Origin of the sequence: Flavobacterium sp., from assembly GCF_036782315.1 — a bacterium.
GTDB lineage: Bacteria > Bacteroidota > Bacteroidia > Flavobacteriales > Flavobacteriaceae > Flavobacterium.
The window spans coordinates 1-57,671 of sequence record NZ_DAIPZK010000001.1 but is presented as its reverse complement, the minus strand read 5'-3'; the positions used below and the strand labels follow the sequence as shown (position 1 = coordinate 57,671).

Here is a 57,671-nt window from a genome sequence, read left to right as displayed (position 1 = left end):
TAATGGCTCCGGGAAGTATTTTTATAGAGTACTTTTCATTTTCTTCTTTTTTAAAATCAAATGCAATTTCTTGTTCAAAATCTAGATACTTGGAAGTAAATTTAACAGCTATCGAATCTTTGTTTTGGAATATAATTTTAGATTCGTCAATTGATACAATTGGTGTAGTAGACTTTAAAACAAAAGCATCTCTAAATGACAAGGTGTTTCCTGATTTTGCACTTATTGTAAGCGTATCGGACTCTTTTAATTTTTTTAAACGCGTGCTAAACTTTTTCGAATAATTTCCATTTGTAACAGAAATTTGAATAGAATCCATTTTTACATTGGGATAAAAAATCTGAACAGAATCTTTATTTTTTGTTGGGAATTTCCCTATTTTAATTGGAACTTCTTTGTTATTATATGAAGCAGTAACTTTTGTGTTTTTGAAATCGCCTTCGTATCCTAAGAAAAGTTTATTGTTGCTTTCTTGTGTTGGTTTGATGGCTTTAAAAGGTTTTTTTTCTTGAAATAATTCTAATTCAAACATATCTGAAGTAGGAATCGTAATAGGATAATCAATAAATCCAATTTTATCAGTGTCAGGATTGTATTTGTTATTATTTCCTTTGTCTTTCATTGCCACAATTCGGTAAGTGCCTTCTTTTAAATTTTCTAAAGAAAATACTTTTAAACTGTCTAAAGTGTTGGTAATGTATAAAGGAGTTTCTTTGTAAACGGTTGAATCGGTAAATGTTTTGGCGTCATAAAGCATTACACTTACAAAATTGTCTGGCTTTTGTTCGAAAGCATCTTTTATTTTTCCTACAATAGTTAAAGAATCAATATAACTTCCCGTTGAGAAAACATATTTGAATTGCGAATACGGATTTCCTTCGTTGTTATCCGTAATACTTTGTCCAAAGTTAAAACTGTAGGTAGTATTCGGAACTAAAGTATCTAAAATTTTAATAGATATATATTTGCTAGCACTACCTTGAGGGATAATAATAGGCTGCTTTTTCAAAGGTGGCGAAATAATCAATTGTTTGTTGATGTCTTTTACTTTTATTAACTCATCAAAATTGATTTTGATTTCATTCCCTTTAAAGTTAGTGGTAAAATTTTTAGGAGAACTGCTAATGATTTTTGGTGCAATAGTGTCTTTTTTGCCACCAGTAATGGTGCCTCTTTTGGCGCAATTAGTTAATAATAAAAGACTTGCAAACAGAAAAGCTATGTATTTAAATTTTATCATTTTCTCAAATAATGGTGTTACAAAATAACAACTATAATTAGTACAAACATACAACTTTTAGTAATTTTTATGATACAGTATAAGCGATGGTTATAATACTTACTTTACTGTTAGGCACTTTTAATAATGCTTTAGCACAAGCTTCAAGTGTAGCTCCCGATGTTATTACATCATCAACAAGTAAAAAATGTTTGTTATGATCCTCATTTGTAAAACGCACATCAAATAACGATTCGGTTATTTCTTTTCTATGTTCTTTGTCTTTTTTAGTTTGTGTTTTGGAATATTGATTTCGATAAAGCAGGTCAGTTTTATAAGGAATTTTCAATTCCGAAGATAGTGCTTCGCAAAACGAAGTTACTTGATTGTAACCTCTTTCTTCTAGTCTTTTTTTGTGTAAGGGTACTGGAATTATTTCAGAAACCGTTTCTAAGGCGTCAACTGATTTTAAATCAACGGCATACCATTTTCCTAATATAGTTCCAATTTCTTGATGTCCTTTGTATTTGAGATTATGAATTAAATTTTGAACAATACCTTTATGGTGAAAATACAACATAGCTGCACTAAATTCAATAGGAATTATGCCATAAAATTTTTTTGTTGTATCATTGTTCTCTAAAATGTGATGATTAGTATAAGGTAAGTTATGATTACACTCGCTGCAGATAATATTTTCATTATGCAACAAAAGCGAGTTACAACCCAAGCATAGTTTTGGAAAAAGTAAGTTTATCAGATATTTTAGCATTTTATCGATTTATTGTATCAACATTAACATTTTTAAATAAATTTATAAAAAAGTTTATAATATGGCATTGAGAAAAAACAAAATAACCAAAATCAGCATCTTAGTTTTGTTGCTGTTGTCTTTGTTTTTAGGTGTCAAATATTATAAAGTTTCGGATGATTTTAATAACTATGTGCAAAATTCTGAATTAGAAAGTAAAGTTCTTGAAAGTCAATTGACAGAAATACTTCATAAGTATGATTCCGTTAGTGCTAAGAATAAAATAGATAGCATAAGATTTAGTGAAGAACTCAAATTAATAGGATCAGAACCTGTTGTAAATAATATTTCGAAATTTAAATCATCAGAAGATTCTATAGTTTACTATGCGAAACAACAACAAAATATTAGAAGAAGTGTTGTAGGAATTTCAGCAAATAATGTAGTCTCAAAAGAAAGAAATACTCCAAAAACAGCCAATCTTACCGCTTTGAATGTGAATGCGAAAGGAGTTAAAATTTACTCAGATAATTATAACTTAAGTGAAGCTAAAATTCAGCAATTAAGAGTTTGTTTTACTCTTGAAGAAAATCAAATGGTAGTTTCGGGCAATAAAACAATTTATGTTCAAGTTGTAAATCCAAAAAATCAAATTATCTCATCTGAAAACACTTTTGTGGAATCAGATACAAATATTAAACTACAATACAGTGCTTCAGTTACAACAAATTATCAGAAGCATGATACAGATGTTTGTACCTATGTTAACTTAGAACAAAAGAAAACGATAAAAGGTAAATATAAAATCAATATTTACCATGATTTTGTTAAAATTGGTACTGCAATTTTCGAATATTAATAATTCTTATTTTTATTCCTCAATTTCTTTTCTTTATTTCATTCCTATTTTTACTTTTGCAGTATGGCAAAACAAGATGATATTTTTAAGAATGTGGTTTCGCATGCAAAAGAGTACGGATTTATATTTCCGTCGAGCGAAATTTACGATGGTTTAAGTGCAGTTTATGATTATGCACAAAATGGTGTGGAGTTAAAAAAGAACATCCGCGAATACTGGTGGCAATCAATGGTGCAGATGCACGAAAATATTGTAGGATTAGATGCTGCAATTTTGATGCATCCAACCACTTGGAAAGCTTCGGGCCACGTTGATGCTTTTAACGATCCGTTGATAGATAATAAAGATTCTAAAAAAAGATATCGTGCCGATGTTTTAATTGAGGATTATGCCGAAAAATTAAATCAAAAAGCACAAAAAGAAATTGACAAAGCGCGTGAGCGTTTTGGTGCTGCTTTTGATGAAGAGCAATACAAAACAACTAATCCACGTGTGATGGAATATTTGTCTAAAAAGAAGGAAATTCTAGAAAGAATGGCACGTTCTTTAGAGACAGAAAACCTTGCTGATGTAAAAGCCTTAATCGAAGAACTTGAAATTGCTTGTCCAGAAAGTGGTTCAAAAAACTGGACCGATGTAAAGCAATTCAACTTAATGTTCGGTACAAAATTAGGAGCATCTGCTGAAAACGCAATGGATTTATATCTTCGCCCTGAAACAGCTCAAGGGATTTTCGTAAACTTCTTAAACGTTCAAAAAACGGGTCGTATGAAAATTCCTTTCGGAATTGCTCAAACGGGGAAAGCGTTTAGAAATGAAATTGTAGCAAGACAATTCATTTTCCGTATGCGCGAATTTGAACAAATGGAAATGCAGTTTTTTGTGAAACCAGGTGAAGAAATGAAATGGTATGAATACTGGAAAGAAACGCGTTTAAAATGGCACCAATCTTTAGGTTTAGGAAAAGAAAACTATCGTTTCCATGACCATGAAAAATTAGCACATTATGCCAACGCTGCTGCAGATATCGAATTCAACTTCCCATTTGGATTCAAAGAATTAGAAGGAATTCACTCAAGAACCGATTTCGATTTGAAAGCACACGAACAATATTCAGGTAAAAAATTACAATATTTCGATACCGAAGAAAACAAAAATTATGTGCCTTATGTAGTAGAAACTTCGGTAGGATTAGATAGAATGTTCTTAGCAGTATTTTCAAAATCATTACAAGAAGAAGTGTTAGAAGATGGTTCCACAAGAACAGTTTTACGTTTACCTTCAGTATTAGCACCTACAAAAGCTGCTGTTTTACCATTAGTTAAAAAAGACGGTTTGCCAGAAGTAGCGCGTAAAATTATAGATGATTTGAAATGGGATTTCAATGTAGCGTATGACGAAAAAGACGCTGTTGGAAGACGTTATAGAAGACAGGATGCTTTAGGAACACCATTCTGTATCACGGTTGATCATCAAACATTAGAAGATGAAACGGTAACCATCCGTCACAGAGATTCTATGCAACAAGATAGAGTGAAGATTTCAGAATTACGCGATATTATCAATAGCGAAGTTTCGATGAGAAATTGGTTGATGAAAATGTAATAAACCCTCCAAAATATGTAGTAAGACCTTCTATTTGAAGGTCTTATTTTTTTAACTTTGTTCAAAATAGCTTATGGACTGGATAATTATATATAGCATTGTTTTAATTCTATTAGTAATAGGATTGTTAATGCTTTGGAATCACAACAAAAGACTAATGCAAACACTGCACGATTTTCAAAGGCAAAATGCTGAAGTCCATGAGAAAGCGAAGTTTTTAGAACTCGAAAGTATCAGTTCTAAACTCAATCCTCATTTGTTTAAAAATATTTTAAATTCGATTCAATCACATGCGTATCAAACGTATTATGCTATTGATAAAATGTCGGGCGTTTTGGATTATATTTTGTACGAAAGTCAGAAAGAAAGAGTTACTCCAAAAGATGAACTGTATTTTACGCAACAACTTATTGAAGTTAATAAAATCAAATTGAGTCCGTTGTTTGAATTATCGGTAAAAACAAAAATTGATACCGAAGATTCATTTTACAATAAGCCGGTAATTCCGCCTTTGATTACGGTGGATTTAATTGAAAACGCTTTTAAACATGCCGATATTCAAAGTCAGGATTCATTTATTAATATTGTTTTAGAATGTCGAAACGCTTATTTTAAGATTATGGTTTCCAATAAAATTTCTTCACAGCCTAAATTATTGAAAGAGAAAAGTGGTATCGGACTACAGAATCTAGAAAAACGATTGAATTTAATTTATGGAAATAATTATAAATTGAGCTTTGGAATTGATGGTGATTCGTATGTAGCCCAATTAAAAATAGATTTTAAAGATGCAACAACTTAAGTGTGTTTTATTAGATGACGAACTTCCAGGGTTGACTTATTTGAAGTTGCTTTGTGAACAGATTCCTGAAATTGAAATCGTAAAATCATTCAATGATCCATTACTTTTTATCAAAGAACAAGAAAAATTAGATTACGATTTGTGTATTTGCGATATTGAAATGCCAGGTTTAAAAGGTACCGAAGTTGCGCAATTAATTCAATCGAAAATGATTTTGTTTACAACTGCTTACAAAGAATTTGCGGTTGAAGCTTTTGAATTAAATGCTGTTGATTATTTGACAAAACCACTAAAAAAAGATCGTCTGCAAGTTGCCATAGAAAAAGCGCTTTTGCGAAAAGAACAAATAGCTCCAATTGCTCAAACCATTCAATGGCAAACCGAAAAAGGAAAAGCAGTTTTACAAATAGAAAGCATTTTGCATATTCAAACATCGCCAATAGATAGTCGCGATAAGCAAATTATTTACGACAATCAGTTAGTTACTTTAAAGAATATTACATTTGAAAAATTAAAACAATTATTGCCTTCTAATTCGTACTGCCAAATCAATAAAAATGAAATGATTCGACTGCATTGTGTTACTTTTTTTACGGCAGATCAAATTGATACTTCAATTGAATTTCAAAACAAAAAAATGGTGCTTTCAATAGGGAATAGTTACAAGGCGGAGTTTTCAGAGAAAATGAAAAATTTCTAACCAGTTCATTACATTTTTTTCTTTTTTCATTACATAAATAAAGCACTTTTTTACAATGTAGATTTTCCAAAGAGGGATATTTAGAAATTTGTTTCAAACAATGAAAAAGTATTCTAACCGAAACAAAAAGAAATATGAAAAATTACAAAAACAGCATTTTCTATATCGTTATCATTGGATTTTTCTCGTTTCTAATGTATTGGATTTTCAAGCAAGGAAAAATTCTTGAAGATGGTAATGTACATGAGAAAATTTCAGAAAATTCAAATTGGCAAGACTTTATAGTTTCGCTTACACATAATTTACAACATCCATTGGCGATTTTGTTAGCCCAAATTGTGACCATAATTTTAGTAGCCAAACTTTTTGGTTGGATTTGCCGTAAAATTGGTCAACCTTCTGTAATTGGAGAAATTGTTGCTGGAATTATGCTTGGTCCATCATTTTTTGGACACTATTTTCCAGAATTTTCAGCATTATTATTTCCGTCAGCGTCTTTGCCAAATTTGCAGTTTTTGAGTCAGATTGGTTTAATTCTTTTCATGTTTGTTATAGGAATGGAATTGGACTTAAAAGTGCTTAAAAACAAAGCCCACGATGCAGTAGTTATAAGTCATGCGAGTATTATTATTCCGTTTGCTTTAGGAGTTTGTTTGGCGTATTACATTTATACTTCTTTTGCGCCAGATGGTATTCCGTTTTTGTCTTTTGCTTTGTTTATTGGAATTGCCATGAGTATCACCGCTTTTCCCGTTTTAGCTCGAATTGTCCAAGAACGAGGATTACATAAAACGAAGTTAGGTGCTATGGTTATAACCTGTGCTGCAGCTGATGATATTACCGCTTGGTGTTTGTTGGCAGTTGTAATTGCCATTGTTAAAGCAGGTTCATTTGTGAGTTCGATTTATGTGGTTTTGCTTGCTGTGGCTTACGTTTTCTTAATGCTAAAATTTGTTAGACCGTTTTTAAAACGTGTGGGCGATTTGTATGCTACGCAAGAAAAAATGAGTAAACCCGTAGTGGCTATATTTTTTGTAACACTTTTAACTTCGTCTTATGCAACAGAAGTTATCGGAATTCACGCTCTTTTTGGGGCATTCATGGCAGGAATTATCATGCCTGATAATATGAAGTTTAGAAATATTTTCATCGAAAAAATCGAAGATGTTTCCATTGTTTTATTATTGCCTTTGTTTTTTGTTTTTACAGGTTTACGTACAAAAATTGGATTAATTGATGACCCTTATTTATGGGAAATTACAGGTTTCATCGTCTTGGTTGCTGTTGCTGGTAAATTTTTAGGAAGTGCATTAGCAGCGAGATTCGTTGGTCAAAATTGGAAAGATAGTCTTACTATTGGTGCTTTGATGAATACTCGTGGATTAATGGAACTAGTGGTTTTAAATATTGGGTTCGATTTAGGGGTTTTAACTCCACAAGTTTTTGCAATGATGGTAATTATGGCATTAGTAACAACTTTTATGACGGGTCCTGCTTTGAGTCTGATTGATAAACTATTTAGTTCTTCTTTTGTTTCTGAAATTACGGATAAAATTATAGAACAAACTAAGTTTAAAGTTTTAATTTCTTTTGGGGATTACAATAACGGAAAAGTCTTAACTCGATTAGCTCATTTTTTTACGAAAAAGCAAGAACAAAATTCACTATTAACAGCCATGCATTTATCATTGGCTAATGAAGTAAATCAATTTAGTATAGAGGAATACGAAAAAGAAAGTTTTAATCCTATTTTAGCCACTTCCCAAGAATTAAATATTAATGTTAATACCTTATTTAAAGTTTCAAATGATATCGATTCAGATATTTGTAAAGTGGCCAATCAAGGAGAATTTGATTTGTTATTGATTGGATTAGGTCAATCAATTTACGAAGGAAGTTTGTTAGGCAAAATTTTAGGATTCACAACTCGAATCATTACACCAGACCGATTACTAAACACGTTTACAGGTAAAGAAAATTTATTTGAAGAAGATATTTTTGATGAAAGAACACGCTATATCATCAATAAAACGGAAGTTCCTCTAGGGATTTTAATTGATAAAGACTTCGAAAGGGCAGGAACCGTTTTTATTCCGATTTTTGATGAAAAAGATATTTTTTTAATTCAATATGCAAAAAAGTTAATCTACAATAATAACTCTCAAGTTTCAATGTTAGATGTAAGAGATATTGTAAAGAATAACACCGAGTTAAAAGAAGAAATTAGAGCAATAGAACAAGTAACACCAAATCATATTGCAATTTTGAATGATAAGAAAATAGATAAAGATTTTTTGAAATCTCAAGACTTGATGGTGGTAAGTTTAGAAAGTTGGAAAAAGTTAGTAGAATCTAGAAGTATATGGTTAGCAAGTACGCCTTCAACACTGATAATTCAAGATGCAAAAATTTAGTTTAGGTTAATTGTTATATTCAAAAACCCCAAATTTCAATTGAAATTTGGGGTTTTATATTTTCTAAATTCAGAATTCTAAATTCTAACTTTCAAGAGCATTCCAGCCTCTTGCTTTTAATTCAATTTTCGTATTGGCTCTTGTGATTAAATGATTTCCTTCGGTAGCGGCAACCATGTGTCCGATTACGGTAAAATTTGGATTGCCTTTGATTTTGTCAAAATCTTCCATTTTAATAGTGAAAAGCAATTCGTAATCTTCACCACCACTTAATGCTACGGTTGTGATGTCTAAATTAAATTCCTCACACACATTTATCAATTGTGGATCAACTGGAATTTTCTCTTCGTATAAATTACAACCTACATTACTTTGCTTACACAAATGTAAAATTTCCGACGATAAACCATCCGAAATATCAATCATAGCGGTTGGTTTTACTTCTAATTTTGCTAAAAGTTCTTTGATATCGGTTCTGGCTTCTGGTTTTAATTGACGTTCGATTAAATACGTGTAATCATCTAAAACCGGCTGGTTGTTTGGATTCACTTGAAATACTTGTTTTTCGCGTTCTAATATTTGCAATCCCATATAAGCTGCACCAATATCGCCAGAAACGACCAATAAATCATTTTCTTTTGCGCCATTTCTGTATACAATATCTTCTAAGTTTGCTTCTCCAATAGCGGTAATGCTAATAATTAATCCTTTTTGCGAAGAAGTTGTATCGCCACCAATTACATCTATATTATAAATTCTAGATGCTAACGTAATTCCTTCAAACAATTCTTCCAAAGCTTCCAAAGGGAAACGATTCGAAACTGCTATTGAAACTGTGATTTGAGTCGGAGTTGCGTTCATCGCACAAATATCCGATAGATTAGCAATCACGGCTTTATAACCCAAATGTTTTAACGGCATATAAGCCAAATCAAAATGAACACCTTCTACTAATAAGTCAGTGGAAATTACCGCTTTTTTATCGCCAAAATTCAATACCGCAGCATCGTCACCAATGCCTTTTAATGTCGATTCTTGACTAATAGTAAAGTTTTTAGTTAAGTGTTCAATTAAGCCAAATTCGCCTAATTGCGATAAACTCGTTCTTGATTGGTCTTTATTTTCTAACATGGATTATTTTTTTTGCAAAGATAGGGTTAATGTGGCAATTTGACGATTTGCCTTTAAGTTAATTGTTTTAATTGGTACATCGACACATTGGCTAATTGTCTAATTCTTTAAGCTTCTCATAAATTAAATTCGTTTCATAGCCTTTACGAAGTAAGAAATCGACAAATTTTTTGTTCTTTTTTTGCCCTTTTCGTTCTGTGATATTGTTCCAATGTTTTTCGGCTAACTGATGAAAATTTTCTAAATAGGTTTCTTCTGAAATTTCTTTTAAAGCGCTAGTAATAATTCGAGACGAAATATTTCGGAATTTTAATTCATTTACAATGCGATTTTTACCCCAAAATTTATAGTTGTGTTTGCCACGAACAAAACTCTGTGCAAAGCGTTCTTCGTTGATAAAATTATTTTCGATGAGATAGGTAAGAATTTCTTCTTTTTCTGAAATTGGTAGAGAAAACGAATACAATTTTTCTTCCACTTCCTTATAACAGCGCTCTTGATAAGCACAGAAATATTCCATTTTTGAATAGATTTCTTTCAAGGAAAAGGAGGTTTTGTTAGTTTTCAATTCGTTAACAATTTAATAATGTAGTAAATATTTCATATTCAAAAAATTATGAATTACATTTGTTGGCTTTTTTTAAAGCAAAAATTTAACCCCTATTTTTGTTTTCAAATTTATGAAATTAAAATTACTTATTATTACCCTTTTCTGCTCGGTGGTGAGCTGGGGGCAGGTTAATTTGGCTGCTGGTGGAACTTATAATCAAAATTTTGATGGATTAGGTACCACAAACATTACGACTTACACAAATAACACTACTTTGACAGGATGGTATATAACCACCACTGGCTTACCAATTAATACTGGAACAAATAATGCAAATTCATGTTATAATTTTGGGGTTTCAGGGACAAACCCATTGTCAGATAGGGCTTTAGGAGCGATATCTACAGCGACAACTCATAGATTTGGGTTAAGATTATTGAATAATGGAGCCTTAGATATTACCTCTTTTGATATTTCTTTTACTGGTGAACAGTGGAGATCATTTAATGCTGGAAATTTAGTTTTTGAATATCAAACTGGAGCGACTGTTACATCTTTAACAGCTGGAACATGGACTGCTCTTACATCTTTAAATTTTTCAAGTATAGCAACTAGTGGAGGTGCAGCAATGGACGGGAATGCTCCAGCAAATAGAACAGTTCTATCTGCGAATTTAACTGTAAATGTACCCGCAGGTACTGAAATTTTCTTTAGATGGTCAAGAATAGGGTCGAGTAGCCCAGGTTTAGCTATTGATGATTTAAGTATTGTTGCTAATGGCGGTTGTTCATCAGCAGCTATTACCACACAGCCTGCTACTACTGCTCAAAATCTTTGTCAAGGTTCGGCAGCTACTGTTTTGTCAGTTACCGCCACTGGGACAAGTTTGACATATCAATGGTATAGCAATACCACGGCTACAAATTCGGGAGGAACAGCAGTTGGAACCAATAGTGCATCTTATACTCCAAGTACAGCTTCTGCTGGAACTTTGTATTATTATTGTGTGGTTACAGCAGCTTGTGGAGCCTCAGTAACTAGTAATGTTTCTGGAGCAATTACAGTAAATGCTATTCCATCTGATCCAACAGGAAGTATTACGGTTTCTGCAAATCCCTCTTGTGGATCTGCCACATTATCTTATCCGGCAGGTTTTTATTGGCAAACTAGTGCAACTGGGACAAGTATAGCTAATCCAACGTCGTCAAATTATATATTGAGTACAACAGGAACTATTTATGTTCGTTCTTTTAACGGAACATGTTGGAGTACAAATTCTATAAATACAGGAACAATTACAATTAATACTCCGGTTTCAATCACATCGCAACCAGCAAATAGCACTATTTCAGATGGAGCTAACACCACATTTGCTGTTACAGCATCAGGAACAGGTTTAGCGTATCAATGGCAAGTAGATACTGGTGGAGGTTTTGTTAATTTGATTAATGGAGCATCCTATTCCAATGTTACCACAGCTACTCTATCAATAACTAGTGCTACTTTCGCTATGAATGGGTATCAATATCGATGCGTAGTAAGTGGTGCAACACCATGTACAAGTGTTACTTCAAATGCTGTAAGTTTAACAGTTAATCCTGTTCCAGAAATTAATGTTACTGGAAATGGTGTTACTATTGTAGATGGTGATACAACGCCATCTTTAACAGACGATACTAACTTTGGCAGTATCACAGCAGGTTCAAATATTACTAAAACATTTACCATCCAAAATACAGGATCTGGAAATTTGAATGTCACCGCTATTGCTATGTCAACAGGAACTGTTTTTACGGTAGGAGGAATAACATTACCAGCTACTATTTTGCCGTCGAGTTCTGCTACTTTTACAGTTACATTTAATAGTGCTGCAGCAGGAAGTTTTACAGATACGGTAATTATAACTAATAATGATTCAAACGAAGCGAGTTATGATTTCAGAGTAACTGCAACTTCACTTTCAGCAGCTTGTACCGAGTTATTCTTTTCGGAATATATGGAAGGTAGTAGTAACAATAAATATGTTGAAATTTACAATCCAACTGCTTCATCAATAAATTTATCAGGTTATGATATTGTTATTTATGCAAATGGTAGTTCAACGGTAAGTTCAACAATAACGCTATCCGGAACAATTGCTTCTTATGGAACTTTTGTAGTGGCTAATCCAAGTTCAAATGCAACAATTTTAGCAGGTGCAAATTTAACTTCCACAAGTGTAAGTTTTAATGGAGATGATGCGGTTGCTTTGAGAAAAGTAGGGGTTAATATTGACGTTATTGGTCAAATAGGTTTTGACCCAGGAACAGAATGGGTTTCCGGAGGAGTTTCTACTTTAGACAATACCTTAATTAGAAATTTTGCTATTCAAATTGGTGATTCCAATGGATCAGATGCTTTTAATCCAGCAGCAGAATGGACAGGTTATGCAACAGATTATATTGCAGATTTAGGAACTCATGCAAATTCATGTGCACCTCCAATGCCAGAAATTAATATACAAGGAAATGGAACCAATATAGTTTCTGGTGATACTACTCCATCAACTACAGATCATACCGACTTTGGAACCGTTTCAACTGTTTCAGGAACAATAACAAGAACGTTTACTATTCAAAATTTAGGAACAGCAAATTTAAATTTGACAGGTTTAAGCCCGTATGTAGTAATTTCTGGAGCTAACGCAGGTGATTTTTCTGTAACTACAATTCCTTCCAATAGCATTGTTGCTTCTGCAAGTACTACATTTCAAATTACGTTTGATCCATCTGCAGATGGGTTAAGAACAGCAACAATTAGTATTGCTAATAATGATAGCAATGAAAATCCATACACATTTGCAATTCAAGGAAATGGGATTAGTGCACCCGTTATTACAAGCGTTTTAACTGCTAGTGCTGATAATGTAAATTCATTTACGTATCAAATTATTGCAACTAATAGTCCTACATCATATAATGCAACTGGATTACCTTCAGGTTTAAGTATTAATACAACTACAGGACAAATTTCTGGTATTCCAACTGTAATAGGGGTGTATAATGTAACTATTTCCGCTACAAATGCTGCTGGAACAGGTAATGCGACTTTACAAATTACTATTGTTGCCGCATGTTCCTTAACAACTTTTGAATCTGCTACAAAGGCATCTTATATAGCTGATAATATTGTTAGCGAAGGAAAAGACTGGATTTTAAGTGAAGCTTTGATTGGGAATACTGCTTCTGATTATAGAATTGGAAATAACTCAGTAAGAATGAGAGCAAGTGCAAGTGCGTTTGTGGAATTAAATCAGCTACTTGCTACAGGTTTAAGCACCGTTTCATTTTCACATAGAAGATTTGGTACAGATGCTATTGCTGCAGTTTTTGCTGTTGAATATACTAAAGATGATGGAAATTCATGGATAGAAATAGGAACAATTACTCCAAGCGCTACGGTTACAACTTTTACTTCTACCGTAAATCAAGCTGGACCAGTACGCTTTAGAGTTCGATTTAAATCGGGTACAACAGATACTAATCATAGATTTAATATTGATAATATAGAGTTGTGTCCATTTGATTCTCCAAGAGAAATCGAGGTGTTCAGTAATAATACTTCAATTTTAAATGGTAGTATTCAAACAAAAGTTTCAAACAATACATTATTTTCAACTAATTATTTTGTTGGAAATCCAGCTATTATTAAAACATATACAGTTACAAATAGAGGAGAAAACACCTTATCGCTTTCAGGCTTGAGTTTGACTGGAGATACTGATTTTGTTCTTTCTGGACTTTCTGCGACTTCTTTAGCTAAAAATCAATCGGCTACTTTTACAATAACTTTTAGTTCAACAACTGTTGGAGAAAAACAAGCCGTTATTTCCATTGCAAATGACGATAGTGATGAAGCGCCATTTACATTTAGAGTAAATGCTTTTGTGTTCAATTATAATCAATGTTCACTTCAAGCAAAAAGCGTTATTGCTATTCAGAATTTCGAAGATGTTCCTGCTACTCCTACATTAACATATACGCAAACTGGTGGAACGGTTAATGTTGTAGGCGGTCAAGAGTTTGGTGATAATAGAACTACTAAATCCAATATGTTTGTTGGGGCGAAGAGTTATCAAGTAACAGGCAGTACCACTTCTAATACAATTACGTTCTCTTCAATTAATACTTCTGGTTATTTTAATAATGAATTGAACTTTAGAATTGGTGCCTATGCAACTACTGCTTTAGAAGGTATGGAAACAGCAGATAAGGTAATTGTTTCGATAAGTATTGATAATGGAACTACTTGGAGTGACCAAATTGCTATTACTGGTTTTAATAATGCAATTTCAGATATTGTAACTTCTACTGGAAGCGAGCAAGTAGTTGTTTATGATGGTTCTTTGTTAGAAGGGAAGCGATTTGGAATGAGTGAAAACTCTACTAATACATTTAGTAATTCGTTTAGATTGACAAATTTACCATCATCTTCACAGTTAAGAGTAAGATTTACTATTAATGCTGATAAAGCATCAGAAAAATGGGCTTTAGATGATGTTGTTTTGTATGGGCAATTACCACAGTTAGCAATTTGGGATGGTACATCATGGTCGGCAACACCAACAAGTTCAACGAAAGCAATTATAAATGGCAGTTATAATACTGGTGTAGGTGGAGTTCAAACAAGTTTTGAAGCTTGTAAATGTGAGGTCAATGCGGCACTGAATATAGCAGGAAATACGTATGTTGAAATTCAAGATGATTTAGATGTAAGAGTTTCTGGTTCTGTATTTGTTCAAAATAACGGTTCGCTTATTCAAATAAACGATTATGCATTAAATTTTGGAAATATAACATACCAAAGAACTGCTTTAGCAAGAAATTTAGATTATGTTTATTGGTCTTCTCCTGTGGCTAATTTTAATGTTGGAGGTATACCAAATAACTATCGTTATTTATGGAATACTACAATTGCAAATTCAAACGGTGGTCAAGGGGCTTGGGTTAATGCTTCTGGAAATATGGTTATTGGTAAAGGATATATTGCCAGAGCAAGTAATGGTTCTACCACTGCAATTCCATTAACTGCTACATTTTTAGGCTTGCCCAATAACGGAATTATAACTCTTCCAATAAGCAGAGGAACATACACAGGAGCTGATTATTTAGGAACTAACAATACGGTGATAACAAAATATAGTGATAACTGGAACTTAGTAGGTAATCCATACCCATCGGCAATAGATGCATTAAGTTTTTTAAATGCTAATACAAACATTGAAGGTGCAATACGAATATGGACTCATGGAACATTGCCTTCATCAAGTACCTCAAATCCATTTTATGGTAGTTATGCTGCAAACTACACGCCATCCGATTATATTACTTATAATGGTTTAGGAACAGTAAGTGGACCTACTGGTTTTAATGGTAAAATTGCCGCGGGTCAAGGTTTTATGATTAATATGTTAGATGGTTCTGCTGCAACAGAAAATATTATTTTTAGCAATTCATTAAGAAGTAAAAGTTATAATAATGGTCAGTTTTACCGAAATTCTTCACAAAATTCGGATTTAGAAAAACATAGATTGTGGATTGACATTGTAAATACTTCCAACAATGAATCCGATAGAACACTTTTAGGTTATATTGAAGGAGCAACTAATAATAAAGATAGAATTTTTGATGCTTTCACAGGAGTAACTAATTACATGAGAATATATTCGCTTTTGGAAAATGAAAAAATGACGATTCAAGGAAGAACACTTCCCTTTACTTCAAGTGATATTGTTCCTCTAGGAGTTTATATTTCAAATAGTGGTAATTACTCTATTGCAATTGCTGAAGCTGATGGTATTTTTATTCAAGACCAAGCGGTTTATTTAGAAGATAAACTCTTAAATATAATTCACAACTTAAAAGTAAACCCATATTCATTTTCTTCTGTTGCTGGTGAGTTTAATAATAGATTTGTTTTACGATATACAAATGAAACTTTAGGGAATGATGATTTTGTTACTTACGATTCTGTATTAATTTCGTCTTCACAAGCAATTACAATTCAATCTACAAAAGATAGAATTCAATCTGTTAAGGTGTTTAACATTTTAGGTCAATTATTGATTGACGAGAAAAATATTGATGCAACATCTTTTGAAGTAAATTCGATTCAAAAAAATAAGGTGCCATTAATTATTCAAGTTGTACTTGAAAATGGCAAAAAAGTTGCTAAGAAATTGATTTACTAAAGATTACAGAAAAGCACTTAAAAAGCGGTCAAATTTGACCGCTTTTTTTTGTTAAATTCTTATAGAATTAACAGAATCGTTTTATATTTGCTTTACCCAACAAATCTATATAAAATGAAAAAAAGAATACTAGCTTTATGCGTAGTGTTTTTTTTTAATAGTAATTTATGGTCCCAAACGAATTCATCTTCACCAAAGAAGGCTGAGGCTTCGCGTGCTGTAACTACTTTAGAAAAAAACAAAAACCCCCATTTTTCCCAAAGCGTAAATCAAGCAAGACAATTTGCTCCTAATGGAATTGTAAAGTGTACCACTGCAGAGCATAATCAAGAATTACAGCAAAGAGGTTTAGCTCCTACAGATGAACAATTTGAAGCGTGGTTAGCTCCTAAAATTCAAGAATTAAAATTAAGAAGACAAACAAATCCTAATGAAGTTCAAGGTGTTATTACAATACCTGTTGTAATACATGTTATTCATAATGGAGATGCTTATGGAACAGGAGAAAATATTAGAGACGAACAAGTTTTGTCTCAAATTCAAGTTATGAATCAAGATTTCAGAAGAATGTCAGGAACTCCCGGATTTGGTCCAGGGGTTGATGTTGAAATTGAATTTTGTTTAGCACAAACCGATCCAAATGGAAATCCTACAACAGGTATTAACCGTGTTAATCTTGGTATAGCTTCATTTGATAGAGCAGGTGTGGAAGGTAATTTAAAACCTAATACTATTTGGGATCCTACGCAATATCTAAACATGTGGACATGTCGCTTTAGCGGTGATTTAAATGGTGTTTTAGGATATGCACAATTTCCAAGTGCTTCTGGATTAGCTGGATTAGCAGCCAACGGAGGTGCCGCAACAACAGATGGTGTAATCATGGCATATAATGCCTTTGGTTCTTCAGCTATTTATCCAGCAGGATTATATTTAGCACCTTATGACAGAGGAAGAACAACTACTCATGAAGTAGGACATTGGTTAGGATTGAGACACATTTGGGGAGACGGAGGATGTACAGTAGATGATTTTTGTGCCGATACTCCAGTTGCTGGAGCAGCTAATTTTGGTTGTCCTACAGGTACAGATTCTTGTCCAACAAGTCCAGGTTTAGATCAAATACAAAACTACATGGATTATACGGATGATACATGTATGGATCGTTTTACACAGAATCAGAAAGAAAGAATGTTAACCGTGATGTCGGTTTCACCTAGAAGAGCCTCTTTAGCAAGTTCAACTAAATGTCAAGCTCCAGCTCCTTTTATACAATTTGGTAACACGACAGGGAGTATCATAGAAAGTACAAATTGTAATTACGTAGATGTAAGTTATCCGGTTACAATTGCTAGAGCCGCAACAGCAAATGCTGAAGTTACATTTTCAGTAACAGGTGGTACTGCAACACAAAATATCGATTATCAAATTGTAACACCTTCAGTAACTTTTCCTGCTGGAACAACTGCTCCTCAAAACTTAGTTGTGCGATTTTTTAATGACGGAATTATAGAGTCAAACGAAATCATCATTATTGATTTAGTTTTGAATGCAAATGGAGGAAATGCCGTTTTAAATAATGCCGCTAAAACAATTACTATAACCATTCAAAATGATGATTTAACTCCAGTTTCATCACAAGTTGTAACTTTATTAACGGAAGACTTTGAAGATTTAACAGGATGGTTAGTTTTAGATCAAGATGGCGATGGTAATAATTGGGGAATAGTTAACGGATTAAATGGTCTGGGAACGGCACCTAATACAATCGCTGGAAGAGCAGGTTATTCGGCAAAAAGGCTTAATTATTTTGGAACAAACAGTACTGTAAATCCAAACAATTATTTAATTAGTCCACAAGTTACCATTCCAGCTAATGCAACTAGCGTAGACTTATCATTTATTGCAGCAGCTTATGATGATGGTGGACCTGTTAGAAATGCAGGCGATCTGTTAGTCTATTTTACGACAAATATTACCAATCAAGCTACCATTCAAGGAGGAACTTTAATTCAAACTGCTTTAGTAGTCAATGAAAACACTTCACTGCTTAGGTCATATAATTTAAATGCTTTAGCTGGACAAACAGGTTATTTAGTTTTCAGACATGCTAATGCAACCGCTAATAATGTTGGTTTATTACTTATTGATAATTTGCAATTAAGTGCAACTGTAAGTGTTGATGTTCAAACAGAGATTAATTTGGCAACAGCCTACAACGCATCTTTAAAATCAAGCGGAACCCTGTATGCTACAGATTCGTCAACCGGAAAAGTTATGTCAGGAATTACGGTAAATACTGGATTTGACTATGGTTGTACAACTATTTATGTAGATAGAAGTAATACATCTGTTGGTGGAGCATCATCTCTCTTTACAGATCCACTTGTTGCAAATGCCGTAATGTCTAAAACGTATAGAGTAACATCACAAAATGATAATCCAACAGGGAATTATACGATTTCCTTCTATTACACTCAGGCTGAAGTTGCAGCGTGGGAAGCAGCAACAGGAAAATCAAGAAATGATTTATACATTATCAAAGTAATTAATAATCCAATTAGCGCTGTTAATCCTTCAAATTTTGGAACTTTTACAATAGAATCGCAACCCGTAACTATGAGTTCTTTTGGAACAAATGTTGTTTTTCAAGCTACTTTTAGTTCACCTTTATCTGGCGGATATGCATTGGGTCCTCAAACAACCATTATCAATTGTGGCGATGTAACTTCAACATGGAATGGAACTTCATGGAGTAACGGAACACCATATAATAAAATTGTTGCAATTATTAATGGAAACTATAATACTACAATTAATGGAAGTTTAACATGTTGTAGTCTAACCGTCAATTCAGGTAATGTTTTAAATATTGGAGCAAATACAAATGTTACGGTTACTGGCGATATAACTGTCAATGGAACTTTAAATGTTTTAAATAATGGTTCGTTAGTTCAAATAGAGGATACTGCAGTAAATACTGGAAATATTACTTATGAAAGAACAGTTTCGATTCGTAAAAATGATTATGTGTATTGGTCATCACCAATAAGTAATTTTAATGTGAATGGAATTTCTCCTTTGACTAATACCTCTTTTATTTTTAAATGGAATCCAACAATTTCAAATACAAACGGAAGTTTAGGAAATTGGATGGCGGCTACTGGTGAAACAATGGTTTTAGGAAAAGGTTATATTGTTAAAGGACCAGAAAATTTTACCAATACCGCTCAAAACTTTACTGCAACTTTTATGAATGGAGTTCCAAATAATGGTGTAATAACTATTCCTATTTCTAGAGGAAATTATACAGGTGTTAATTACAATGGAGCTAATGGAACGCAAATTACAAGATTTGATGATAATTGGAATTTAATAGGTAATCCATATCCGTCCGCTATTCGTGCTTTAGATTTCTTGAATTTGAATACAAATATTGAAGGGGCAATACGTTTGTGGACTCACACCACTTTACCTTCATCTGCCATTTCTTCTCCTTTTTACGGAACATCTTCTTCTAATTATACCCCAGCCGATTATATAACTTACAATGGTTTGGGAACAGTTAGTGGCCCATCAGGATTTAATGGATATATTGCGGGTGGACAAGGATTTTTTATTCAAATGAATGATGGTGCTGCCACAACACAAAATGTTACATTTAATAATTCATTACGAAGTGCTTCTTATGCTAATAATCAGTTTTATAGAAGTGCAACTAATGAAAATGCAGATTTAGTTGCTTCAAGAATTTGGTTAGACATAGTTGATAGTAACAATAATTCCGATAGAACTTTAATAGGGTATACAGAAGGAGCAACAGCAGCTAAAGATCGTCTTTTTGATGCTGTTACAGCAGTTGGACTTTCAATGAAAATTTACTCTTTAATCGAAAGTGATTTGATGACCATTCAAGGGAAATCATATCCTATTGATGTAAATGATGAAGTAGCATTAGGGGTTAACATTCCAACTAGTGGTAATTACTCAATTGCTATTGCTGCATTAGACGGAATTGCTTCAGATTTGCCCATTTATTTAGAAGATAAAGCTTTAAATATTATTCATGATTTAAGACAAAATCCATATTCGTTTACATCCAATGTTGGTCAGTTCAATGATAGATTTGTCTTACGTTACACTAATGAAACACTTGGAAATAATGATTTTACTACAAACAATCAAGTAATCGTAATTTCAAATAATACTATTCAAGTAGTTTCGAATACGACTTCAATTAGTAATGTGAAAATTTTCAATGTGGTAGGGCAATTACTTTTAGATTCAAATACGTTAAATTCAAATACATTTGAAACGTCTAAAATTCAAAAAAATAATACGGCTTTATTTGTTCAAGTAACGCTTGATAATGGAGCTAAAGTAATTAAGAAAATTATTTTTTAAACTTAAAAGAAAATTATTCAAAAGCCTAATCAATTAAAGATTGGGCTTTTTTTATTTCATTTAAAATCAATTTTGTATTTTTGAACTTTATCAAACAATCACAATGGACAATATAAAACAATACGTTCAAGAAAATAAAGAACGTTTTTTAAACGAATTAATAGAACTTTTAAAAATACCTTCTGTAAGTGCTGATAGTGCATATGCTCACGATGTAGTTTTAACAGCCGAAGCAGTGAAAGCAAGTTTAGAAAAAGCAGGTTGCGATTTTGTAGAACTTTGCGAAACACCGGGTTATCCAATTGTTTACGGAGAAAAAATCATCGATAAAAATTTACCAACGGTTTTGGTTTACGGACATTATGATGTACAACCACCAGATCCAATGGATTTATGGACATCACCACCTTTTGAACCCGTAATTAAAACGACAGAAATTCATCCAGAAGGAGCCATCTTTGCTCGTGGAGCTTGTGATGATAAAGGTCAAATGTACATGCATGTGAAAGCTTTTGAATATATGATTCAAAACAATTGCTTGCCATGTAATGTAAAATTCATGATTGAAGGGGAAGAAGAAGTAGGTTCTAAAAGTTTAGGTTGGTTCGTAGAAAGAAATCAAGAAAAATTAGCTAACGATGTGATTTTGATTTCAGATACTGGAATGATTTCTAATCAACAACCATCTATAACAACTGGTTTAAGAGGTTTGAGTTATGTGGAGGTTGAAGTTACGGGTCCAAACAGAGATTTACACTCGGGTTTATATGGTGGAGCAGTGGCAAATCCAATCAATATTCTAGCTAAAATGATTGCTTCTCTTCATGATGAAAATAATCATATCACTATTCCTGGTTTTTACGATAAAGTAGAAGAGTTATCTGCTGCCGAAAGAGCCGAAATGGCAAAAGCACCATTTTCATTAGAGAAATACAAAAAAGCCTTAGATATTGAAGATATTCACGGAGAATCAGGTTATGTTACTAACGAAAGAAATTCAATTCGTCCAACATTAGATGTAAATGGAATTTGGGGAGGCTATACAGGCGAAGGAGCTAAAACGGTTATTGCCAGTAAAGCTTATGCAAAAATTTCAATGCGTTTAGTGCCAAATCAAGATTGGGAAGAAATTACGGAATTATTCAAAAAACATTTCGAAAGTATCGCCCCTAAATCAGTAAAAGTGGTTGTAAAACCGCATCATGGTGGACAAGGTTATGTAACTCCAATTGACAGTATTGGATATCAAGCCGCTAATAAAGCATATACCGAAACCTTTGGTGTTCCTGCAATTCCTGTTCGTTCGGGTGGAAGTATTCCAATCGTAGCTTTATTTGAGAAGGAATTAAAAAGCAAAACTATTTTAATGGGATTCGGATTGGATTCGGATGCTATTCATTCGCCAAATGAGCATTTTGGAGTTTTCAATTACCTAAAAGGAATCGAAACTATTCCATTATTTTATAAGTATTTTACAGAAATGAGTAAATAAAATGAATCCCGATGAAAATCGGGATTTTTTTATAGGTTTTTGTGTGTATCAATAATTGCTTTTTCATTTTTATAATCAATCCAAGCTTGTCCTTTTCTTTTTCTCATGAAATTATCATAATGCCGCATAAAAAAAACATTGTATATCGCTTTGGCTAGATTGCTTGGTTTTCTTGGGAAAGCTCTTAAACTCATTGAAAATCCTGGAGTAATATATTTCATGTAGTGCCAATATCCTTCAGGCATGTAAAGCATTTCACCATGTTTTAGATTGCAAACTAATCCTTTAGCATTTTTTAAAGCTGGAAATTTTTCAAAATCAGGATTGTCAAAGTCAATATCTTCTCTAGAGATTAAAGAATATGGTACTTTGTACATAAAGGGTGTTTGATTAGGAGCAAATAAAATGCATTGTTTTTCTCCATGAAAGTGAAAATGCAAAATATTCGAATAATCAATATCAAAATGCATAAAAACTTTTGAATTTTCGCCACCAAAAAACAACATGGGTAATTGTTTTACTAGTCTTATACCCAGTTTAGGCCATTTGAAATCGTTTTGAAGTTGTGGCACTTCATTCATTAAATTGTATAAAAAGATACGATAATTAGTAGGTTTAGATTGTAATAAGTCGATGTAATCGCTCATTTTCATTTTAGCATGCGCCTCATTAAATCCGTCTTTATGAGAAACTGGTCTGTCATCATACAAGGGTACAATTTTATTTCCAGCTATTTCTTTGATATAATTTAAATTCCACTTGGAAAATGCAGGCCAATCTTCTGTAAAATTTTCAATTACAACAGGTTGTTGTTTTTTTACATAGTTGTTGTAAAAATCTTCTTTAGAAATTTCTTTTACACGTTTAATTTCGGTTAATTGAATTCTACCCATAAATTCAAAGTTTAGGGAAACAAAATTATTAAACAGTATATAAAGATAATTCTTTTTAAGAAAACTTTAGTGTTAATAAAGTAGAATCCATTCGTTATGACCAAAATAGTCCCATTCGGCTTTAGCCATATCAAAATTTGGGTCAATTAAAGTTTTATATTCTTTTCGATTGATACTGTTTTTACAATCGATGTGAATTGCAATGGGTTTGCCTTTGTATTCCTTTTTAATTCTTTGGCAATATTGCCAAATAAAATCGGGTTTGGTTGCCAAATTATGAGCTTGTTTATCAGTTAAATTTTTCCCATAATTGTAAATTGATTCTTGTCCAGTTTTTAAATCTTTTATTTTAATAATAATGTAACCATTTCGTTCGCGAAGCATCATACGCCAACTCAGTCGATGACCTTCTTCTGTCCATAACACATCTCCTTCAATAAAATGATGACGAATAGGAAGCAAAAGTTGAACAATTAGATAAGGAATCATTAAAAAGTAAACGATTTTTTTTCCGTAGAAACTAGGTTGTAGTGTTTCGCCAATAACACTTGGTTTTTTCTTGAGAAATATTCTTCTAATAGTTTCGGGTTCATAAAAGAATAATGCAAATGTTAAAGCAAAGAATGGGAAAATACCAATTTCTAAAAAAACAGCATTAAAAAGATGAAAAGACAAAGAAGCTATTAATGCAATAATACGAGTTCTTTTAAAAAGGAGAAGAGGCACAATTAGCAAATCAAAAATAATCCCCATGTAAGCAATAAACATATAAAACCATTTTTGAAGGAATAGTTCTTTTAAAATCATTTTATTGGTGGAATCTGCTAATAAATTTCGAGTAAAAGTGCCATCTAACCAATCAGGATATAATTTAGCAATTGAAGCAAAAACATACACAATAGCAACCTGAATTATAAACAATAAACTTATCCAATAAGGCATTGTTTTTTTTTCTTTAACTCTTTTTTGTTTTACATCCATGGAAGCATAACGATTAGCAGGAAAGAAAATCATTAAAAAGCTAATTAAAAGCAACAAATAATAATGATTGTTATAAGCTGTTTTCTGCATAAAATAAGCTCCAGCCCATAAAACAGTGTAACAAATAATTGCTATCCTATATCGGTAGCCTAGCATGATGGCCAATCCAAAAAATCCCATTGTAATGAAATACCAATACATTCCATAACCAGGCAACGGTTGAAGCCATTCAAAACCAATAAAAGAAAATGTAAATTGAGGATCGATTAAAACCCTTTTAACCCATCCGGTAAGAATGGCGCCAAAACTTTCACAAGCAACTAAAAATCCAAAGAAAATTCGGAAAACAATTAACGGACTGTTGTCTATTTCTTTGAATAAAGTTTTCATTTTAAATTTTGAATATAGTCAAGTGAAAAGGATTTATCTTTTTCGAGTTGGGCTTGTAATTCAGATAAAGAATTAAATTTCTGTTCTTCTCTTATATGTTCTAAGATTGAAATTTTAAGATTTTCGTTGTAAATATCTCGATTTAGTTCAAAAAAATGAACTTCAATTGATTGTTCATTTTCTCCTATTGTTGGATTTTTGCCAATATTCATCATTCCAAAATAGATTATGCCATCTATTTTACTCGATACAATATAAACCCCATTTTTAGGGAGTAATTTATAATTTTCTTTTATTTCAATATTAGCAGTGGGAAAACTTATAGTTCTTCCTATTTTTTTTCCTTCAATAACTTTTCCTGAAATAAAATAAGTATATCCCAAATATTGATTGGCTAATCGAACATCACTTTCTAGTAATGCTATCCTAATTTTAGTAGAACTAATTGCAATTTCATTAATTTCTTGAGCGCTAATTTGTTCTACTTCAAAGTTATATTTTTTACCAAATGAGATTAAATCATTAATATCGGCTGTTCTGTTTTTTCCAAATCTATGGTCGTGACCAATAATAATTTTATGGATGTTTAATTTATCAACTAAAATTTCTTTCACAAATTCTTCCGCAGATAAATTTGAAAATGCCGTATCAAAAGGGTGAATAATTAAGTTGTCTATACCAAATTTATCTAGTAATTCTGCTTTTTCTTCAATTGTATTCAATAACTTAATAGAAGCATCTTGTTGTAAAACCATTCTAGGATGAGGAAAAAAGGTGAGTAATACACTTTCATAATTTTCCAAATTTTTTGCGTCAACTAATTTTTTTAAAATAGATTGATGCCCCAAATGAACACCATCAAAAGTGCCAATGGTGATTGTGGTTTGGATTGTACTTTTAAAATCTAATATCGAGTTATATGTTTTCAATTTTGAGGAATTATTAAAAAGAACAAAGATAATGGCTATTATTTATTAATTAAATTTATTGATTTAAAAATGTTTTTTATCAAAAATTTAAAAAAAAAAATATAAATTTGGCAAATTAACCCCTAAATTTAAATCATAAAATGAAGAAACATCTACTATTTGTTATTTGTTTACTATTTTCTGTTTTTAATTTATTTGCACAAAACAATACGTTTTGGTCAGTAAATAAAACGAATAAAAATGAAATAGTAACAAACAAAGGTGTAAAAAGATTATCTTTTCCTAAAGAATTTGATCTGTACACTCTAAACTTAACAGCTTTAAAACAAGAATTATTTACAGTTGTAAATAATACAAGTAAAAAAAATGTTGTTATTTCTCTTCCTAATACGAAAGGAGAAATGGAGCTTTTTGAAATGTATGAAGCTTCTAATTTTGTGCCTGAGTTACAAGCTCAATTTCCTGAAATCAGAGCTTTTTCTGGGAAAAGTCTTACAGACAAGTCTGCACTTTTAAAATTAAGTATTTCTCCGCAAGGAATTTCAACAACTATTTTTAGAGCTAACAGAGAAAATGAATTTATTGAACCGTATTCTTTGGATAATGTTGTTTACGCTGTTTACAGTTCTAAAAGAGATAAAACAAAACTACCTTGGACTTGTTCGACAGAAGATCAAGACTTTATGCAAAAAACAACATCTCAGTTTGACGCAAGTGTTACTTCAAGATTAAGTGACGCAAAATTAAGAACTATGAGATTAGCACAATCATGTACAGCTGAATATTCAAATTATTTTGGTGCTACTAGTGCGGCACAAGTAGGGCTAGTTATGGCAGCATTTAATGCAACAATGACAAGATGTAATGGGGTTTATGAAAAAGATTTAGCATTACACTTAAATTTAATTGCTAACACCCCTAGTGTTATTTATTACAATCCTGCAACAGATCCCTATTCTCCTGCTGCTCAAATGGGAAATTGGAATGGTGAACTTCAATCAACTTTAACAAGTGTTATCGGTGAAGCTAATTATGATATTGGACATCTTTTTGGAGCAACTGGTGGTGGTGGAAACGCTGGTTGTATCGGTTGTATATGTGTAGATGGACAAAAAGGAAGTGGTATTACTTCTCCTGCAGATGGAATTCCACAAGGAGATAATTTCGACATCGATTATGTAACTCATGAAATAGGACATCAATTAGGAATGAATCACTCATTTACTCATAGTGCACAGGTATTAGCGGCTCAAAGAGAAGTGGGTTCTGGAGTTACAATTATGGGATATGCAGGAATTACAAGTTATGATGTGGCTCGTCACTCAATAGATACTTATCATGCTTATAATATTTATCAGTTTGAAGCTAATGTGAGTACTAAAGCGTGTCCAGTTATTATACCAGTTGCAGCAGCAAATGTAGCGCCAGTAGTAAACGCTGGACCTGATTATGTTATTCCAATAAGCACACCATTTATCCTTGAAGGTTCTGCAACAGATGCTGATGGTGATGCTTTAACATATCAATGGGAACAAAACGATGCGATTACTGGAACAGGACAAACAGGGGCAAGTAGTCCAGCAAGTGCTACAAAGACTATAGGGCCAAATTGGGTTTCAATGTTGCCAACGTCATCACCTAATCGTTACATGCCTCGATTGTCATCGATTTTAGCAAATTCAGCTACTACAAATGGTACTGGAAACGAAATAATTTTAGTAGAGGCTCTTAGCTCTGTTGCTAGAGAATTAAATTTTAGATTAACAGTAAGAGACAATGCTCCATATAGTTCAAGCACACCAGAAGTGGGACAAACGGGTTATGATGATATGAAAGTTACAGTCGCTTCAACAGCTGGTCCTTTTGTAGTTTCTGCTCCTAATACAGCAGTTTCTTGGGTCGCAGGAACAAATCAAAGTGTAACATGGTCAGTTGCAAATACTGATATAGGAACCGTAAACACAAAATTTGTAGATATTTATTTGTCAACAGATGGTGGTAATACTTATCCAATACTTTTAGCAAGTAGAGTTCCAAACGATGGTAGCGAAACTATAACTGTGCCAAATTTACCTGGAACTACAAACAGAATTATGGTAAGAGGTAATGGTAATATTTTCTTTGATATTTCCAATACAAACTTTACAATAACTGCTCCTGCTTCAACTTTTGCTGTAGCATATAATGGAGTAGCAGGAGAACAAAATAAGTCATATTGTCAAGGAGCTACGGCAACATATAGTATTGATTACAAGGCTTTAGGTGGTTTTAGTGGTACAACAACTTTTACGGCTGCTGGTAATCCGGCAGGAACAACTGTTTCGTTTTCTCCTACATCAATAAATACGAATGGAACAGTTACAATGTCTATTACTAATACAGCTGGAGCAACTCCCGGTATTTATAATGTTATAGTTACTGCTACTTCTGGCGCCGTTTCAAAAACAGTTCCTTTTTATTTGAATTTATTGAATTCGAATTTCGGAACACAAGCTTTAACTTCTCCAGCTAATAATGCAATTAATCAGTTAACAAATGTTACCTTGAGTTGGCCTTCAAATGGAGCCGCTACATCTTATGATATTCAAGTAGCAACTGATGCTGGATTTACAGCAATCGTATTTAGTGGTAATGTAACAACCACAACTTATGCTTTAAATGGATTAGCTGATGCTACAACATATTATTGGAGAGTTAAACCAAAAAACGCTGGTTGTGAAGGGGTTTATAGTGCTGCATTTAACTTTAAAACCGGACAAACTGCATGTAATTTAACTTCAAGTGTTGATGTTCCTAAAACCATTAGAAGTAATAATGCAAATACTGTAACTTCAACGTTGTCAGTTGCTACTGGCGTTGTTATTACAGGAGTGAAAGTGAATTTAAATATTACACATACTTATATTGAAGATTTAACAGTGAGACTTACAAGTCCGGCAGGTACTGTTTTGAATTTATTAGTTGAACCATGTGGAGATTTTGATAATTTAAATGTTGTTTTAGATGATGCTGGTTCAGCTGTTTCTTGTAGTTCTGGAAATCCTGCTTTGTCAGGAGTTGTAGTTCCTTCTCAGCCATTATCAACTTTAAACGGACAAAACTCAGCAGGAACATGGACGCTAACTGTTGTTGATGGGTATGCTGGTGATGGAGGAACATTGAATAGTTGGGGGTTAAACTTCTGTACTACTCAACCTTTAACAACAAATACCAATCAAATTAATGATTTAGTTGTATATCCAAACCCTAACAATGGAAACTTTAATATTCAATTTACATCAAATTCAGGTAATGAAATTAAGGTAAATCTGCATGATATTAGAGGGAGAGAGATTTTTACTAAATCATATAGTAATAATGGTTTATTTAATGAGTCATTCCAGTTAAGCAATGTTCAGTCAGGTGTTTACCTTGTGACGGTTGAAGATGGAGACAGAAAAGAAGTGAGAAAAATACTTGTAAAATAACTTTATCACATATTATCTCAAAAGAGCAACATTTGTTGCTCTTTTTTATTGTAACAAATTTTTGTCAAAATTAGTTTTTATAAGTGCAAACGATGAACTCACACTATAATTTATTTTTGTTTTTACAAGAAAAATGAATTAAATTTGCAATAAATCAAAAAAATAACCCATAAAATGAAAAAAAAATTACTAGTTATTTTGTTTTTTTCAACAGTGTCTGTATTCGTTCAGGCACAAACTGAAAAATTCTGGGCAGAACACAAAGGTTCGGATTTAGTTCTTTCTAAATCTATCCAAAGAGAAACTTTTCCAACAGATTTTAAGTTGTTTAACTTGAATGTTAATTCTTTGAAACAAGTTTTGTTAACTGCGCCACAAAGAACAAATGCTAATCGTTCTTCTGTTGTGATTTCAATCCCTAACAATGACGGAAAATTAGAAAGATTTACAATGTATGAAGCTTCTAATTTTGAGACAGAATTACAAGCTCAATTTCCTGAAATTAGATCTTACGTGGGTGTTGGAATTGATGATAAAACTGCTATTTTGAGATTAAGTTTAGATCCAAGAGGAATTCAAACTATGGTTTTTAGAGCTGATAAAAAAACAGAATTTATCGAGCCATATTCTCAAGACGGTTCAGTTGTTGCGGTGTATGCTTCTGGAAGAAACAAAGGTAAATTACCTTTTACATGTTCTACTCCTGAGCAGGTTATAATGAATGATTTGTCTAGAAATACAAACTCAACTCAAGCAAGTACAGGAGTATTATTAAACTTTAGATTGGCCCTTTCATGTACTGCGGAGTATGCAAATTATTTTGGAGCAACAAGTAGTGCTCAATCATCATTAGTATTAGCAGCATTTAATGCTACAATGACAAGAGTTAATGGTGTTTTTGAAAAGGATTTTGCAATTAGAATGAATATTATTGCAAACACAACAAGTGTAATTTATTATAATGCAACAACAGATCCTTATTCAGATGCAGCTCAAATGAACAACTGGAACAGTCAATTGCAATCTACATTAACAAGTGTTATTGGTGAAGCTAATTACGATGTTGGTCATTTATTTGGAGCTACTGGTGGTGGAGGTAATGCTGGATGTATAGGTTGTGTTTGTGTTAATGGTTCTAAAGGAAGTGGAATTACATCACCTGCTGATGGGGTTCCTGCTGGAGATAGCTTTGATATTGATTATGTTGCTCATGAGTTAGGACATCAGTTTGGAGCTAATCATACTTTTTCTATGAGTAATGAAGGAACGGGTGTGAATATGGAACCAGGTTCAGGTGTAACAATTATGGGGTATGCAGGTATTACATCACAAGATATTGCTGCCCATTCAATTGACATTTTTCATGCAGCATCAATTGCTCAAGTTCAAGCAAACATGGCGGGTAAAACTTGTCCAACATCTGTTGCAATTACCCATGGTACACCAGTTGTTACTTCGGCAGGAAATTACACTATCCCCAAGAGTACTCCTTTTATGTTAACAGGTTCGGCTACTGATACAGGAGGAACATCTTCTTTAACTTATTGCTGGGAACAGTATGATAATGCTTCAGCTGGTCAAACAGGTGCTAGTAGCGCTGCTTCAGAAACTAAAGCTTCGGGTCCTAACTGGAGAAGTTATTTGCCTTCTTCGAGTCCAACAAGATATTTTCCTAATATGACATCTGTTTTAGCAGGTCAAAAAACAACTTCAGGTGATGAAATTCTTGTTGAGGCATTAAGTTCGGTTGCAAGAACATTGAATTTTAGATTAACTGTAAGAGATAATGTTGCAGGACAAGGTCAAACAAATTTTGCAACTTCTACAATTACTGTTGATGCAACGAGAGGTCCTTTAGAAGTTACTTCTCAAAATGGAGCAAGTGTAACTTGGATTCCAGGTACAACAGAAACAATTACATGGAATGTAAATGGTACCAACACTAGTTTTGGTGGTGCTAACGTTGATATTTTGTTGTCGACAGATAATGGAGCCACTTTTACTACTGTTTTAGCATCAAATACTCCAAATGATGGTTCTGAAACTATTACAGTTCCTAATATTTTACAACCATTTTGTAGAATTATGGTGAAAGCTTCAGGAAGTATTTTCTTTAATGTTAATGTGAAAAATATTGCTATTGGATATGTTGTAACAACAACAACAACTTGTACTGATTATACAAGAACTTTTAGCCCAGCTCAAGCAATGGCGACTAACTGGACAGGGTATCTTTTACCTTCAACACCAATAACAGATAGTTATACTATTTCAGATGTTGATTTTAAAGTTGTATGTACTGCTGCTAGAACAAATCAAGTTTCTTTTGGACTTGTTAAACCAGGTTCTTCTGTAGTGGATGTTGTGGCTTTCGATGGTCCAAATTCAGGTTGTGCTAATAATAGAGCTAACTTAAATGCTATTTTTGATGACGAAGGAGTGGCTTTTGATTGTGCTGCAACTGCAACAGGTGCAAGATATATTCCTGTTGGTGCTTTGTCTTCTTTAGATGGAATGAATTCAGCTGGTCAGTGGAGATTTGCTGCAAAAAGTACAAATACATCAAATACAATTTCAAGTGTAACTTTAACTTTGTGTAAAACAGAAACTACAGTTGTTTTGGCGTCTGAAGGTTTTGGTTTAGATAATTTTGTTATTTATCCAAATCCAAATAATGGTAACTTTAACATTCAGTTCTCTTCAACTTCTGGAAATGAAGTTAAAGTTAGCGTTCATGATTTAAGAGGAAGAACTGTATTTAATAAATCGTTTAATAATAATGGCTTATTTAATGAATCATTACAATTAAACAATGTACAAGCAGGAATTTATCTTGTAACTGTTCAAGATGGTGATAGAAAAGAAGTTAAAAAAATAGTTGTAGAATAAATACTCTACAGTAATAAACAAAAAAAGAGAAGGTGAAAGCCTTCTCTTTTTTTGTTTTGTTAAGATATAAGATCTGATAGTGTACCTACGCAAATTTGTTTAAATTTTTTGAAAATATTACCCATTAAATTTTTTTTATAAATTTTAATTTCGGTTTAATTAAAGTAATGTGTGTTAAAAAAGAATTTTTCATTTTCATTTTTTATGTTTTTATCTTTTTTTTTAATAAGTTTGTTAATTAATCATTAAATTCCCAATAAGATGAAAAAAACTTTACTATTAATTTTTTCTTTATTTTTTGTGAGTGTGACATTCTCACAAACAGATAAAGTTTGGTCTGCCTACAAAGGTCAGAATATAATAATTTCAAAAACAGCTGAAAGAGAATCTTTTCCAGTTGATTTTACTTTGATGCAGTTAGATTTGAATAGTCTTAGACAAGTTGTTTCAACAGCGCCAGTTAGATTTGCAGAAAACAGATCAAATGTAATTATTTCAATACCGAATTCTGATGGTAAATTAGAACGTTATAGAATATATGAGGCTTCTAATTTTGATGCTGAATTACAGTCACAATTTCCTGAAATCCGTTCTTATGTAGGTCAAGGTATAGATGATAAATATGCGGTATTAAGGATGAGTCTTGATCCTAGAGGGATTCAAACAATGGTTTTTAGAGCAGATAAACAGACTGAGTTTATGGAGCCATATTCTCAAGATGGTAGTGTTTATGCTGTTTATAAATCTTCTAGAAGAAAAGGTAAATTACCATTTACTTGTTCTACACCAGAACAAACATTGGTAAATGACATTTCTACTCCAGAAATCACTTCTCGTTCAAGTACTACTACATTATTAACTTTCAGATTAGCCTTGTCTTGTAATGGAGAATATGCTAATTATTTTGGAGCAACTAGTTCTGCCCAAGTGTCTAATGTTTTAGCAGCTTTTAATGCTACAATGACAAGAGTAAATGGAGTTTTTGAAAAAGATTTTGCTATTCGAATGAACATTGTTGCCTCAACAACAAATGTAATTTATTATAATCCTGCAACTGATCCATATTCTACATTAGCTAATTGGAATACAGAATTGCAACAAGCATTAAATACTACTTTAACTGGACCTTCAACTTCTTTAGCTGCAAATAATGCGGCATATGATGTTGGGCATATGTTTGGTTCAACAGGTGGTGGTGGTAATGCAGGCTGTATTGGTTGTGTATGTGTGAATGGAACAGCTTCAGGTACTGGAGCGACAAAAGGTAGAGGAATTACGTCTCCTGCAGATGGTGTTCCAGCAGGGGATACATTTGATATTGACTATGTAGCACACGAGCTTGGACATCAATTTGGTGCTAATCACACTTTTTCACATTCATCTGAAGGAACAGGTGTAAACAAAGAAGTTGGTGGTGGAGTAACAATTATGGGTTATGCAGGTATTACTTCTTATAATACTCATATGAATTCTATTGATGTTTTTCACTCAGCTAGTATAGCGCAAGTTCAGGCAAATATGGCAGGTAAAACTTGTCCTACTTCAACAGCGATAACGCATTCTGCACCAGTTGTAAATTCGGGAGGTAACTGGACTATTCCATTGAGCACCCCTTTTGTTTTAACAGGTTCAGCTACTGATGCTGGTGGTGCTAGTGGATTAACATATACTTGGGAACAAAATGATGATGCTGGTTCTAATACTGGGGCTAATAGTCCGGCTAGCCCAACTAAAACAACTGGGCCAAATTTTGTGTGTTACCCAGCTTCAACTAGCCCAGCACGATACTTTCCTATTATGTCTTCTATTTTGGCAGGAAGTACTACAACTCAAGGCGTTGGTGTTACTTCTGAAGCATTGAGTTCGGTTGCAAGAACATTGAACTTTAGATTAACTGCCCGTGATAATGTATTGGGCCAGGGACAAACTAATTTTGCTGATGCTGTGGTAACAGTTGCTAATAAAACTGCATTGACAATAACAATGGCGCCAAATACTAGTTATCCAGTTGGTTCAACTCAAACTGTTGTTTGGACAGGTGCAACTGGTGCTAATGGCCACAATACAATTGCTGGTGCAACAAATGTAGATATTTCGTTTTCGTCTGATAATGGTGTTACTTGGACTACTTTATTAGCTGGGACGCCAAATGATGGAACTCAGGCGGTAACTTTACCAGCAGGTGTTGCAGCGCCATATTGTAGATTTATGGTGAAGGCTAGTGCAAACGTTTTCTTCAATATTTCTGCTCCTTTTTCAGTGGGTTATACAATTACAACAACTTGTAATAGTTATACAATGAATACAGGTTTTGCAATTCCAGATAATAATACGACTTTTACGGTTAGATCTATTAATGTGCCTACAACAGCTAATATCTCTGATGTTAATTTAGCTGTTAACTTGACTCATACTTACGTTTCAGATTTACAAATCGTTCTACAAGGGCCTATGACGCCAACAACTCAGTCAACGATTTTTAATCAAGCATGTACGAGTAATGATAATATAAATGCTACTTTCGATGATCAAGGTTCAGGGATAGTTTGTGCTACAACAATTACAGGAAATGTTATTCCATCTTCTCCATTAAGTGTATTTAATACTTTAAATCCAAATGGGAATTGGTTAGTTGGTATTAGAGATGTGGCAGCTGCAGATACAGGAAATGTAGTTTCTTATACATTAACAGTTTGTTCGGAACAAGTAACTCTATCAACAGAGGATGTTGGTTTAGATAATTTTACATTATATCCAAACCCTAACAATGGAAACTTTAATATTCAATTTACATCAAATTCAGGTAATGAAATTAAAGTAAATGTTCATGATGTGAGAGGAAGAGAGATTTTTGCTAAATCATATAACAACAATGGGTTGTTTAATGAATCCTTACAATTGAATAATATTCAATCTGGAGTTTATCTTGTAACTGTTCAAGATGGTGCTAGAAAAGAAGTTAAGAAAATTGTAGTTCAATAATTGAATAATATTTATAAACATAAAAAGGGAAGTTTTAAGCTTCCCTTTTTTTATTTCCCATTATATGTATTCATCGTATTGTTTAAACCTGCTAAAGCAAAAGATTTTATTATCTCTGAACTTATTTCCAAACGCTCTTTTAATTTTTCTTTTTCTTCATCGCTCCATTCGCCTAGTACGTAATCTACTTGTTGTCCTTTTTTAAAGGCATCACTAATTCCAAATCTGTACCGAGGATATTCTGTAGAGTTTAATAATAATTGGATATTTTTAAGTCCATTATGACCACCGTCACTTCCTTTTGTTTTAATTCGGATGGTTCCAAAAGCCAAATTCAAATCATCGGTAATAACCAACATGTTTTCTTTTTCGATGTTTTCCTTTTCTAACCAATACTTAATTGCTTTTCCACTCAAATTCATATAGGTGTTCGGCTTAAGTAATAATAAGGTTCTTCCTTTAATTTTTAGTTCAGCTAGTTCACCCAATTTTACGGTTTGAAATGAAATTCCTTCCTTATGTGCTAGATAGTCCAAAACTTTAAATCCGATATTGTGTCTTGTATTTGCATATTCTGAGCCAATATTTCCAAGCCCAACGATTAAGAATTTCTTCATGGGTAAACTCTCTTTTATTTGTTTATTAAACAGATTTGATAACCAATTCATATTGCAAAAGTAATGCAAAGTTTAGATACTGAAAAGCATAAAAAAAGCACCAGTAAAAACTGATGCTTCTTTTGTATACATTGAAAAGAAATTATTTTTTCTTTTTTGCTCCTTTTTCTGCTTTTGCTGCCTCTTGAGCTGCTTTCATTGCCGCACGAGAAATTCTCACTTGACAAACTACAGTGTTATCTGGGTGCATTAATTTGAAATTGTTAGTTTCAATTTTAGTAACGTACAATTTGTTACCCATTTGTAATTCTGAAATATTAGCTTCAACAAAGTCAGGTAAGAATTTAGGTAAAGCTTTTACTTTTAAACGACGTTGGTTTAAACGTAAAACACCTCCTAATAATACCCCTGGAGAAGTTCCTGTAATTTTAACTGGTACTTCCATAATGATTTCTTTATCATCGCTTAATTGGAAGAAGTCAATGTGTAAAATTTTGTCAGAAACTGGATGAAATTGAATGTCTTGCATGATAACATTGTAAGACGTTCCGTTTAACTCAACTACAACAGTGTGTGCGTTTGGAGTGTAAACCAAATCTTTAAATGCTCTTTCGTCTGCAACAAAATGAACTGGTTGATTTCCTCCGTAGATAACGCAAGGAACCATTCCAGCATCACGTACGGCTTTAGTTGCCTTTTTACCTACGCTTTCTCTTTCTGATCCTTTAATCGTAATTGATTTCATTGTAATATATATATAATTAATAAATACTTATTAAAGTGGCTCTTGATTTTACATCAAAAATTTTCCACTGATTGAGTTGTTGTTTTGAACCATATGCATTACTTCTGCAAATAATGGTGCGCAACTTACAACTTTAATTTTCTTCGATTCTTTTCTTAACGGAATAGAATCAGTAACAATTAATTCTAATAATTTAGAATTCTCTATTTTTTCATATGCTTCTCCTGATAAAATAGGATGTGTACATATTGCTCTCACACTTAAAGCTCCTTTTTCCATCATAACATCAGCTGCTTTTGCTAATGTTCCTCCGGTGTCTATCATATCGTCAACTAAAATAACATTTCTTCCTTTTACTTCTCCAATAAGTTCCATTGTGTCGATTACATTTGCTTTTTTTCTTTGCTTGTAACAAACTACAACATCAGATTCTAAAAACTTAGAATACGCATAAGCTCTTTTTGAACCTCCCATATCTGGAGATGCAATAGTTAAATTTTCTAAATTTAAACTTCTTACATAAGGTAAAAAGATAGTAGAAGCAAATAAATGATCTACTGGTTTTTCAAAGAAACCTTGAATTTGATCTGCATGTAAATCCATGGTCATAATTCGAGTAGCTCCTGCAGCTTCTAATAGTTTTGCAACTAATTTAGCTCCTATGGGTACTCTTGGTTTGTCTTTTCTATCTTGTCTAGCCCAACCGAAGTAAGGGATAACTGCTGTAATATGACGTGCTGATGCTCTTTTCGCTGCATCAATCATCAATAATAATTCCATTAAATTGTCCGAACTTGGAAAAGTAGAACAAACAAGGAATACGCGTAATCCTCTTATTGATTCTTCAAAAGAAGGCTGAAACTCGCCATCACTATATTTAGAGAACGTTACTTTACCTAGCGGAACGCCATACTTTTCAGCAATTTGTTCGGCTAAATACACACTCTGAGAACATGCAAAAATTTTTGCTTCTGGTTCTTGATACAGCATGTTAATTTATTGTTTAGTAGTTAGTTAGTGTTGTGTTGTGTAAATGAGGTGCAAATTTAGAAATAAAATCGAACTCTGAAAGCATATTTTTAACTATTTTTTTATGAATTGCAGAAATATTTTTTACATTTGCACCCACTTAATGATATAACCATCATTTCCAAATGCCCGGATGGCGGAATTGGTAGACGCGCACGACTCAAACTCGTGTACTTAGGTGTGTGGGTTCGATTCCCACTCCGGGTACGAAACCTCTCAGAAATGAGAGGTTTTTTTATTTTTTAAAAAAATTAAAATTTGAACTGAATTTCTAAAAATCAAAATATAAAGTTTTATATTTGAGAACTATAAAAATCGCAAAGGATGAGAAAGAATTTACTTTTAATAGCTGTAATAAGTTCAATATTATTTGTTTCTTGTAAAAAAGAAGAGGATGTAAAAGCAACAGAAACACAACAGCCTACCCAGCCTTTTTCTGGTGAGGCATGGTTAAAACAGCGTGTTGGTAATCAAGGACAACAAGTGCAACCTGCTCAACAACAGATGCAACAAACAGCTCAAACACAAACAGCGCCTGGAATGAATCCACCTCACGGACAACCTGGACATAGATGTGATATTGCGGTTGGAGCGCCTTTGAATTCTAAACCTGCTCAAAGCAATTCGCAACAAACTCCTCAGGTAATCAATTCTTCAACTAAAGCTCAGCCAGTTATGAATGTTACCTCAAATGGTGGCTCAACAACTATTGTGGGTACAAATACACCACCTACACCAACCACAGCTCCGGGAATGAATCCTCCACATGGTCAAGAAGGACATCGATGTGATATTGCAGTAGGAGCACCATTACCGAAGGAATAACAAATATTAAGAAATATATAAACAGTAAATTCAAATTTAGAGTTTACTGTTTTTTATTTCAAAGGGCGTAAAGTATTGCTATAAGTTATTACATATTGAAACTTTCCTTTATTTGTCTTTTTCATCACATAAATATATTTGTGTTTTTTAGCTTTTTTTGTAGGGATTTCAATTTCTTTTTTCGAATTGTGGTCTTTAATAAGTAAGTTTTCTTGGTTATTAAAACTAAAATAGGAAGCAATTCTATTGTTTAAATTGGTAATTGGATATTCGGAATAAAGAATTTTACCATTTTGATAAATGACAATTTTTTCTCCTTTATAGGTTTGTGTTAATACCAAAATACTTTTGTTAGAATTAGTGGCATTAACTTCTTTTTGAACATTTTTAATTTCTGAATCTGATGCGCTTCTAAAATCATCACGATAAACACTTTTTATAGTTGGATTACAACTTTGTAATCCAAAAAAGAGAATAAGAATTGATATAATAACTACATGTTTCATAAATAGAAAACCTGATTTTTGAAGTTTTATTGCATAAAAAAAGAGCCCGAAGGCTCTTTTATCAGTTATTTAACTTTTTATTTTAATTCTTTAACACCCATATTGTAAAGCGTAAAGACTTGCATGTCAACATTTTCTTGAATAGTAGCTGCTACTGATTTTCCTGCTCCGTGACCCGCATTTACATCTATGCGAATTAAAACAGGATTATCTCCAGCTTGTTTGGCTTGCAATTCTGCAGCAAATTTGAAACTGTGAGCAGGGACTACACGATCATCGTGATCTCCAGTGGTTACCATGGTTGCTGGATATTTTACACCAGCTTTTACATTATGAACAGGTGAGTAACCCTTTAAATACTCAAACATTTCTTTACTTTGTTCCGCTGTTCCGTAATCATATGCCCAACCTGCTCCTGCTGTAAATGTGTGATAACGTAACATATCTAAAACACCTACTGCTGGTAAAGCTACTTTTACTAAATCTGGACGTTGTGTCATTACAGCACCTACTAATAATCCTCCATTTGAACCTCCTTTTATGGCTAAATAATCAGATGAAGTATAGTTTTCTTTGATTAAAAATTCAGCTGCAGCTATGAAGTCATCAAAAACGTTTTGTTTTTTCAATTGTGTTCCAGCATCGTGCCATTTTTTACCATATTCTCCACCACCACGTAGATTCGCAACAGCGTAAATTCCTCCATTTTCTAACCAAACCGCGTTTGCAATACTAAATGCAGGAGTTAAACTCACATTAAATCCACCATAACCGTAAAGAATTGTTGGGTTTTGTCCGTTTAATTTTGTTCCTTTTTTATAAGTGATAATCATTGGAACTTTAGTACCATCTTTTGAAGTGTAAAAAACTTGTTTTGATTCATAATCTGTCGAATTAAAATCAACTTTTGGTTTTTGATAGATTGCTGATTTTCCAGATTTAGGATCAAATGAATAGATAGTTCCCGGTGTTACATAATTAGTAAATGAAAAATACAAAGTTGTTTCTTTTTCTTTTCCACCAAAACCACCAGCTGTTCCTACCCCTGGTAATTCAATATCACGTACTAATTTCCCATCATAATCATATTGTTTGATGAATGAAACGGCATCTTTCATATAACTTGCAAAAATGTAACCACTACCTGTGTTTGGCGACAATACATTTTCGGTTTCTGCAATGCAATCTTTCCAATTTCCTTTAGTTGGGTTAGATAAATCAAACGTTACTACTCGCTTATTTGGAGCTTGAAAATTCGTTACCAAATAGATTTTAGAACCTTTGTTGTCTAACACATAATTGTCATTTTCGTAATTATCAATTAAAGTTATAATTTTACTGTTTGATTTTGATAAGTCTAAATAATACAATTCGTTTCCAGAAGTTGAATTTGCAGCAGTAATGAATAAATATTTTTCATCTTCTGAAACGTTTCCACCAACGTATCTTCTTTTTATATCGCCACCAAAGATTAATTTATCTGATTTTTGAGATGTATTTAATTTGTGATAATACAATTTATGTTGATCTGTTTTTGCGGATAGTTCGCTCCCAACGGGTTTGTCGTAGCTTGAATAGTAGAAGCCTTCATTTTTATACCATGAAATACCACTGAATTTCACATCTACAATTGTGTCGCCAATGATTTTTTTGGTTTTGGTTTCCATTACAATCACTTTTCTCCAATCGCTTCCGCCTTCTGAAATAGCATAAGCTACTAAACTACCATCTTTACTGAAGTCTAATCCACCAAGCGAAGTTGTACCGTCTTTTGAGAATGTATTAGGATCTAAAAAGATTTCTTCTTTGCCTGATTTATCTTTTCGATACAAAACGGATTGATTTTGAAGTCCGTTGTTCTTGTAATAATACGTGTAATCACCTTCTTTGAATGGAGCTGAAATTTTCTCGTAATTCCATAATTGTTCCATTCTAGTTTTTAATTGATTTCGGTAAGGAATCTTATTTAAAAAGATATTGGTAACAATGTTTTGTTTTTTTACCCAAGCTTCTGTTTCAGCACTACGATCATCTTCTAACCAACGATAAGGATCATTTACACTTTGGCCAAAATAAGTGTCAGTATGGTCAATTTTTTTTGTGTTTGGATAAATAATTTTTGTTTGCGCATTCATAACTAGTGTACAAACAATAGCGGTTAAGGTTATTGTTTTTTTCATAATGTATTTGTTGATTAAAACAAAGATATTCAAATGAATTTAAATGTTTTGTTAAAAAACAAAAACGACTGAAATTTCAGCCGTTTTGTAATAAGATCGATTTGTTTTTTAGTTTACTGCAATTGAAAAGTTAACCGCAGCATCAGTGTTTCCTCCAGCATTAGTAATATCACCAGCTGCTACTCCAGTTGCTGATTTATTTGGTAAATGTCTTAAAGTTACGGTTAACGTTCCAGTAGTACCTGAAGTCCCAGCTACTAAAGTGAAGTTTAAGCCAATTGGTTTTCCATTTGCATCAATATCGGTATAAGTTACGGTTCCAACACTTGATGGAAGCTGATAAAACACTTGATGATCCACACCTTCTTCTTCAACTTCTTCTGTAATATCTTCTGCCGGATTAACTAATTCATTTAAAAACGTTGTTGAGCCTGTGTAAGTTATTCCTGCAGTTAAATTTCCAGAAACGGTTACAACTGGTGCATTTGGTCCGTCACCATCCAAATCTCTTGAAGTTAATGTGATAATTTGCCCACCACCAACAAGAGTTGTAGTTACAGTTGTGATTACTTCTTCTTCATTCACTGGTGCATCATCATTAGAACAAGAAGTTGAAAACAATACTGGGATTACTAATAGAGCAATAAGTTTTAAATTTTTCATGATTGTAAATTGTTTTAATAATTAAATTTTAATTGAACTTGGACATTTCTACCCATTTCATCAACATAAAAGCGCTGACGATTTAGGTAATCTCGATACGTTGTATTCATTATATTTTGAACACTAAAAGATGTAGTTAAGCTATTTTTTTTATTGATTTTAAACGTCATTTCACTATAAAAATGCAACAAATGATAGCCTTTTGGTGGAGAACTAATATCAACCACAACAGGAGTTAACGTGTTGTTTGTAACAATGTTGGTTTCAAAATTGTAATTTGGGAATTGATTTTGTCTGAAAACCACTTCACTCTTTAATTCGGAAACAAAATCGAACCAAGATTCTTTTTTATATTGAATTTTATTGTTGATTACAAACGGCGGCATATCAATTAAATACTCGTTAGTACTTAGATTTTGTCCGTTTACATAAGCCATTCCTAATTCGTGTGAAAAGTGGTTGGAAATATTCCATTTGGTATTGACATCAAAACCCGTTAACAATGCTTCCGTTTGTTTGAATTCCCATACAGGGAAAGCACCACGAATAGTAGTTTCAAATCCAGTTGGTTGCAAATAAATGAAATTTGAAATTCGGTTAATAAAAGGATTAATTTGGACGCGAAACGATTTCCAATCCTTATTAAATGTGGTGTTGAATTTATATGCTTGTTCTTTTTTCAAACGTAAATCACCTAATTCTACTTGACCAGTCGAATGATGCAATCCATCACTAAATAATTCGGACGGATTTGGATTTCGTGAAGCTAAACTTACATTTACTAACCATTCCATTTCATGATGAAATTGCTTTCTAAATCCAATGTTGGCAGTAATATTATGATAATCAAAAGTAGGTTTGGTTAGCCATTGATTGCCTTCTTCTCCTACAATAAAATGTGAAAATTCAGCATCATAACCACGCTCGGTCCATCTTGATTTCAAATAATATTTTGTGGCTTCAATAGTCGAAAAATCATAACGAATTCCCGATTCTAACGAAGTTGCATTGTCGAATTTATAAACGGCAATTCCGTATAAACCAGCATCCAATTTTTCATAACTTGGAATCAGTGGACGTACACCCGTTTTAGGATTCGCAAAGTTGTTTTGGTAACCCAAATTCAATCCCGATTTCAATCGCCAATTTCCAATATTCGTTTTATAATCCGCTAAAAAAGTATGGGTTGCCAATTGTAAATCCAATGCTGCTTTATCATTGTTGGCACTACTTCTTCTAACATCAAATTCTAGACGATTATTGAATTGAAACGCATATTGAAAATCAATCGAAGCGTTTTCGTTAAGCCATCTTTGGTAATTTACTTTCGCTAAATGATGTTGTACTTCTTGTTTTGGAGCATCAATCGAGTAGGTGAAAGGTTCAATTACGCTTGGTTGTTGGTTGTTGATGGAATTGTACAAATCGTTTACATTTCCTATATGAGATGCTTTAATGATTCCAATTTGCGCATTGTAAAAACTGTACATCGCATTGAAATTATACTTTTCTTGAGCATAACGAATGCCACCCGAAAAATTTTGTTCCCGATTTCCTGAATTGGACAATACATAATCAGGTGTTTCTCTATCACCTAAATATTTGAAAGTTCCCAAAGCATTCCAACTCCAACCATAGCGATTTCCTTTTTGAAGACTTGAACTCAAACTTCCACCCATTCCGTTTGAGGCTAAGTTGAGAATTGTTTTTACAACCAAAGTATCTTTTTTAATCACTTCAGGTTCGATGACAACAATTCCTCCAATTGCATCACCACCATATTGTAAGGCAGAAGCGCCTTTAATTACCGTGATTTTTCCGGCTGAATTGATATCGAAATTCGGTGCGTGTTCCGTTCCCCACTGTTGGTCTTCTAATCGAACATTATTATTGATAATAGGCACTCGATTGCTATGCAAACCATTAATTACTGGTTTAACAATAGTACTTCCGGTTTTTAAAATTGAAACTCCAGAAACTTCTTTCAAGGCTTCACCCAAGGTTTGATTACTAAACTTTTCAATGGTAGCGCTTTTCAAAACTTGTTCGTTACTACTTTCGCTTTTTGAATTGGAAAGTTGTCGAATAGTAATATCATCTAACTTTGTAATATCTAATTTCAATTGACGATTGATAGTTAAATCGGTTGAAATTTCGATAGTTTCCTCAATAGCATGATAGCCTATAAACGAAATATAGAGTTTCTGTTTCCCTTTTGGAATGCCTGATAAAACATAACTTCCGTTTACATCGGTTGAAGTAGTTTTATTAGCAATGTGTACGTGAGCATCTCTCAGTGGTAAGCCATTTTCATCTGAAATAACGCCAGTAATTGTAACTTGAGCGTATCCGAAAAAGCCAACCAAAAAGAAAAATAATATCGATAAAAATCGCATTTCTTTTAGTTTAAATGAAACAACAACGTATCATTATTTTTGATAATGATATCGAAATATATTTTTTAAACTAAAGCAGGCGGACCGCGAAGATAAAACGAATTTCCATCAAACGTAATGCAAGATTCATTACTATTGAATTGATATGGAATTTCGTAAAACGAAGGAATAAAATCAAAATGGAAAACTTCTGGTGAAAGGAAAGCTGCAAATTTGAAATCACAAACAGGACAGTCATCACTTTCCGTAAACGTTTTTTCAGAAGTTTTAAAAGTCAAATGATGCGAATCATCACAACATTCTGTTTTTAAATGATGATCATGCGAAAAAGTGTGAATAGATTGATAACTCACAGCAAATAATACTGCAAGCATCAAAAACAAATTCATATGTAATAATTTCTTTTTCACTATCACAAATATACTGCTTTTAGGGCAAAGCCAAAAAACAAACCACGAATTAACGATTTTTTAAGTTTTGATGACTTATTCGTTAGTTCGTGGTTATGTTTGAAACACATAGAAACAAAGAATTTAAGTTTGATGTGGACTCAAAAAAAGAGTAACATACTTATCTATAAAAATAAACTATGTGGCTATGTGTTTAAAATTACACTAAGTTATTCGCAACCAAATATTCCGCAATTTGAATTGTGTTTGTAGCTGCTCCTTTTCTTAAGTTATCTGCCACAATCCACATGTTGATGGTGTTGGGTTGGCTTTCATCTCTACGGATTCTTCCTACGAAAACATCATCTTTTCCTTGTGCGTAAATTGGCATTGGATACGTAAATGTTTCTAAATTATCTTGAACCGTTACACCTGGCGTGTTTTGTAAAATTTGACGTACTTCGTTTACATCAAAATCGTTTTCAAACTGAATGTTAACCGCTTCACTGTGTCCACCAACTACTGGAATACGAATTGCCGTTGCTGTAACCGCAATCGTGTTATCGTTTAAGATTTTTTGCGTTTCACGAACCAATTTCATTTCTTCTTTGGTGTAACCGTTTGCTTCAAAACTATCACATTGTGGAATCGCATTTCGGTGAATTGGATATTTGTATGCCATTTCACCTTCAATTCCTGCATATTCATTTTCTAACTGACGCACGGCTTTTACTCCGGTTCCGGTAATCGATTGGTAAGTAGAAACTACAATACGTTTGATGTCATATTTGGCATGTAAAGGTGCTAGAGCCATTACCATTTGAATCGTTGAACAGTTTGGATTTGCAATAATTTTATCTTCCTTAGTTAAAACCGATGCATTGATTTCTGGAACTACTAATTTCTTAGTGGCATCCATTCGCCAAGCAGAAGAATTATCGATTACGGTTGTTCCTACAGCTGCAAATTTTGGAGCCCACTCTAAAGAAGTTTCTCCACCTGCCGAAAACAAAGCAATTTCAGGTTTCATATCTACAGCGGTTTGCAAACCTACCACTTTATAGGTGTTGCCTTTCCATTCTATTTCTTTTCCAACTGACTTTTCAGAAGCAACTGGAATTAACTCTGTTACAGGAAAATTACGTTCTGCTAATACTTGAAGCATTATTTCGCCTACCATTCCGGTAGCGCCTACTACGGCTACTCTCATTGTGTGTGTTATTTAAAGATGCAAAAATATAGAATATTCAAACGACTTAGCAAATATTGATGAAATTATAACAAAAGTTTTGATTTGTAACAGGATTTTAAAAAAATACCCCGACGAATCGGGGTTTAGTTAGAATATATAATGTAGCGGTATCGACTATTTTTTCAATAAATCTCTAATTTCAGCTAATAATTGCTCTTGTGTTGGTCCTGTTGGTGCTGCTGGCGCTGGTTCTTCTTTTTTCTTTGCAGCATTAATTCCTTTAATCAATAAGAAAAGGACAAAAGCTACAATTACAAAGTTAATTACAGCCGACATGAACATACCATATTTAACTCCTCCAAAAGCGGTTAATTCTTCAATTTTTGACAAGTTAGCAGCTTCTAAGGCTGGTTTTAAAAGCAATGGTGTAATTACATCTTCGATAAACGAACTCACAATTTTACCAAATGCACCACCAATGATAACCCCGATGGCTAAATCTACTACATTGCCTCGCATGGCAAACTCTTTGAACTCTTTCAACATAATTAGGGAATTTAAGTTAGTTTTTGTTTTAATTTTCTATAACGAATATACAAAATTTAAAACAAAATGTTAATTTTTGAAGAAAATTCGTTTTACTCGTTGCGAAATTCCAGTCAGTATTTCATAAGGAATCGTACCGATAACACTCGCCATTTCGGTTACTTTTGGGTTTTTTCCAAACACAATTACTTCATCTCCAGTTTTACAGGAAATATTCGTAACATCCACCATCATCATATCCATACAAATCGAACCTAAGATGGTGGCTTTTTGATTATTGATGGTAACAAAACCTTTTTCATTGCCCCAAGCTCTTCGAATGCCATCGGCATAACCAATCGGAATCGTAGCGACTTTCATTTTTTGGGTTACTCGAAATCTTCGGCTATAGCCAATGCTTTCTTCTGGTGAAACTTCTCTTATCTGGGAAATGATGGTTTTTAAAGTACTGACATTCTCAAGTTTTTTTAATTCTAAATCCGAATTTCCAATACCATACAAACCAATACCTAATCGCACCATTTCCATTTGTTTTTCAGCATAATTAAAAATTCCAGACGTGTTTAAAATATGGCGAATTGGTTTTGAAGGCAATACTTTTTCTAATTCGGAATACATCGCATCAAAACGTTGAAATTGTAATTTCGTGAAATCATCAAATTGCAAGTCGTCACTCGCCGCTAAATGCGAAAACACGCTTTTCACCTTAACGAAATTGTTGTTTTTTAGTAAGGAACACAATTCGTCTATCAAATGCGGTTCAAATCCTAAACGATGCATTCCGGTATCCAATTTTATATGAATCGGATAATGGGAAATATTTTGGTGTTGGGCAATTTTTAAAAACGCTTGTAAACCCGTAATCGAATAAATTTCAGGTTCTAAATTATAGGCAATCATGGCTCTAAAACTACTGTTTTCGGGATTTAAAACCATAATTGGCGTCGTAATTCCTGCTTTTCGTAATTCGATGCCTTCATCGGCAAATGCTACACCTAAGTAATCGACTTTATGATGTTCGAGCAATTTCGCAATTTCATAACCGCCATTTCCGTAGCCAAACGCTTTTACCATGACCATGATTTTGGTTTCTGGTTTTAGTTTGGATTTGTAGAAATTCAAGTTGTGACTAATCGCATCGAGGTTGATTTCTAAAATGGTTTCATGATTTTTCTCTTCCAATAAAACCACAATTTCATGAAAGTTAAATCCTCGAGCGCCTTTTACTAAAATGGTCTCGTTTTGAAACGATTGTGTATTAAATTGCTGTAAAAATTCTTGTGTAGTGGCAAACGAAATCACATTGGGTAAATCGTTCAATTGTTTTCCGATGGTTTCGCCTATGGTAATAATACGCTCGATTTTATTTTTCGAAAGCAGTTGTTTTACTTGATTGTAAAGCGTTTCTACAGCAATTCCGCTCGTGAAAATATCGGATAAAATAATCGTTTTTTTATCGTGTAATTTTTGTTGTTCTAAGAAATCTAACGCAATTTTCAACGATTGATAATCCACCGAATAACTATCGTCGATGACCAAACAATTGTTAATGCCTTTCTTAGCTTGAAGTCTTAATTCTACTGGATATAATTCGGCAACGCGATTTTGGATAAACGCAATTTCTTCGCCTAAAAATAGCATGAAATTCACGCAAGTAATTACATTTTCAATCGAATTTTCATCGGAAAACGGAATAGTTACACTAAAAGTGTTGGTTGCGTTTTTAAAAGTTAATTCGGTTTTACCATTTTCATTTTTCTTCGAAACGAAAAGATTCGCGCTTTCATCTGAAAAGCTCCAAGTATGTTTTTGACTATTTTCTGGAAGTAAAGCTTCAATTTCAGCATTCTTTTCCAAGAAAACATCCGAACAATTTTCAAAAAGTTGGACTTTCTCTTTGATTTTGGCTTCTCGATTGGGAAAACCTTCATCATGAACCGAACCAATATTCGTTAAAATGCCATATTTCGGTTGAATGATGTGTTCTAGATTTGACATTTCATTTGGTAACGAAATTCCCGCTTCAAAAATTCCTAAATCGTAATTTCCTTCAATCGCTAAAATAGATAACGGAACGCCGACTTGCGAATTATAACTTTTCGGATTTCGAACAATCAAATGATTTGGACTTAATAAGAAATTTAACCATTCTTTTACGATGGTTTTTCCGTTGCTTCCTGTAATTCCTACAAATGGAAAATCGAATTGTTTTCGATAGCCAATCGCAGTTAGTTGCAAAGCTTTTAACGAATTCTCAACGATAATAAAATTCGCTTTTTCGTATAAATGTTCCGGAATATATTCGACTACAAAATAGCGAACGCCTTTTGCAATCAACTCTTCCAAATACAAATGTGCATCGTGATTTTGTCCTTTTATAGCAAAAAATAAGGTGTTATTTCCATTTTGCAACGAACGGCTGTCAATCGAAATATGACTTGCGGTAAACTCAGTCGAATTTCCGTGAAAAACGCCTTTACAAAACGAAATGATATGACTAAGGTTGAGGTTCAATTTATTCAGTGTCTTCTTTATGTTCGCGAATGGCTCTGTAGTAAGCGGCACGGCTTAAAGGTTCATATTCTTCAGTTTCGCCAAGCATTACCAGTTTTTCATCATTAGATTTTCTAAAACTATAATGTGCTAAATTTCCAGTACGCGTACAAACCGCGTGAACTTTGGTAACATATTCGGCTGTAGCCATAAGTGCTGGCATCGGTCCGAATGGATTTCCTTTAAAATCCATATCCAATCCAGCCACGATAACACGGATTCCTGAATTGGCTAAATCATTACAAACGGCAACAATTTCTTCGTCGAAAAATTGGGCTTCGTCAATACCTACGACATCGCAACCTTGAGCTAAAATTCGAATATTTTCAGCAACAGGAACTGGTGTAGAACGAATTTCATTTTTGTTGTGCGAAACTACCATTTCGTCATCATATCGAGTATCGACAGTGGGTTTGAAGATTTCTACTTTTTGTTTGGCAAACTGAGCGCGTTTTAAGCGGCGAATTAATTCTTCGGTTTTACCCGAAAACATCGAGCCACAAATTACTTCAATCCAGCCAAATTGTTCTTGTTGATTTACGGTATTTTCGAGAAACATTTTGTATCTTTCGTACGTTAAAAATTATTTTCTGTTACATTTGTAATCAAAACAAAATTATTAAAAAAGTATCGATATATTCAATTCCATCCAATAAAGTTATGAAGAAAAGAGTAACCGCTGAATTAATCAGTATTGCCCACCGAATTTTAAAGTTAAAAAACCATTCAGAAACGGTTCAATTGCAGCAAGAAGCTAAAAATTTGTACGATCAGTTAACCATTTTACGCTTTTATGAAGAAAATTTCGAATTCGTAAAAAATGAAATTTCAGAAGAAGTTTTTGAAGCAAAATTAGAAGGAAAGCAAGCCGATGTTTTTGAACAACCAATTGCAGTTGTGGAAGAAGTTTTACCAGTAAATGAAGAAACGATGGTTAATTCTGAGGATTTGGAACCAATTGCTGAAGGACCAATAAACGAAACTCCATTAGAAGAGAAAAAAATTGTGGTGGCGGAGTTGGTAGTTGAAGATGATGAAGATGAAGAAGAAGTTTTGATGACACCAGTGGAAGAAGAACCGATTGAGGAAGAAATTCTTGTAGAAGAACCAGTTGCTGCTTCAGATGTTTCAGAACCAAAAATAGAAGAACCTGCCAAGCAAATTTCATTTGAAGATTTATTGGTACATGATTATCAAGAATTGGATTTTGTGAAAGTAGAGGATGTTCCGGCTGAAGTTGAAAAAGTATCAGAAACCGTTTTTGATTCCAAAATTTCGGAAGTAAAACCAGAAGAAGAAGTCAAGGTGGAAATTGTTCCCGAGACTATAGTTGTCGATTCTGAAACTTTGCAACCAAAAGTGTTAGAAGAAGAAGTAAAAGCAACTTTCGAAAAAGTAAGCCAAGAACCAAGAATCAGTTCGTTAAACGATAGATTAAATAAAGCCATTACTTTCGGATTGAACGATAGAATCGGATTTGAGAAGAAATTATTTGGCGGAAGTTCGGATGATTTTAACCGCGTAGTTTCGCAATTGAATACGTTTGATAGTTTTGAAGAAGCCAAAGCTTTTGTAGATGATTTCGTAAAGCCAGATTATAACAATTGGGAAGGTGCGGAAGAATATGAAACGCGTTTTATGGAAATTGTGGAGAAAAAGTTTAGTTAGTTTTTAGTCGCAGTCACAGTTTTCAGGCACAGATTTCTTTTGATGAATTCGTACTAATTCATGAAATTTGGGTTTTTAGTTTAACCACATAGAAACATAGGTTTTTCTTGTTTGAGTTTTGGTTAGCACGTATAGCTAATGTGTAGAAATCTATTTTCTATATAATTCTTTTAAAATTTAAGTTTTGCTATGTGTCTATGAGGTAAAAATTCTTTTTTATTCAAATCGTTTATAAATGAGTAAATTATATATCGTTCCAACGCCAATTGGTAATTTAGAAGACATGACTTTTCGTGCGATTAAAGTGCTAAAAGAAGTCGATTTAATTTTAGCAGAAGACACGCGAACCAGCGGAAAATTGCTAAAACACTTCGAAATTGCTACGCACATGCATAGTCATCACATGCACAACGAACATAAAACCGTTGAAAATTTGGTCAAGCGATTACAAGCAGGCGAAACTATTGCTTTAATCAGTGATGCAGGAACTCCAGCTATTTCCGATCCAGGATTTTTGCTCACACGCGCTTGTGTGGAAAACGGAATTGCCGTGGAATGTTTGCCAGGAGCAACGGCTTTTGTGCCAGCTTTAGTGAACAGCGGTTTACCCAATGATAAATTCGTATTCGAAGGCTTTTTGCCCGATAAAAAAGGAAGACAAACCCGTTTTTTAGCCTTACAAGAAGAATATCGCACGATGATTTTCTATGTATCGCCACATAAATTAAACAAAACCTTAGCCGAATTTGTACAATATTTCGGTGCCGAAAGACCTGTTTCTGTTTCCCGAGAATTATCCAAATTACACGAAGAAACCATAAGAGGAACTGCCGAAGAAGTGTTAAAGCACTTTGAAGCGAAACCAGCTAAAGGTGAAATTGTGGTTTGTGTTGGGGGGAAGAGTTTGAAGTAAATTTATAGTATTATATATGGAGTTTCAGTTAGATAATTTTTCATTTGGATTAATGATTTGGCAAATTATATTATTTGTTACATTGTTTTTTTGGTTGTTTTGTGTAATTGATGTTTTGAGAGCCTCGTTTAACGGTAATGATAAATTGATATGGGTTTTAGTTTTGCTGTTTGTTCCTTTACTAGGACCATTTTTGTATTTATTTATCGGAAGGAATAAACGAATAAAATAAATTTTAATAATGGAAACACACAACATAACTACTACCTGGAAAGGTAACATGCAATTTGAGTCCACTAATCCAAGTGGTGATATTATTTCAATTGACGCCGGACCAGAAAATGGTGGCGAAGGGAAAGGCTTGCGTCCAAAAGCGTTGATGTTATCGGCTTTAGCGGGTTGCACAGGATTAGACGTGGCTTCATTAATGGAAAAAATGAAGTTAGAAGTAACTGATTTTAAAATAGAAACTTCAGGAGAATTAACCGAAGAACATCCAAAAACGTATCATACAGTAAAGGTTGATTACCATTTTTATGGTAGTAATTTAGATGAGAAAAAACTTGAAAAAGCTGTGAATTTATCGGTAGAAAAATATTGTGGTGTAATGGAGATGTTTCGTCAATTTGCAAAAGTTGAGGTGGCGATTTTTTATCATAAAATTTAATTAAAAGGATTTACCACATAGAAACATAGATAAAAAAGTTAGTTTTAGTTCATGCTGAATACACAAAGCCTATCTAACCTATAAAAAGTGTAACGACTATTTTGATAAAAATCAACCTATGTTTCTATGTGGTTATTTTTTTTCATTAAGTAAATTCAAAAATATTTATACCTTTGTCATTCAATAATATAAGCCAAAATAAATAATTCATAATTTTTAATTCGTAATTAAACTATGCGTTGGAATTCAAAATCTAAGCCAAATCCAGAAAAAGTACAAGCCATTCAGCAAGCACTTCAAGTCGATGAAATTATTGCGACACTTTTAGTTCAACGAGGAATCGAAACCTTCGAACAAGCCAAAACCTTTTTTCGTTCCACTTTAGCCGATTTGCACAATCCGTATCTCATGAAAGATATGGACAAAGCTGTTGCGCGAATCGAAAAAGCCATTGCTAACAACGAAAATATTTTAGTTTTTGGAGATTACGATGTCGATGGAACAACCGCTGTTTCCTTAGTTTCAAGTTATTTACGAAGTTTTTATCCGAATGTTGCGACTTATATTCCTGATAGATATGCAGAAGGTTACGGCATTTCTTATATGGGAATTGACTATGCTGAAGACAACGATATTTCTTTAATTATTGCGTTGGATTGTGGCATCAAATCTATTGACCATGTAAATTATGCCAAAGCAAAAAACATCGATTTCATTATTTGCGATCATCATAGACCGGGCGAAATTTTGCCCGAAGCCGTTGCGGTTTTAGATCCAAAACGAGATGATTGTTCCTATCCGTATGATGAATTATGCGGTTGTGGTGTTGGGTTTAAATTGATTCAAGCTTTAGCTGAAAATAGAAACCAAACGATTGATGATCTAGTAGAATATTTAGATTTAGTAGCCACTGCGATTGCTGCTGATATTGTTCCGATTACGGGTGAAAATAGAGTGTTGGCGAAATTTGGTTTGGAAGTGATTAATTCGAATCCACGGCCAGGAATTAAGGCTTTGATTCAAAATGTGAAGAAAAAAGTCTTGACAATTACTGATGTCGTTTTCATTGTAGCGCCAAGAATCAACGCAGCAGGAAGAATCAAACACGGAAATGAAGCGGTTGCTTTATTAACGGAATACGATTTAGAGCAAGCCGAACAATTTGCTTCCGAAATTGAACAGCATAATTCCGATAGAAAAGAATTAGACAAAAAAATTACACAAGAAGCCTTACTTCAAATTGAAGAAAATAACGAACAAAACCGATTTTCAACGGTTGTCTATCAAGAAAATTGGCATAAAGGCGTTATCGGAATTGTCGCTTCAAGATTGGTAGAAAATTACTATCGGCCAACGATTGTTTTTACGAAAAGTGGCGAAAAATTAGCTGCTTCGGCACGTTCTGTAAAAGATTTTGATGTTTATAATGCGTTGGAAGCGTGTGCAGAACATTTGGAACAATTCGGTGGTCATATGTATGCGGCTGGAATGACGCTTTTGGAAGAAAACTACGAAAATTTCAAAAATGCCTTCGAAAAAGTCGTGCAAGAAACCATTCACCCTGATTTGTTGACACCTGAAATTTCATACGATGTCGAAATCGAATTATCCGAAATCAATCCGAAATTAATGCGATTATTAAAACAATTCGAACCTTTCGGCCCGGAAAATATGACGCCGTTATTTTTAGCGAAAGGATTAATCGATTCAGGTTATGCTAAGACTTTAGGTTCCGATAATGAACATTTGAAAGCATTTGTAAAACAAGGAAATTCAGAATACTTTGGTGCGATTGGTTTTGGATTAGGTAATAAATTAGACTTGGTTACCAACAAAAATAAATTTGATGCAATTTTCTCCTTAGAAGAAAATGAATGGAAAGATACTGTAACTTTGCAATTGCAATTACGTGATATCAATGCTTCAAATTACTAAAAAAGATCCTTTTTCTTCGTTAAGAATTCCAGAATTTCGCTGGTTTTTAGCCATGCGATTGTTTATTGTTTTGGCTTGGTCAATGCAGTTTGTATTGATTGAATGGGAAGTGTATCGCATTACAAAAGATCCATTATCATTAGGATTAATTGGTTTAATGGAAATCATTCCAGCCATAAGTATGGCTTTGTTTGCTGGGCATATTGTGGATCAAAACGAGAAAAAAGGATTGTTAATCAAATGTTTTTCTGGATTAGCTATCATTAGTGCTTTTTTATGTTTATTAGTCCATCCGAATTTTATCGATTCATTTTCAAAAAATACCATTTTATATGGAATTTACACTCTAGTTTTTGTGGGCGGAATCATTCGTGCTTTTCTAATTCCGTCTGTTTTTAGTTTATTAGGGTTAATTATTCCTAAAAAAGAACAGCCAAATGCAGCGACATGGAGTAGTTCTACTTGGCAAGTGGCGGCTGTAATTGGACCGGCTTTAGCGGGATTTGCAATTGGTTGGGTTGGTGTTTTTTGGTCGTTGGTTTTTGTAGTTTTTTGTGTGATTATGGCTTTAATCGTACTAACACAAATTGAAAAAAAACCGATTTTAAATCCGAAAATAGGCGAACCAATTTTCAAAAGTCTGAAAGAGGGATTATCGTTTGTGTTTCGTTCTAAACCCATTTTGAATGCAATTTCTCTGGATATGTTTGCGGTTTTGTTTGGTGGAGCAGTTGCTTTGCTACCTATTTTTGCTCAAGATATTTTAAAGGTTGGTTCGGAAGGTTTTGGAATTTTAAGAGCTGCACCAGCCATTGGGGGTTTGATTACCATGTTGATTTCAACTTCAATTCCGTTACATCGAAAAGCAGGTAAAAAGCTATTATTGGCTGTTTTTGGATTTGGAGTTTGCATTATTGTTTTCGGATTATCGACAAACTTTTGGTTATCCGTAGTAGCTTTATTTTTAAGTGGTGTTACAGATGGAATTTCAGTAGTAATCCGTCAAACCATTTTACAAATTTACACTCCCGACCATATGAGAGGACGTGTATCTTCCGTGAATTCAATTTTCGTGGGTTCATCCAATGAATTAGGCGCATTTGAAAGTGGCTTGGCTTCCAAAATTATGGGAGTGGTTCCGGCAGTGGTTTTTGGTGGTGTGATGACATTAGGAATTGTAGGCGTTACCGCTGTAGCATCACCAAAATTTAGAGAATTAGATATCGAAAAAGATTTGGAAACGATTTAGTTTTTGAATTCTTTTAATTCCATTTTTTCTCCATCAAAAACACCATAGGTAAAATAACTAATCCAGTCGCCTAAGTTTACATATTTAGAATTTTCGTTTATTTCAATTTCTAAAGGTAAATGGCGATGACCAAAAATAAAGAAATCATAATGTTTGGTTTCCAATTTACGTTTGCAGTATTGTACTAACCATTCATTGTCTTCTCCTAAATATTTTACATCTTCTGCGCCAGAAATTAGTTTATTTTTTACCGATAGATATTGTGCTAATTTCACACCAATATCTGGGTGTAACCATCTAAAAAGCCATTTTGAAAACGGATTAGTAAAGACTTTTTTCATTCGTTTGTAACCCATATCACCCGGTCCTTTTCCGTCTCCATGACCAATTAAAAAGGTTTTACCATTAAAAGTGAATTCTTGATTATCGTGATAAACAGGAATATTCAACTCTTTTTGAAAATAATCGTGCATCCATAAGTCGTGATTTCCTACAAAAAAATAAATTGGTATGCCAGAATCCTTAATTTCTGCTAATTTTCCTAAAACTCTAATAAATCCTTTTGGAACTACAGTTTTATATTCAAACCAAAAGTCAAATAAATCCCCTAACAAGAATATGGCATCAGCATCTTGCTTAACCATTTCAAGCCATTGAATAAATTTATGTTCTCTTGGAAAACTTAATTCTGGAGTTGGCGCTCCAAAGTGTTGATCTGATGCAAAATAGATTTTCAAGTTAAATTAGTGTTAAATTTGTGTTAATCATCGATTTTTTTTACACTTTATCGATTTAGTATTCGCTTTGTTAACAAATTATAAAAAAACAAATATTTTTAACAGATTATTTATTAATTGTTAAAAATAATATTATGAGAAAAATTTATTTAATAATTTTCTTTTTGGTTTCTTTTTTTGCTTTTTCACAAGACAAAGTTAAAAATTTAGAAGAAGTAAAAGGAACTTTTCAACTAGAAATTCTAAAAATGAATGTTGAACCTATTTCAATAACATCAGAATTACTTGAAAAAATTTATAATTTGAGAAAAGAATCTGAAACAGTTTATCTTCAAATAGATGAATTTAGAAGAATAAAGATTTTTTCTCGTAAAGATTTATTAGCTGAAAAAAACAAAAATACAGATGAGTATGTTTTAGTTAATTCTTTTAAAAATTAAGATAAAGTAATATGAAAAAAATTATACTTTTATTGCTTGTTTTTACGGGGCTTAATGCATACTCACAAGCAGCAGGAGACACGCCATGTAATGCTTTACAATTGTATCCTTACACTACATGTGCAAATAATTCAGGAGCACAATATGCAGGGCATTATCAAAGTGAAAATGCAGCGGGAAATAATGTTACTATGACAGGTACTAGTACTATAAATCCAGCATGTACTACAGATAATGAAACTTCTCAAGCTGTTAGATGGATTTCAGTTGTTGCCACAACTACGTCCTTTACAATAACAAATTTAACTGATTATTCCGGACCAGGTGCTGCAACAGCAGAACAGAGAGATTATGTAGTTTTTTCTGGACCATGTAATAGTTTAACTCAAATAGCATGTTCTGCCTCAGTTGTTTTAAATGGAACATTTACTGTAACGGGATTGACAACAGGGCAAACTTATTACATTATGGTTTCACAGTCAGCTGCAGCCTTTAGTGGCTATCCTACTGCTAATGCAGCGGCAACATGTATTACAAGTACTGTGCCTCATGTAGCTAGTAATGATGCTTGTGCTAATGCTTTTACTCTTCAAAATAATGTAACTTATACATCAACAAACGCAGATAGTACAGTTGATGGACCGAGTGTTTGCCAAAATCCAGCTTCAGGTTCTGTTGAAAATAATGTTTGGTATCAATGGTGTGCACCTTCTAATTGGCCAGTAGGGCAGTTAGCCTATTTAAATGTTAACAATCAAGTTTGTAATAGCACACAAGGATTACAACTCTCAATTTATGGACCAGGAACTACTTGTGCTCAAATAACAGGTGGAACAGCCACTTCCATAGTTTGTCAAAATCCAGGTTCAACAACCAATTATAATTACACTTTTAATGCTAGTCCTAATCAATGTTATTTAATAGTTTTAGATGGATTTGCAGGAACAGCATGTACATTTGATATCCAAGTTTCAGCAAGTTTAGTTTGTGCTACTCCACCTGTTGCTCCCACTGTAACTGTTACTCAGCCAACATGCGCTGTCACAACAGGTACAATAACTGTTTCTTCCCCTTTAGGAGGGACATTGCAGTATAGTATAAATGACGTTGTTTTTCAGTCAGGAACTACTTTTTCAGGACTGGCTCCAGGGACTTATAACGTAACAGTAAGAAATTCGGCTGGATGTATTTCAACAGCAACAGTTGTTGTTATTAATTCACCAATTGGAGCACCAGCAGTTCCAACTATCACAACAACTGCACCAACATGTGTTGCGTCTGGTACTTCTACAATATCTAACTATGATGGATCACTAACATATACTTTCACTCCGTCAGGACCAACCGTTGGTGCGGGAGGTTTAATTTCCGGGATGACAGTTGGAACGAGTTATACTGTAACAGCAGGAAATGGTACTTGTACATCAGCTTCATCGGCATCATTTACCAATTTAGCGACGTTAAGTGTTCCATCCCAACCAACGATTAGTACTACAGCAGCAACGTGTTCATCAGCTGGAGTTTCGACTATTACTAATTATAATGGAGCATTAACTTATGTATTCACTCCATCAGGACCAACCGTTGGTGCAGGAGGTTTAATTTCAGGAATGACAGTTGGTACGAGTTATACCGTAACTTCATCAAACGGAAGTTGTTCATCAGTAGCATCAGCATCTTTTAGTAATGCAGCCCAATTGACAACACCAGCAGTTCCAACAATTACTACTACAG

At 33.3% G+C, this 57,671-nt stretch carries 39 protein-coding genes, 1 tRNA gene and 1 pseudogene (1 of these 41 running past the window's edge); 21 read left to right on the top strand and 20 right to left on the bottom strand.

Going from position 1 to position 57,671, the window contains the following annotated elements:
- Together V7P59_RS00205 and V7P59_RS00200 are read right to left on the bottom strand one after the other, a co-directional pair.
- On the bottom strand, nucleotides 1–1,240 hold the 5' portion of the coding sequence (locus tag V7P59_RS00205) for an Ig-like domain-containing protein (RefSeq protein WP_333807496.1). 362 nt of this gene lie to the left of the window's left edge; the window shows 1,240 of its 1,602 coding nt (coding positions 1–1,240); its start codon is at nucleotides 1,238–1,240; the stop codon falls past the left edge of the window.
- A gap of 67 nt (nucleotides 1,241–1,307) precedes the next feature.
- The gene (locus V7P59_RS00200; protein WP_333807494.1) at nucleotides 1,308–1,991 is read right to left on the bottom strand and encodes a ComF family protein; all 684 of its coding nucleotides are present in this window, start codon (nucleotides 1,989–1,991) and stop codon (nucleotides 1,308–1,310) included.
- Nucleotides 1,992–2,052: 61 nt separating this feature from the next.
- Here V7P59_RS00200 and V7P59_RS00195 point away from each other — a divergent pair, with 61 nt between their 5' ends.
- From V7P59_RS00195 to V7P59_RS00175, 5 genes are all read left to right on the top strand, one after another.
- Nucleotides 2,053–2,829, top strand: a complete 777-nt coding sequence (locus V7P59_RS00195) for a hypothetical protein (protein WP_333807492.1) — start codon at nucleotides 2,053–2,055, stop codon at nucleotides 2,827–2,829.
- 63 nt (nucleotides 2,830–2,892) lie between these two features.
- Nucleotides 2,893–4,434 carry a glycine--tRNA ligase gene (locus tag V7P59_RS00190; protein WP_333807490.1) on the top strand — a complete coding sequence of 514 codons (1,542 nt, stop codon included), beginning with the start codon at nucleotides 2,893–2,895 and terminating at the stop codon, nucleotides 4,432–4,434.
- A 157-nt stretch (nucleotides 4,435–4,591) separates the two neighbouring features.
- Complete coding sequence (locus tag V7P59_RS00185) at nucleotides 4,592–5,236, top strand: sensor histidine kinase (protein ID WP_333807488.1); 645 nt, start codon at nucleotides 4,592–4,594, stop codon at nucleotides 5,234–5,236.
- Nucleotides 5,223–5,936, top strand: a complete 714-nt coding sequence (locus tag V7P59_RS00180) for a LytR/AlgR family response regulator transcription factor (protein ID WP_333807486.1) — start codon at nucleotides 5,223–5,225, stop codon at nucleotides 5,934–5,936. Before V7P59_RS00185 ends, V7P59_RS00180 begins: the two co-directional genes overlap by 14 nt.
- 134 nt (nucleotides 5,937–6,070) lie before the next feature.
- Entirely contained in the window at nucleotides 6,071–8,350 is a 2,280-nt protein-coding gene (locus V7P59_RS00175) for a cation:proton antiporter (RefSeq protein ID WP_333807484.1), read from the top strand.
- Between the two features lie 84 nt (nucleotides 8,351–8,434).
- On the opposite strand, the gene thiL is transcribed toward V7P59_RS00175, so the two are convergent.
- Both thiL and V7P59_RS00165 read right to left on the bottom strand, forming a co-directional pair.
- Entirely contained in the window at nucleotides 8,435–9,481 is a 1,047-nt protein-coding gene (gene thiL / locus V7P59_RS00170) for a thiamine-phosphate kinase (RefSeq protein ID WP_333807482.1), read from the bottom strand.
- A gap of 91 nt (nucleotides 9,482–9,572) precedes the next feature.
- A complete protein-coding gene (locus V7P59_RS00165; RefSeq protein WP_333807480.1) occupies nucleotides 9,573–10,022 on the bottom strand; it encodes a regulatory protein RecX in 450 nt (149 codons plus the stop codon).
- Between the two features lie 139 nt (nucleotides 10,023–10,161).
- Between V7P59_RS00165 and V7P59_RS00160 the strand changes: the two genes are divergently transcribed.
- From V7P59_RS00160 to V7P59_RS00150, 3 genes are all read left to right on the top strand, one after another.
- Nucleotides 10,162–16,260, top strand: a complete 6,099-nt coding sequence (locus V7P59_RS00160; RefSeq protein WP_333807478.1) for a choice-of-anchor D domain-containing protein — start codon at nucleotides 10,162–10,164, stop codon at nucleotides 16,258–16,260.
- A gap of 114 nt (nucleotides 16,261–16,374) precedes the next feature.
- Nucleotides 16,375–20,664 carry a M43 family zinc metalloprotease gene (locus V7P59_RS00155; RefSeq protein WP_333807476.1) on the top strand — a complete coding sequence of 1,430 codons (4,290 nt, stop codon included), beginning with the start codon at nucleotides 16,375–16,377 and terminating at the stop codon, nucleotides 20,662–20,664.
- Between the two features lie 103 nt (nucleotides 20,665–20,767).
- Nucleotides 20,768–22,156 (top strand): dipeptidase, encoded by a 1,389-nt coding sequence (locus V7P59_RS00150; protein ID WP_333807474.1) that lies wholly within the window; start codon nucleotides 20,768–20,770, stop codon nucleotides 22,154–22,156.
- Nucleotides 22,157–22,185: 29 nt separating this feature from the next.
- Here V7P59_RS00150 and V7P59_RS00145 read toward each other — a convergent pair whose 3' ends face one another.
- The 3 genes from V7P59_RS00145 to V7P59_RS00135 form a co-directional block, all read right to left on the bottom strand.
- Nucleotides 22,186–23,049: a cupin-like domain-containing protein gene (locus tag V7P59_RS00145; protein ID WP_333807473.1), complete on the bottom strand. Its 864-nt coding sequence runs from the start codon at nucleotides 23,047–23,049 to the stop codon at nucleotides 22,186–22,188.
- Between the two features lie 72 nt (nucleotides 23,050–23,121).
- Nucleotides 23,122–24,420 carry an HTTM domain-containing protein gene (locus V7P59_RS00140; RefSeq protein ID WP_333807471.1) on the bottom strand — a complete coding sequence of 433 codons (1,299 nt, stop codon included), beginning with the start codon at nucleotides 24,418–24,420 and terminating at the stop codon, nucleotides 23,122–23,124.
- Complete coding sequence (locus V7P59_RS00135; protein WP_333807470.1) at nucleotides 24,417–25,349, bottom strand: bifunctional riboflavin kinase/FAD synthetase; 933 nt, start codon at nucleotides 25,347–25,349, stop codon at nucleotides 24,417–24,419. Before V7P59_RS00135 ends, V7P59_RS00140 begins: the two co-directional genes overlap by 4 nt.
- 140 nt (nucleotides 25,350–25,489) lie before the next feature.
- Between V7P59_RS00135 and V7P59_RS00130 the strand changes: the two genes are divergently transcribed.
- The 3 genes from V7P59_RS00130 to V7P59_RS00120 all read left to right on the top strand — a co-directional run bounded on the left by V7P59_RS00130 (nucleotide 25,490) and on the right by V7P59_RS00120 (nucleotide 34,687).
- Nucleotides 25,490–28,816, top strand: a complete 3,327-nt coding sequence (locus V7P59_RS00130; RefSeq protein ID WP_333807468.1) for a zinc-dependent metalloprotease — start codon at nucleotides 25,490–25,492, stop codon at nucleotides 28,814–28,816.
- 174 nt (nucleotides 28,817–28,990) lie between these two features.
- Nucleotides 28,991–31,705 (top strand): zinc-dependent metalloprotease, encoded by a 2,715-nt coding sequence (locus tag V7P59_RS00125; protein ID WP_333807466.1) that lies wholly within the window; start codon nucleotides 28,991–28,993, stop codon nucleotides 31,703–31,705.
- Between the two features lie 261 nt (nucleotides 31,706–31,966).
- Entirely contained in the window at nucleotides 31,967–34,687 is a 2,721-nt protein-coding gene (locus V7P59_RS00120) for a zinc-dependent metalloprotease (RefSeq protein ID WP_333807464.1), read from the top strand.
- Between the two features lie 50 nt (nucleotides 34,688–34,737).
- On the opposite strand, the gene pth is transcribed toward V7P59_RS00120, so the two are convergent.
- From pth to V7P59_RS00105, 3 genes are all read right to left on the bottom strand, one after another.
- A complete protein-coding gene (gene pth / locus V7P59_RS00115; protein ID WP_231835837.1) occupies nucleotides 34,738–35,304 on the bottom strand; it encodes an aminoacyl-tRNA hydrolase in 567 nt (188 codons plus the stop codon).
- A 142-nt stretch (nucleotides 35,305–35,446) separates the two neighbouring features.
- Nucleotides 35,447–36,049: a 50S ribosomal protein L25/general stress protein Ctc gene (locus V7P59_RS00110; protein WP_231835838.1), complete on the bottom strand. Its 603-nt coding sequence runs from the start codon at nucleotides 36,047–36,049 to the stop codon at nucleotides 35,447–35,449.
- Nucleotides 36,050–36,097: 48 nt separating this feature from the next.
- Nucleotides 36,098–37,039 (bottom strand): ribose-phosphate pyrophosphokinase, encoded by a 942-nt coding sequence (locus V7P59_RS00105; protein ID WP_333807458.1) that lies wholly within the window; start codon nucleotides 37,037–37,039, stop codon nucleotides 36,098–36,100.
- Between the two features lie 166 nt (nucleotides 37,040–37,205).
- Here V7P59_RS00105 and V7P59_RS00100 point away from each other — a divergent pair.
- A tRNA-Leu gene (locus V7P59_RS00100) sits at nucleotides 37,206–37,285 on the top strand.
- Between the two features lie 117 nt (nucleotides 37,286–37,402).
- The gene (locus V7P59_RS00095; protein ID WP_333807457.1) at nucleotides 37,403–37,903 is read left to right on the top strand and encodes a hypothetical protein; all 501 of its coding nucleotides are present in this window, start codon (nucleotides 37,403–37,405) and stop codon (nucleotides 37,901–37,903) included.
- 53 nt (nucleotides 37,904–37,956) lie between these two features.
- On the opposite strand, the gene V7P59_RS00090 is transcribed toward V7P59_RS00095, so the two are convergent.
- The 9 genes from V7P59_RS00090 to V7P59_RS00050 form a co-directional block, all read right to left on the bottom strand.
- Nucleotides 37,957–38,409 carry a hypothetical protein gene (locus V7P59_RS00090; protein ID WP_333807456.1) on the bottom strand — a complete coding sequence of 151 codons (453 nt, stop codon included), beginning with the start codon at nucleotides 38,407–38,409 and terminating at the stop codon, nucleotides 37,957–37,959.
- 77 nt (nucleotides 38,410–38,486) lie between these two features.
- Nucleotides 38,487–40,589 carry a prolyl oligopeptidase family serine peptidase gene (locus tag V7P59_RS00085; RefSeq protein ID WP_333807454.1) on the bottom strand — a complete coding sequence of 701 codons (2,103 nt, stop codon included), beginning with the start codon at nucleotides 40,587–40,589 and terminating at the stop codon, nucleotides 38,487–38,489.
- A 108-nt stretch (nucleotides 40,590–40,697) separates the two neighbouring features.
- Nucleotides 40,698–41,252, bottom strand: a complete 555-nt coding sequence (locus tag V7P59_RS00080) for a type 1 periplasmic binding fold superfamily protein (protein WP_333807452.1) — start codon at nucleotides 41,250–41,252, stop codon at nucleotides 40,698–40,700.
- 14 nt (nucleotides 41,253–41,266) lie between these two features.
- The gene (locus V7P59_RS00075; RefSeq protein WP_333807450.1) at nucleotides 41,267–43,648 is read right to left on the bottom strand and encodes a TonB-dependent receptor; all 2,382 of its coding nucleotides are present in this window, start codon (nucleotides 43,646–43,648) and stop codon (nucleotides 41,267–41,269) included.
- A gap of 65 nt (nucleotides 43,649–43,713) precedes the next feature.
- Entirely contained in the window at nucleotides 43,714–44,022 is a 309-nt protein-coding gene (locus V7P59_RS00070) for a hypothetical protein (protein ID WP_333807448.1), read from the bottom strand.
- A gap of 235 nt (nucleotides 44,023–44,257) precedes the next feature.
- Nucleotides 44,258–45,247, bottom strand: coding sequence for an aspartate-semialdehyde dehydrogenase (locus V7P59_RS00065; RefSeq protein ID WP_333807447.1), 990 nt, complete (start codon nucleotides 45,245–45,247; stop codon nucleotides 44,258–44,260).
- 156 nt (nucleotides 45,248–45,403) lie between these two features.
- Nucleotides 45,404–45,775 (bottom strand): large conductance mechanosensitive channel protein MscL, encoded by a 372-nt coding sequence (gene mscL / locus V7P59_RS00060; protein ID WP_333807445.1) that lies wholly within the window; start codon nucleotides 45,773–45,775, stop codon nucleotides 45,404–45,406.
- A 69-nt stretch (nucleotides 45,776–45,844) separates the two neighbouring features.
- Entirely contained in the window at nucleotides 45,845–48,289 is a 2,445-nt protein-coding gene (locus tag V7P59_RS00055) for a bifunctional UDP-N-acetylmuramoyl-tripeptide:D-alanyl-D-alanine ligase/alanine racemase (RefSeq protein ID WP_333807443.1), read from the bottom strand.
- A gap of 1 nt (nucleotide 48,290) precedes the next feature.
- The gene (locus tag V7P59_RS00050; RefSeq protein WP_333807441.1) at nucleotides 48,291–48,887 is read right to left on the bottom strand and encodes a thymidine kinase; all 597 of its coding nucleotides are present in this window, start codon (nucleotides 48,885–48,887) and stop codon (nucleotides 48,291–48,293) included.
- Nucleotides 48,888–48,988: 101 nt separating this feature from the next.
- Between V7P59_RS00050 and V7P59_RS00045 the strand changes: the two genes are divergently transcribed.
- The 6 genes from V7P59_RS00045 to V7P59_RS00020 all read left to right on the top strand — a co-directional run bounded on the left by V7P59_RS00045 (nucleotide 48,989) and on the right by V7P59_RS00020 (nucleotide 54,760).
- Nucleotides 48,989–49,996, top strand: coding sequence for a hypothetical protein (locus V7P59_RS00045; RefSeq protein ID WP_333807439.1), 1,008 nt, complete (start codon nucleotides 48,989–48,991; stop codon nucleotides 49,994–49,996).
- A 235-nt stretch (nucleotides 49,997–50,231) separates the two neighbouring features.
- Nucleotides 50,232–50,909, top strand: a complete 678-nt coding sequence (gene rsmI, locus V7P59_RS00040) for a 16S rRNA (cytidine(1402)-2'-O)-methyltransferase (protein ID WP_333807437.1) — start codon at nucleotides 50,232–50,234, stop codon at nucleotides 50,907–50,909.
- 16 nt (nucleotides 50,910–50,925) lie between these two features.
- A complete protein-coding gene (locus tag V7P59_RS00035) occupies nucleotides 50,926–51,141 on the top strand; it encodes a PLDc N-terminal domain-containing protein (RefSeq protein ID WP_333807435.1) in 216 nt (71 codons plus the stop codon).
- Between the two features lie 9 nt (nucleotides 51,142–51,150).
- Nucleotides 51,151–51,576, top strand: coding sequence for an OsmC family protein (locus V7P59_RS00030; RefSeq protein ID WP_333807433.1), 426 nt, complete (start codon nucleotides 51,151–51,153; stop codon nucleotides 51,574–51,576).
- Nucleotides 51,577–51,810: 234 nt separating this feature from the next.
- Nucleotides 51,811–53,511 carry a single-stranded-DNA-specific exonuclease RecJ gene (gene recJ / locus V7P59_RS00025; RefSeq protein WP_333807431.1) on the top strand — a complete coding sequence of 567 codons (1,701 nt, stop codon included), beginning with the start codon at nucleotides 51,811–51,813 and terminating at the stop codon, nucleotides 53,509–53,511.
- Nucleotides 53,495–54,760 (top strand): MFS transporter, encoded by a 1,266-nt coding sequence (locus tag V7P59_RS00020; RefSeq protein WP_333807430.1) that lies wholly within the window; start codon nucleotides 53,495–53,497, stop codon nucleotides 54,758–54,760. Before recJ ends, V7P59_RS00020 begins: the two co-directional genes overlap by 17 nt.
- On the opposite strand, the gene V7P59_RS00015 is transcribed toward V7P59_RS00020, so the two are convergent.
- Nucleotides 54,757–55,497 (bottom strand): UDP-2,3-diacylglucosamine diphosphatase, encoded by a 741-nt coding sequence (locus V7P59_RS00015; RefSeq protein WP_333807428.1) that lies wholly within the window; start codon nucleotides 55,495–55,497, stop codon nucleotides 54,757–54,759. The genes V7P59_RS00020 and V7P59_RS00015 overlap by 4 nt on opposite strands.
- 134 nt (nucleotides 55,498–55,631) lie before the next feature.
- Between V7P59_RS00015 and V7P59_RS00010 the strand changes: the two genes are divergently transcribed.
- Nucleotides 55,632–55,937 (top strand): hypothetical protein, encoded by a 306-nt coding sequence (locus tag V7P59_RS00010; RefSeq protein ID WP_333807426.1) that lies wholly within the window; start codon nucleotides 55,632–55,634, stop codon nucleotides 55,935–55,937.
- A gap of 11 nt (nucleotides 55,938–55,948) precedes the next feature.
- Nucleotides 55,949–57,671, top strand: a pseudogene (locus tag V7P59_RS00005) (hypothetical protein); the annotation flags it as partial.

Excerpts from the sequence above, each read along its gene's own strand:
- V7P59_RS00020 (WP_333807430.1), top strand. The coding sequence starts at position 53,495 with ATGCTTCAAATTACTAAAAAAGATCCTTTTTCTTCGTTAAGAATTCCA.
- V7P59_RS00175 (WP_333807484.1), top strand. The coding sequence starts at position 6,071 with ATGAAAAATTACAAAAACAGCATTTTCTATATCGTTATCATTGGATTT.
- V7P59_RS00155 (WP_333807476.1), top strand. The coding sequence starts at position 16,375 with ATGAAAAAAAGAATACTAGCTTTATGCGTAGTGTTTTTTTTTAATAGT.
- pth (WP_231835837.1), bottom strand. The coding sequence starts at position 35,304 with ATGAAGAAATTCTTAATCGTTGGGCTTGGAAATATTGGCTCAGAATAT.
- V7P59_RS00065 (WP_333807447.1), bottom strand. The coding sequence starts at position 45,247 with ATGAGAGTAGCCGTAGTAGGCGCTACCGGAATGGTAGGCGAAATAATG.
- V7P59_RS00010 (WP_333807426.1), top strand. The coding sequence starts at position 55,632 with ATGAGAAAAATTTATTTAATAATTTTCTTTTTGGTTTCTTTTTTTGCT.
- V7P59_RS00070 (WP_333807448.1), bottom strand. The coding sequence starts at position 44,022 with ATGCTTGCAGTATTATTTGCTGTGAGTTATCAATCTATTCACACTTTT.
- V7P59_RS00075 (WP_333807450.1), bottom strand. The coding sequence starts at position 43,648 with ATGCGATTTTTATCGATATTATTTTTCTTTTTGGTTGGCTTTTTCGGA.
- thiL (WP_333807482.1), bottom strand. The coding sequence starts at position 9,481 with ATGTTAGAAAATAAAGACCAATCAAGAACGAGTTTATCGCAATTAGGC.
- V7P59_RS00125 (WP_333807466.1), top strand. The coding sequence starts at position 28,991 with ATGAAAAAAAAATTACTAGTTATTTTGTTTTTTTCAACAGTGTCTGTA.
- V7P59_RS00190 (WP_333807490.1), top strand. The coding sequence starts at position 2,893 with ATGGCAAAACAAGATGATATTTTTAAGAATGTGGTTTCGCATGCAAAA.
- recJ (WP_333807431.1), top strand. The coding sequence starts at position 51,811 with ATGCGTTGGAATTCAAAATCTAAGCCAAATCCAGAAAAAGTACAAGCC.
- V7P59_RS00080 (WP_333807452.1), bottom strand. The coding sequence starts at position 41,252 with ATGAAAAATTTAAAACTTATTGCTCTATTAGTAATCCCAGTATTGTTT.
- mscL (WP_333807445.1), bottom strand. The coding sequence starts at position 45,775 with ATGTTGAAAGAGTTCAAAGAGTTTGCCATGCGAGGCAATGTAGTAGAT.
- V7P59_RS00050 (WP_333807441.1), bottom strand. The coding sequence starts at position 48,887 with ATGTTTCTCGAAAATACCGTAAATCAACAAGAACAATTTGGCTGGATT.
- V7P59_RS00200 (WP_333807494.1), bottom strand. The coding sequence starts at position 1,991 with ATGCTAAAATATCTGATAAACTTACTTTTTCCAAAACTATGCTTGGGT.
- V7P59_RS00140 (WP_333807471.1), bottom strand. The coding sequence starts at position 24,420 with ATGAAAACTTTATTCAAAGAAATAGACAACAGTCCGTTAATTGTTTTC.
- V7P59_RS00085 (WP_333807454.1), bottom strand. The coding sequence starts at position 40,589 with ATGAAAAAAACAATAACCTTAACCGCTATTGTTTGTACACTAGTTATG.
- V7P59_RS00145 (WP_333807473.1), bottom strand. The coding sequence starts at position 23,049 with ATGGGTAGAATTCAATTAACCGAAATTAAACGTGTAAAAGAAATTTCT.
- V7P59_RS00120 (WP_333807464.1), top strand. The coding sequence starts at position 31,967 with ATGAAAAAAACTTTACTATTAATTTTTTCTTTATTTTTTGTGAGTGTG.
- V7P59_RS00180 (WP_333807486.1), top strand. The coding sequence starts at position 5,223 with ATGCAACAACTTAAGTGTGTTTTATTAGATGACGAACTTCCAGGGTTG.
- V7P59_RS00185 (WP_333807488.1), top strand. The coding sequence starts at position 4,592 with ATGCAAACACTGCACGATTTTCAAAGGCAAAATGCTGAAGTCCATGAG.
- V7P59_RS00110 (WP_231835838.1), bottom strand. The coding sequence starts at position 36,049 with ATGAAATCAATTACGATTAAAGGATCAGAAAGAGAAAGCGTAGGTAAA.
- V7P59_RS00150 (WP_333807474.1), top strand. The coding sequence starts at position 20,768 with ATGGACAATATAAAACAATACGTTCAAGAAAATAAAGAACGTTTTTTA.
- V7P59_RS00105 (WP_333807458.1), bottom strand. The coding sequence starts at position 37,039 with ATGCTGTATCAAGAACCAGAAGCAAAAATTTTTGCATGTTCTCAGAGT.
- V7P59_RS00195 (WP_333807492.1), top strand. The coding sequence starts at position 2,053 with ATGGCATTGAGAAAAAACAAAATAACCAAAATCAGCATCTTAGTTTTG.
- V7P59_RS00030 (WP_333807433.1), top strand. The coding sequence starts at position 51,151 with ATGGAAACACACAACATAACTACTACCTGGAAAGGTAACATGCAATTT.
- V7P59_RS00035 (WP_333807435.1), top strand. The coding sequence starts at position 50,926 with ATGGAGTTTCAGTTAGATAATTTTTCATTTGGATTAATGATTTGGCAA.
- rsmI (WP_333807437.1), top strand. The coding sequence starts at position 50,232 with ATGAGTAAATTATATATCGTTCCAACGCCAATTGGTAATTTAGAAGAC.
- V7P59_RS00095 (WP_333807457.1), top strand. The coding sequence starts at position 37,403 with ATGAGAAAGAATTTACTTTTAATAGCTGTAATAAGTTCAATATTATTT.
- V7P59_RS00090 (WP_333807456.1), bottom strand. The coding sequence starts at position 38,409 with ATGAAACATGTAGTTATTATATCAATTCTTATTCTCTTTTTTGGATTA.
- V7P59_RS00160 (WP_333807478.1), top strand. The coding sequence starts at position 10,162 with ATGAAATTAAAATTACTTATTATTACCCTTTTCTGCTCGGTGGTGAGC.
- V7P59_RS00130 (WP_333807468.1), top strand. The coding sequence starts at position 25,490 with ATGAAGAAACATCTACTATTTGTTATTTGTTTACTATTTTCTGTTTTT.
- V7P59_RS00045 (WP_333807439.1), top strand. The coding sequence starts at position 48,989 with ATGAAGAAAAGAGTAACCGCTGAATTAATCAGTATTGCCCACCGAATT.